Raw genomic sequence first — 52,845 nt, forward strand, 5'->3', positions numbered from 1 at the left:
CCACCCCAAAACCACACCATTCTACTTGGCTCGCCCCCGCCGCCGTGACCCGCGCTCCTAATATGACCTCTCTGCGGCAGCTTTATTTGGGTCTGCGCGGCCGGGGGGGAACCCCGGGGGCCCCGCGGCAAGTCACGGATGTACTGGCGGTCGCGCGAGATGCGCGCCGGAGCGAAAGACCCCGACAAGCCGAAGCAGCAGATTGCTGCCGGCCCGGCCAAAACGCTCCCGATCAGGCTACCAAGCATGGGAAGGCGGGATTTTGTCCCGCCTTTTTGCTGTCTGGATTCCGATGAACCACCGCCTTGGTCCTATGGGACCACTTTGTGGTGTTTTTACCCCGGCCATGGTACCATCAACCCATGAGCAAGCTTGAACAGATTGAGAAATCCGTCGCCGAACTAAGCCCCGAAGAGCTCAAGGCGTTTGCCGCATGGTTCGAGGCGCTGCAAGCCGACATGTGGGACCGTCAGTTCGAGGCCGACGCCAAGGGCGGCAGGCTGGACAAGCTTGCCGAGCAGGCCTTGGCTGATCATCGGGCCGGCCGGACCCGGCCTCTGTAAAGCATTTTGCCACTCCCTCGTTTTGGGAGGCCTACGCAAAACTACCCTCGTTAATCAGAGCAAAGGCGAACAGACGTTTCGCCAAACTGAATTCTGAGCCGTTCCACCCGTCGTTGCATTTCAAACAGGTCGGGCGCTACTGGTCGGCGCGGGTTGATATCAACTACCGCGCCGTAGCTGTTCGCGACCACGATGACGTGGTCTGGTTCTGGATAGGCACCCATTCGGAATATGATCGCCTGCTGAAATAGCCGTGCGGCCATTCACGCCGCCGGCCGAAAGCCGCTAGCGCGACGTCCGGAGCGAGCCGCGAAGCGCGCGACAAGCATGAGGACAGAACTAAGGCAACCACTCCAGCGGCACATGCCCCGGGTCGGCCTCGACCCGTTGCAGCCAGGCGGCGACCGCCGGATAGGCGTCGAGCTGAAAGCCGCCCGTCTCGGCCGTATGCGTATAGGCATAGAGCGCAATGTCGGCGACGCTGAGCGCACTGCCGGCGAAGAAGCTGCTCCCGGCCAGGTGCTTATCCATGACGCCGAGCGCCTTGTTGCCGCGCTCCAGCGTCAGCGCCAGCCGCTCGGGCGTCGCGTCCTTGGCTCTTTCAGGGAAGGTCAGCAGCGCTCTGCGCACGGCGATATAAGGCTCGTGGCTGTATTGCTCGAAGAACAGCCACTGATAGGCCAGCGCGCGTTCGTATCTGTCCGCCGGCAGGAACCGCGTGCCTTCGGCGAGGTAGAGCAGGATGGCATTGGATTCGGCCAGCCGGCGGCCGTCGTCGAGTTCGAGCAGCGGCACCATGGCGTTCGGGTTTTTCGCGACATAGTCGGGCTTGCGCGTGTCGCCGGCATGCGAGCTGACCTCGAGATTGGTGAAAGCGATGCCGAGTTTGGCCATCAACAGGCGCGGCTTGTAGCAATTGCCGCTGTCGATCATTCCATAGAGTATCATCAGTGCTCCCCCTTGCTCGCAACCACCCGTCTCAGGGCTTGATCCAGCCTCCAGCCTCTATCGCGGCAGCGGCGGCTTCATCCAGTGATTTGTTTTGGCGTAACCATCAGCGCCGCTGATGCATTCATCCGAACAAAGGGATGACGTTGCTATCCCTGCCAAGCAGTCTGTCGCTCGACAGCGGCTCCTCATCGAACATCGTACCGGCCAGCGCCGGCCGGGCAAGATAAAAGCCCTGCAGCAGGTCGACGCCGCCATCCAGCGCGACGCGCAGATGCGTGGCGTTCTCGATGCCTTCGACCAGCACCTTGGCGCCACGGTCGTGCAGCGTCGAAACCAACGGCCGGAAAAACCGCTCGGCGGCGGCATGGCGGCAGAATTCGGCGAACCAGGTGCCGTCGATCTTGACGATGTCGGGCTGCACCAGCGCGACTCTTTCTTCCGTCGAATGCCCGGTGCCGAAATCGTCGATGGCGATACGGACGCCGTCGCGCCGCATCTCGCGCGCCAGGCTGACAAGCACCTTGTCGCCGGCCGCCTGCTCGGTGATCTCGCAGACCAGCATGCCGGGATGCAGGCCGAAATCCGCCAGATGCCTGGTCATCAGCCTGATTTCGGCCAGCGCCCGTGCGGGGTCATCGTTGATCAGCGGATTGTAGTTGAAGAACAGGTCGAGCCCGTCGACGCCGATGTTGCGGAAGTTGCGCAAATGCAGCACGCGGCACATGGTTTCGACAAACAGCCGATCCGCTGCCGGCACGCCTTCGAAGAACATTTGCGGCGCCACCGGCCTGCCAGCACGATGCGGCTCGATCAGTCCCTCGACCGCGACAGCGGCGAGAAATCTGCCGCGCGGCGCGAAGACCGGCTGGTAGGCGCTCCTTAGCCGGAATGCGCCGTAGACGCCATATTCGATGCCGACCTCGTCGGCAAAGATCGCCTCTCCGACCTTGTGCCGCATGTCGGCTTGCCCGGTCACGATGACACCCTGCGGCCAAAGGGCCGCATCGGTCGCCGCGATGGCGAAACGGCCACGGGTATCTTCTCCGCATCGGCCGACACCGCGGCCGCCTGCCCGCTCATGTCGAAGACGCGAAAGCTGGTCGGCGCAAGTTCGGGGCGCGCCAGCACGTAGCCCTGCACCATCGAGGCGCCCGACTTTTCGGCAAGCTCGAGCTGCCAGCCCGTCTCGATGCCCTCGAATACCGTACGGATGCCTTGCTCTTCGAAGCTGGTCACCATGGCGGTCAGCAAGGCGAAGCCGGCACCGGATTCCATCAGCGTCATGATCCAGTCGGCGTCGAACTTGACGATGTCCGGCCTGAGTTCCTTAATGCGATTGATGTCGGATTCGTCGGCGCCGTAATCGTCGACGGCAATGCGCAAACCATTGCCCCTGAGCGCCTCGACGAAATTGTAGAGCGTTTCCTGCGACGCCGATTTCTGCTCGGTGACCTCGCAGACGACGCGGCGCGGATCGATGTCGGCCTCGTGCAGCACCAGCCGCATGTCGCGCAGCGCCTTGTCGGCGATGCCGCGGTCGGTGAACACCGACGGATCGAAATTGATGAAGATGGAGGCGTCTCGCGGCAGGCAGGCGCCGGCGTTCAGAAGGTGCAGTGTCCGTGTCAACGCCTCGATATGCAGGCGGTCGACCGCCGGACAGCTGTTGAAGAAATTCATCGGCTGCTGCGGCTCGCCGTCGCGGAACGGCCGGATCAGCCCTTCGAAGGCGACGACGGAAAGCTTGCCCTTGTTGAAGGCGAAGATTGGCTGGAAAGCGCTTTGCAGCGCATAGAGCCCCCAGACACCGCTGGCGGTGCCGTCATCATGGCGGATGATATGGGCAAGCTCGATGCTGCGCGTCACGGTTCCTCGCTGTACGAGACTGGCAGACCGGCCACGGTCCTGCCGTTCAAGCTTTTACCGATCGTTGATGAATTTATTGTTGCCAGCATTGCGCGTTGGCTCATTCGACAATGCCTGCGCTGGGCTTGCGCCGGGGCTTGCGCTTGACCAGATGATGCGACATGAGAGGCGCCGCGGCGCCTTCGCCGCGCCGGTGCTTTCTGGAGATATCTCTCATGGCCTTTCTTGCCGACGCCCTTTCCCGCGTAAAGCCTTCCGCGACCATCGCGGTGACGCAGAAAGCGCGCGAGCTGAAAAACGCCGGCCGGGACGTGATCGGGCTGGGCGCCGGCGAACCGGACTTCGACACCCCCGACAACATCAAGAACGCCGCAATCGAGGCGATCCGCCGCGGCGAGACGAAGTACCCGCCGGTCTCCGGCATCGTGCCGCTGCGCGAAGCAATCGCGAAAAAGTTCAAGCGTGAGAACAATCTCGACTACCGGACGGAGCAGACCATCGTCGGCACCGGCGGCAAGCAGATCCTGTTCAACGCCTTCATGGCGACACTGAACCCCGGCGACGAGGTGATCATCCCGCGGCCCTATTGGGTGAGCTATCCCGAAATGGTAGCGATCTGCGGCGGCACCTCGGCCTTTGTCGAGACCTCGATCGACAACGGCTTCAAGTTGACGGCGGCCGTGCTGGAGAAGGCGATCACGCCGCGCACCAAATGGCTGTTGATGAACTCGCCGTCCAACCCCTCGGGCGCCGCCTATACCGAAGCGGAGCTCAAGAGCCTGGCTGACGTGCTGTTGAAGCACCCTCATGTCTGGGTGCTGACCGACGACATGTACGAGCATTTGACCTATGGCGACTTCGTCTTCAAGACCATCGCCGAGGTCGAGCCTAAGCTTTATGAGCGCACACTGACGATGAACGGCGTGTCGAAGGCCTACGCCATGACCGGCTGGCGCATCGGCTATGCGGCAGGCCCGGTGCCGCTGATCAAGGCGATGGACATGATCCAGGGCCAGCAGACCTCCGGCGCCTGCACCATCGCCCAATGGGCGGCGGTCGAAGCGCTGAACGGCCCGCAGGATTTCATCCCGAAGAACAAGGCGATCTTCCAGGGCCGGCGCGATCTCGTCGTCTCGATGCTCAACCAGGCGCGCGGCATCACCTGCCCGTCGCCGGAGGGTGCGTTCTACGTCTATCCCTCCTGTGCCCAGCTGATCGGCAAGAAGACCAAGAGCGGCAAGGTGATCGACAGCGACGAAACCTTCTGCTCGGAACTGCTCGAGGCCGAGGGCGTGGCGGTTGTTTTCGGCTCGGCCTTTGGCCTCGGCCCGAACTTCCGCATCTCCTACGCCACATCGGAGACACTGCTCGAAGAGGCCTGCACGCGCATCCAGCGCTTTACTGCCTCGCTGGCCTGAGACGTTTCAGCCGCCATACTGCTCGTCGCTGACCTTCTCCAGCCAGTCGACATGCAAGCCGTCGAGCTGCTCCTGCATGGCGATGTGGGTCATCGCCGATTTGGCCGCGGCGCCGTGCCAGTGCTTTTCGCCGGCCGCAAAGGAGACGACGTCGCCGGCCCTGATCTCCTGGATCGGCCCGCCCCAGCTTTGCGCGAGGCCGGCACCGGACGTGACATAGAGCGTCTGGCCGAGCGGATGCGTGTGCCAGTGGGTGCGGGCGCCGGGCTCGAAGCTGACCAGCGTGGCCCTGAGCCGCGCCGGCGCCTCTTTCTCGATGATCGGCGTCTGCAAAACCCGGCCGGTGAAATATGTCTCCGGCGCAACGATCGTCGGCACGCTGCCGCAGGCAATGATCTTCATCGTCGCAATCCTCGATTTGATTCCGCGGTGTGCGGACTTAGACCCTACCACTTTCGTCCGATGCCGGCTGCATGTCCTGCCCGGCTACGGGCAAGGCGAGGCCAGAACAGGCCGGTGCGCGTGCGGTAGGCGTTGTAAGCATCGGCCAGCCTTGTCCGCGAAAATTTTCGCTCTTCGTCCAAGGCCGCGATCACATAGATCGTAACGATGCCGGCGACCGGCACCACCGCCCACACCGACCAGGTCGCGATGCCCCATCCGATCCAGAAGATGATGTAGGACGTGTAGAACGGATGGCGGACATGGAGATAAGGGCCTTCGGTCACCAGGCTGTCGGGATTGTCCGGATCGAACGCGAAACGCAGCCGCGCCTTGCGCGAGACCGAGATCGCCCACCAGAAAAGCGCCGAGCTTGCCAGTTCGATGGCGAGCCCGACGATCTTCGCTGCAACCGGCTGCCGCTCGATCCACAGCAGTGCAAGAAAGAACAGCGCCGTGCCGACCACGACGGCCGAAATGATCACGGCGCCTTGAGACATGCTCGATGACTGGAAATGCGCGCGCATCGACCAGGCATATTGGCCGAGCGTGGCGATGCTGCTGATCGAGAGGACAAGGTCGAGTGTGGATTCCATCATCAGGGTCCTGGGGTTAGCTGTGGTGGATTCGCTGCATCATACTCGGCAGAAACCGAGAAATCATTTCTTAACCACCGTTCTAAACAACATGGTGACCTCGGCATGCGATGTTGACCTCGAGACAATCCGAAGGTCCAACCAGCTATGGCCGTTTCCCACCGCACGATCCGCACGCCGCAAGCGGATTTGCGCCTCAGCCAGTCGTCGGGACCAGGCATCCCGCTTGTCCTGATCCACGGCTCGGGCAGTTCGCGCGCCGTATTCGCCCGCCAGTTCGACAGCCCGTTGGCCGCTGCCCATCGATTGATTGCTTTCGACCTGCCCGGCCATGGCGAATCGTCTGACGCCCGCGATCCGGCGACGGACTACACCATCGCCGGCCTTGCCCAGTCGGCGGCTCAGCTCCTCGATGCCTTGGGGATCGGCCGCGCCGTCGTCTTCGGCTGGTCGCTTGGCGGGCACGTGGCAATCGAGCTCGCGAGTTTCCACCGCGCCGTCGGCGGGCTGATGCTAACCGGCGCGCCGCCGGTATCCAAGGGCCCTTTCGGCATGCTGCGCGGCTTCCATGCGCATTGGGACATGCTGCTGGCGTCCAAAAAGACGTATTCCGAACGCGATGCCGAGCGCTTCGAAACGCTCTGCTTCGGCGACACCGCCGACCCGTCTTTCCGCAAAACCATCCTGCGCACCGACGGCCGGCTGCGCGCCGCGGTGACGCGCGGCATGCTCACCGGCAAGGGCGCCGACCAGCGACAGGTGGTCGAGCAAGCCGCATTTCCGGTCGCCATCGTCAATGGCGAGAACGATCCGTTCGTCCGGCTCGGCTATTTTGAGACGCTCGCCTACGGCTCGCTGTGGGAGCATTGCCAAATCGTCCCCGGCGCCGGGCATGCGCCTTTCTGGGAACGTGCGGACCTGTTCAATCCGCTGCTCGCGCGCTTTGCCGAGACGGTGGCAGTGCAGCGCGTGGACGCAACCCCGCTGGCGTCGCGCCTAGCCGGCACCGGCTGAACCCGAACGTCAACTTCAAATCCCTTCAACTTCAAATCCCTTGCCCTCCCGGCCTGCCCGTGGGACGATGCCCTTTGGGTAGGTGGCAAATTGAAAAAAGCCTCGCCCGCGACGGCCGACAGGCCGGCCGCCGCTCACAGGGAAACGCCTGAGTGGAGGTCAGCCATGGGTACTCGCGCCGGAGGACGACGCACGGGACCGAAATGCATTGCCATAGTCGGTCCCTTCGCAAGCGGTAAGACGACACTTCTCGAAGCCATACTCGCCCGTACAGGCGCCATTCCCCGCCAGAATCCCGTTTCGTCGGGAAATACCGTTTCCGATCATTCGCCCGAGGCGCGTGCCCATGCGATGAGCGTCGAGGCGACCTTCGCTACCACCGAATTCATGGGCGAGCCGTTCACCTTCGTCGATTGTCCCGGTTCCATCGAATTCTCCTTCGAAGCCGAGCCGGTGCTGGCCGCCTGCGACGTCGCCGTGGTCGTCGCCGAAGCCGACGAGAAGAAGATTCCTGCCCTGCAGCTGATCATGCGCAAGCTCGATGATCTCGGCGTGCCGCGCATCCTGTTCCTGAACAAGGTCGACAAGGCGATAGCAGGCGTGCGCGACACGCTGAAGATGCTCCAGCCTGCAAGCTCGGTGCCTCTGCTGCTGCGCCAGATCCCGCTGCGCAAGGACGGCGTCGTCATCGGCTCGATCGATCTTGCTCTGGAGCGAGCCTACATCTACCGCGAATATGCCGAGAGCGAGGTCGCGCAGATCCCGAGCGACGACAAGGCGCGCGAGCTCGAGGCGCGCTTTTCCATGCTGGAGACGCTCGCCGACCATGACGACCGGCTGATGGAGCAATTGCTGGACGAGATCGAACCGCCAAAGGATGCCATCTTCGACGATCTTGCCGCCGACCTGCGCGACGGCATAGTGACGCCGGTGCTGATCGGCACCGCCGAGAAGGGCAATGGCGTGCTGCGCCTGTTGAAGACAATCCGTCACGACGCACCCGACATCGAGGCGACGCGCCAGCGTCTCGGCGCGCCCGATGGCAACGCCACCGTGGTCCAGGTGATGAAGACCGTCCACACCGCGCATGGCGGCAAGCTATCGGTGTCGCGCATCCTGTCCGGCCAGGTCGCCGACGCCGCCGAGCTGTTCCTTTCCAATGGCGAAACGGCAAAGGTCTCCGGCATCTACAAGATGCTCGGCAAGGACCAGTTCAAGCTGACTTCGGCCAAGGCCGGCGACACGGTCGCGCTCGGCAAGCTCGACGCCGTCAGGACCGGCCAGACGCTGAGCTCGACCAAGGGCGGCATCAAGCCGCTGGTCACGCTGGCGCCGCCCCAACCGGTCTTCGCCTTCGCTCTGCGGCCGAAAGAGCGCAAGGACGAGGTCAAGATGTCGGCGGCCATCCAGCGCCTGGCCGAGGAAGATCCCTCGCTCAACCTGCATCACAACCAGGATTCGGCCGAAACCGTGCTGTCTGGCCATGGCGAGATGCATCTGCGCGTCGTGCGCGAGCGGCTGGAAGGCAAGAACCAGATCCCGGTCGAAGGCCATGTGCCGGCCGTGCCCTACCGCGAGACGATCCGCAAAGCGACGCAGCAGCGCGGCCGCCACAAGAAGCAATCGGGTGGCCACGGCCAGTTCGGTGACGTGGTGATCGAGATCAAACCGCTGCCGCGCGGGTCAGGCTTCCAGTTCACCGATACGATCACCGGCGGCGTCGTGCCGAAGACCTACATCCAGTCGGTCGAGACCGGCGTGCGCGATTACCTGAAATCCGGGCCGCTCGGCTTCCCGGTCGTCGATGTTGCCGTCAACCTTTCCGACGGCTCCTACCATGCCGTCGATTCCTCCGATATGGCCTTCCAGATGGCGGCGAAGCTGGCGATGAAGGAAGGTATGGCCGCGTGCTCGCCGGTGCTGCTCGAACCGGTGATGAAGGTCGAGATCGTCACGCCGTCGGATGCGACGTCGAAGATCATCGCGCTGATCCCGCAGCGGCGCGGCCAGATCCTCGGCTACGACGCGCGGCCTGATTGGCCGGGATGGGACGTTGTCGAGGCGACCATGCCGCAGGCCGAGATCGGCGACCTCATCATCGAGCTGCGCTCTGCCACTGCGGGTGTCGCCAGCTACCGGGCCGTCTTCGACCACATGGCCGAACTCACTGGCCGGCTGGCCGACGAAGCGCTGAACGCCAACGGCAAGGCCGCCTGAAACAACAGCTTGCGGCCAGAACACAAGGAAACGGCGCCCGGATCATCCGGGCGCCGTTTCGTTGCGGACCGTCTTCGTGGGAGGCGAAACGGCAGGTCCGCCGCATGCTTGCCGCCGGTGCCTGGCGGCGGAGGAAGGTTCGGACGCGGTAGCCGCCTGAGCCCGGGTCGTCCGAGTGATGCCCCCATCCCCCGGACGAGCCACACCGCGTCCTATGCTCTGCTTAATCGATTTGGCGCGCCCGCGGCATGTTACCCGAGGTTACATGTCACTGTTACGCGCCAGTTCCGGCCGATTTTCTGGCGATGTGTTGGTTTCGGGCAACAAAAAAGCCGGATCAATGAAGACCCGGCTGAGTTTGATTGGAAGTGCCTGTTAAGGCTAACCTCCAGAGGGGAACACTCGAGAGCGCTAATGGGAGGAGAACGCGCTCAGGAGATGATCTATATATGTGCTCTTCATGCCCAAGAAACAAGCATCTATTTTGCAACACACACATGCAAAAAGGCGCCGGCTGTGGTCCAATCCGGCCCGAAGCGCAATAGGACCAGTTGAATCGCTGAAATGCAGCCTGCGGCAAGGCAAAAATCGATCTGCAGCCGCGAATCGGCAGCGATTCTTGCTCGGAAAGTCGAAAAACGCAGGATGACGTGGAATCGTGCAGCACGCGTTTGTTTTTTCGGCAGCCAGACCTTGCTGGGTGCATGTCGCCCAAAAGCCCGCCATCGGCGTCGCAACCTAGGCTGACTATCGACGCACTCTAAAACGACCAGCTGCGCGCCTTGGCGATGATGAAATCGCGGAAGACATGCAGCTTCGCCTGGTTCTTCATCGCGTCGGGATAGGCGAAATAGGTGTCGAAAGACGGCACCTCGGTCTCGGGCAGCAACTGCACCAGCCCCGAATCCTTGCTGACCACGTAATCCGGCAGCATGGCGATGCCGGCGCCGCCTTGCACCGCCCGCTTGATCGACAGGATGTCGTTGATCTGCAGCGTCGGCACCCTTTGCCCGCCTTCGAAATCGCCGACCGTTTCCAGCCAGTTCAGTTCCGACAGATGCGCCGGCACCGGCACGCCGAAGGTGACGATGCGATGGGCCTTCAGCTCGGCGATCGAATTCGGCTTGCCGTATTTGTTCACATAGGAGGGCGCCGCGTAGAGATGGAAATGCACGGTGAACAGGCGGCGCTGGATGAGGTCGGGCTGCTGCGGCTGGCGCAGCCGGATGGCGCAATCGGCCTGGCGCATTGTGAGGTCGAGCTCCTCATTGGCGAGGATAAGCTGCAGGCTGACCTCAGGATAGAGCTCGATGAATTCCTGCACGCGCTCGGTCAGCCAGCCGGCGCCGAGGCCGACCGTGGTCGTCACCCTGAGCACGCCGGAGGGCCGGTCCTTAGTCTCGGTCAGCCGCGACTTGATGGTTTCGAGCTTCATCAGCACGTCGTGCGCCGTGCGGAACAGCATCTCGCCCTGTTCGGTCAGCACCAGGCCGCGGGCGTGGCGATTGAACAGCGGCACGCCGACGTCATGCTCGAGCGCGCTGACCTGCCGCGAGATCGCCGATTGCGACAAATGCAGTGTTTCCGCGGCATGGGTGAACGACCCCGCTTCTGCTGCGGCGTGAAACACGCGTAGCTTGTCCCAATCCAACGCCATGATTTCCCCTCGTCCTGTTTTCTGGCGTCCGCCTGTTTTGGCGTCTGAATGAAAAATCAGGCTTTTGCGCGGCTTTTCTCAGCCGCTTGTTCAACAATCACTCCGCCGCTTCGCGGTGAACCTCGATCCCCGCCAAATATTTTTCCGCCTCGAGCGCGGCCATGCAGCCAAGCCCGGCCGCCGTCACCGCCTGGCGGTAGATATCGTCGGTCACGTCGCCGGCGGCGAACACGCCCGGCATGTCGGTGCGGGTCGAATCCGGTGCCGTCCACAGATAACCGTTCGGCTTCTGCTTCAGCTTGCCGGCAAACAGCTCGACCGCCGGTGCGTGGCCGATCGCCACAAACACGCCGTCGACCACGAGATGCATCTCCTGCCCGGTCACCACATTGCGCAGCTTCAGCCCTTCGACCGAAGGCGGCATCGGCGCCTTGCCGGGCCGGCCAGTGATCTCGTCGACGACCGTATCCCAGATGACGCGGACATTGTCCTTCTGCAGCAGCCGCTCGCGCAGGATGCGCTCGGCGCGGAAATCGCTGCGCCTGTGGATGACGGTGACGCTCTTGGCCAGGTTGGAGAGATAGAGCGCTTCCTCCACCGCCGAATTGCCGCCGCCGATCACCGCGACATCCTTGCCGCGATAGAAGAAGCCGTCGCAGGTGGCGCAGGCCGAGACGCCAAAGCCCATGAAGGTGTGTTCGCTCGGGATGCCCAGCCACTTCGCCTGCGCGCCGGTGGCGATGATCAGCGCGTCGGCGGTATAGGTCGTACCGGAATCGCCCTTGGCGCGGAACGGCCGCACATTGAGGTCGACCTCGGTGATGATGTCGTTGACGATGTCGGTGCCGACATGCTCGGCCTGCTTGAGCATTTCGCTCATCAGCCATGGGCCCTGGATCGGGTCGGCGAAGCCCGGATAGTTTTCGACATCGGTGGTGATCATCAGTTGCCCGCCCTGCTGCAGGCCGGCGACCAGCATTGGCTTGAGCATGGCGCGGGCGGCATAGATCGCCGCCGTATAGCCGGCAGGGCCGGAGCCGATGATGAGAACAGGCGCGTGCTTGGTGATCATGAAAAGCCTCTGCGGGGGAGCAGCCATGGATTGTGGCATGAACTCTCGTCGATTGTTGCGCGTAATGTAAGTGTTGCCTGCGACGCCAGCAAGGCAAGTTGCCGTTCGTCCCCGGAAAGCTTCCGCACCGGCGACGGCGACAAGCAACCGGTAGCAAGATGATGCGAAAATCCTCGATCCACCGGATGGAATAGACAGCAAAGTCGTTTAACTACAAAGTCGCGAAAGATTCTTTCGCGTCACCACGGAAGCCCGCACGGAAGCCGCCATGCCGATCAAGGCCGATCTCGATGCCATCGACTGGAAGATCCTGCGCGAGCTTCAGCAGGACGGGCGCATGACCAATGTCGAACTGTCGAGCCGCGTCGGCATTTCGGCGCCGCCATGCCTGCGCCGCGTCAGGCGGCTGGAAGAAGCCGGCATCATCCGCGGCTACCGCGCCTTGCTCAACGCGCCGGCGCTCGGCCTTGACGTCGTCGCCTTCTGCCTGATCGGCCTGCATCACCAGGCCGACGCCGAGCTCAAGACCTTCGCCGAGCGCACCCGCGGCTGGCCGATCGTGCGCGATGCCTGGATGGTGTCGGGCGAGTCCGACTTCCTGCTGCATTGCGTGGCGAGCGACCTCGGCACCTTCCAGACCTTTGTCATCGAGGAACTGGCCTCGGCAGCCAATGTCGATACGGTGCGAACCGCGCTGACCATCCGCCGGGTCAAGGATGAAGGGCTAGTGGCGTTCCACGCCTGATCGGGACCGCAGCAACGGAAGCTTTGATATTCGACAATAGGAATTCTAAAACACTTTAGAATATTAATTCCAATATTAATATTCTAATAAATCTCGTCGATTCAGGCCAATATAATCGCCAGATTAATTCGTATTATCGTCTGCACTTACACTCCGAAATTAGACAGGCGAAGCGTTGAGCACGACAGCACCGACACGCTCAATGTCGGCAAGCGACTGGGGGCAGTTGCTGCTTCTGGGTTTTCTGTGGGGCGGCACCTTCTTCTTCGCGCGTATCGCGGTAGCCGAGATTCCGCCACTGGCCCTTGTCCTTTATCGGGTGTCGATCGCCGCCTTGGTTCTGCATTTATGGCTGAGGACATGTGGCATTTCGTTCGCTCCCGCACTGGCGAGGTCCGGCTCCTTCCTGTGCCTGGCTTTGCTCAACAACGTGATTCCGTTCTCTCTGATCTTCACAGGACAAACCGAGATTGGTGCGGGTCTTGCCTCTATCTTCTACGCAACAACACCTCTGTGGACGATCCTCATTGCAAACCTGCTGACGGCGGATGAGAAATTGTCGGCAACCAAGCTTGCGGGAGTGGGGCTCGGAATCGCCGGAGCCGCCATCATGATCGGCCCCGGGCTGCTGTCCAATCTTGGTGGCCCTGCCTGGGCGAAGCTCGCCGTGATCGGGGCGGCCATCTCATACGGCTTCGGCGTCGTCTACGCCAAGCGGTTCAAGAACATGAAGCCATCGGTGGTGGCGACCGGCCAACTCACTGCCTCCACCATAGTCATGTTACCGATCGTTTTCCTTCTCTACAGTCCGGCGGCGATCGTGACGTCAAGCGTCCCCATATGGGCGGCAGTGGCTGTTCTTGCGGTCTTCACGACGGCGCTGGCATTCATCCTCTATTTCAACCTGATCGCCTCGGCCGGAGCGACAAACGCTTCCCTCGTGACGCTTCTGGTGCCTGCCAGCGCGATCCTGCTTGGCACAGTGTTTCTCGGGGAAAGGCTGGAGCCGTTCGAGTTCGCGGGGATGACATCGATCATTGCAAGCCTGCTCATCATAGATGGCCGGCTTTTTCGCCGCTGGATGACGCAAAAATCCTAAACTTCGCGACATTGGCAGAAGCCAACTAATTGTGCTCTGACCCAAGCGCCTCGGTCGATACGGTGCGAACCGCGCTGACCATCCGCCGGGTCAAGGACAAAGGGCTGGTGGCACTTTCAGCTTGAGAGACCAGGCAAAGCGCCTGCGAAACAAAAACCCGGAAACAAAAAACCCGCCTCGGCGGGCGGGTCGTTGGTGGAAATCATCACCATACCCAAATTAGTAGCATAGCTGCCGGCACAAAGCAAGAACAAAATTGTCTTCAGCGTTGAAGATTGGCGAAAACCGAGGCTACATCCAATCTCCCCCCTCGTGGGGGAGATGTCCGGCAGGACAGAGCGGGCGTGAAGGAACGCCAACCTCGTTCACCTGCGACCAGCCGATAACATGTCTGAGGGCATGATTGAAAATCCATCGACAGGTCGGCGGGACAGCGCCCCCCTCTGCCCTGCCGGGCATCTCCCCCACAAGGGGGGAGATCGGCAGCTTCAGCGCTGGCGCCTAATCGAATACCCAATCACCCCGCGTCGCAGAGGCGCGTTTCGACCATTTCGCACAAATGGTGGTAGAGGCACAAATGCCCTTGCTGGATGATCGGCGTCGAGGTCGAGGGTACGTTGAGCAGGATGTCGGAGAGCGGCTTCAGCTTGCCGCCGGTGTCGCCGGTCAGGCTGATGACCGTCATGCCCATCATGCGCGCCTGCTGGGCGGCGGCGAGAATGCTTGGCGAATTGCCGCTGGTCGAGATGGCGAGCAGCACGGCGCCCGCCGAGCCATGCGCCTCGACCTGGCGCGCAAACACCGTGTCGAAGCCGTAGTCGTTGCCCCAGGCTGTCAGCACCGCCGCATTGGCGGGCAGCGCGATGACGTTGTAGGCCTTGCGCTCCCTGAGGAAGCGGCCGACCAACTCGCCGGCAATGTGGATGGCATCGCTGGCCGAGCCGCCATTACCGGCGATCAGCAACGCCTTGCCCTGCGAAAGCGCGGCGACGACGGCGCTGACCGCCCGCTCCATCTCGCTGGTCAGGTCGCGCTCGACCATCGCCGAAATCGCGGCCGCCGAGCGGGCCAGGTAATCGTTCAGTTCGGACATGAAATCCTCAGTTCCCGGCGCGCAATCTGCCGATGGTGCCGGTCGTGCTCTTGCCGGCAACGAGATCGACCAGCACGACGCGCCCGCCGGCCTTCTGCACGACATCGGCGCCAACCACCTGATCGACCGTATAGTCGGCGCCCTTGACTAGTATGTCGGGGCTCAGCGCCTCGATCAGCGAAAGCGGCGTATCCTCCTCGAAGATGACGACGGCGTCGACGGAGGCAAGTGCTGCCAGCACGCAGGCCCGGTCATGCTGGTCGTTGACCGGGCGCCCCGGCCCTTTCAGCCGGCGCACCGAGGCATCGCTGTTGAGGCCGAGCACCAGCCGGTCGCACAGGCTGCGCGCCGCGTGCAACAGACTGACATGGCCGGCATGCAGGATATCGAAACAGCCATTGGTGAAGCCCACGCTCAAGCCCTCGTCCTTCCAGGCCGCCACCAGCCGCGCTGCGGCGGCGGCATCGAGGATGGCATCCTTGTGGGCAACCGGACCATGCGAGCGAAACAGCGCGCCGGTGAGTTCCTCGATCGTCAGCCGCGCCGTGCCGCGCTTGCCGACGACAACGCCGCCGGCGGCGTTGGCGATCGATCCGGCCATGACGCGATCCGCCCCTGCAGCAAGCGCCAGTGCAAACGTCGCGATCACCGTGTCGCCGGCGCCTGAAACGTCGAACACTTCGCGCGCCTGCGTGGCGATATGCCGGGCGTCGTCCGCACCGATGACGCTCATGCCCTTTTCGCTGCGCGTCGCGACGACGAAATCGAAACCGTGCGCCGCAATCAGCTGGCGCGCCGCCGCCTCGATCTCGTCGTCGGCGAACACCGCGCGGCCGACCGCCTCGCCGAGCTCCTTACGGTTGGGCGTGATTGCCGTCGCGCCGGCATAACGCGCATAGTCGCTGCCCTTCGGATCGACCAGCACCGGCTTGCCCGCTTCCCGACAGATCGAGATCAGCTCGCCGGCGACGCCGTCGAGCAGCACGCCCTTGCCATAGTCGGACAGGATGACGATGTCGGCGCGCGCCAGCGCGTCGCGGAAATGCCCGACCATCATCGCCCGCTCGGCATCGCCCAGCGGCTTGATTTCCTCTTCGTCGAAACGCAGCACCTGCTGGTTGAGCGCGCTGAAGCGGCTTTTCGACGACGTCATGCGATCGGCATCCTGCGCCAGCCCGCCGGTGTCGACGCCAAACTCGTCGAGCATGCGCATGAGGTTCTTGCCGGCCTCGTCAGCACCGATCACTGAGACCGGTATGGCGGCGGCGCCGAGCGAAACGATATTGGCGACGACATTGCCGGCGCCACCCATCGCCAGCGTTTCGCCGCGCCCGTGCAGCACGGGGATCGGCGCTTCCGGCGAAATGCGCTCGATTACGCCATTGACGAAACGGTCGAGGATGAAATCGCCGACCACCAGCACGGTGGCGCTGCCGAAGCGCGAGATGGCGCGGTGAAGAGGTTCGGGTGAAGGCAGCTTGATCATGTCAACGCGCGGGAGAGCCGATTTCAGTGACAGGGAAATTCGATTGGCAGGGCCGGCCGTTCATGGCGATGCCGATATACCGCAATTCCAGCCAACGCAACGGCAGGCCTTCGACCGATCGCCGCAGCGCGACGGTGGGTCAGCTTTTCTGCAACGCGACATGCACGCCCAGCCCGACGAGCACCGCACCGCCGGCGCGCCGCATCAGTCGTTGCGCCCGGCTCAAGCGCCGCAGCCTGGCGGTCACCGCGCCGGCCAGCATCACGCAAACAATGTCGGCCGACGAGAACATCAAATTGACGATCGTTCCAAGCACGACGAACTGCAGCCAGACCGGAAGCCCTGCCGAGGCATCGATGAATTGCGGCAGGAACGCCATGAAGAAAATCGCCGTCTTGGGATTGAGCACCTCGACGGCAACGCTCTCGAAAAAGGCGCGGCGGGCGGATTTCGGCTGAATTCCCGGCAAAACCGCATCGCCTTGGGCCTTGGCGCGAAACAGCGAAACACCGAGCCAGATCAGATACAGTGCACCGACCAGCTTGACCGCCATATAAAGCACCGGCACGGCATGGAAAAGCACCGACAGGCCGACAGCGGCGGCGAAGACATGGACATAGCCGCCGAGATGGATGCCGAGCGCCGCCATCAGGCCGGACCAGCGGCCGCGCGCCATGGTTTGCGCGGCGGCATAGAGCATCGCCGGACCGGGGATATAGGCGAAGATCGCCGTGGTGGCGAAAAAGGCGACAAGCAGTTCGGTTGACGGCATTACCTTGCTCCTGTCGCCGGTCGGCCGGCAGGCCGACCGAAACGAGACCTTTGCGGCGCCACTATGACGCTCATCCTGCCGCCCGCCACCTGCTTTGTCGACAGCCCGGCCCGGCTCCCCTATAAGGCCAGAATCCCACAAGGGCTACAACCGGCACAAGGTACCAGAGGCTTTCATGATCATCGTCACGGGCGGCGCCGGCATGATCGGTTCCAACATCGTCGCCGCGCTCAACGCCGACGGTTTCAGCGACATCCTCGTCGTCGACGACCTCACCGACGGCCACAAGATCGCCAATCTCGCCGATCTCGAGATCGCCGATTATCTCGACAAGGACGATTTTCTGGCGCGGATGGAGGCCGGGGACCTCGGCCGCATCGAGGCCGTCTTCCACCAGGGTGCCTGCTCGACCACCACCGAATGGAACGGCAAGTTCATGATGGAGGTCAACTACACCTATTCGAAGCACTTGCTGCACGCCTGCCTGGCCCTGCGCGTACCCTTCCTCTATGCCTCGTCCGCTTCGGTCTATGGCGGCGGCGCCGAGTTCCGCGAGGATCCGCAATACGAACGGCCGCTCAACGTCTATGCCTATTCGAAAAAGCTGTTCGACGACTATGTCCGCCGCACCGTGTTCGATACCGACCATTCGCCGGTGGCGGGCCTGCGTTATTTCAACGTCTACGGACCGCGCGAGGCGCATAAGGGCGCCATGGCCTCGGTCGCCTTCCATTTGTTCAACCAGGTCGAACGCGGCGAAAACCCCAAGCTGTTCGGCGCCTATGATGGTTTCGGGCCCGGCGAGCAGAGCCGCGACTTCATCCATGTCGGCGATGTCGCCGACGTCAATCTGTGGCTGTGGAAACGCGGCTCGAGCGGCATCTTCAACTGCGGCACCGGCAAGGCCCAGCCGTTCCGCGCCATTGCCGAAACGGTGATCGATACGCTCGGCCAAGGCCAGATCGAATTCATCGAGTTTCCCGACCACCTCAAGGGCAGCTACCAGAGCTTTACGCAAGCTGATATGTCCCGCTTGCGCGCAGCCGGTTACAATGGCCAGTTCCGCACAGTGGAAACCGGCGTCAGAGACTATGTCGAATGGCTGAAAGCCCAACGATCCTCGTGATCGGCCCACGCTGGGTGGGCGACATGGTGATGGCGCAGTGCCTGTTCCAGGCGCTGAGGGAGCTTCATCCGAACGCCGCCATCGACGTGCTGGCGCCGGCCTGGGCAGCCCCCCTGGTCAAGCGCATGCCCGAAATACGCCAGCAGATCGATCTGCCGCTGAAATCCGGCGCGTTCGAATTCCGCATCCGCAGGCGCTTCGGCCGGCTGCTGCGCGGCCGCTACGACATGGCCTATATCCTGCCGGGCAGCTGGAAGTCGGCGCTGATCCCGTTCTTTGCCCGCATTCCGCGCCGCGTCGGCCATCTCAAGGAAATGCGCTATGGGCTGCTGACCGACATCGTGCCCTTGCCCGATCGCCTGAAACGGCGCACCGCGCAGGCCTATTTCGGCCTTGCCCAGGGCGGCGCCTTCCGGGCTCCCAAGCTTGCCGTCGATCAGGACAACCAGGCGGCACTGCTCGGCCGTTTCGGGCTGACGGCGAGGAAATTCGTGGCACTTATGCCCGGCGCCGAATTCGGCCCGGCCAAGCGCTGGCCGAGCGAACACTATGCCGGCCTTGCCCGAGAGATGATGGCGAAGGGGTTTGGCGTGGCGCTGTTCGGATCGAAGAATGATGCCGAAGTGACGGCTGAAATCGCCGCGCTGGCTCCGGGCGCCGTCGATCTCGCCGGCCAGACGCGGCTGGAGGATGCCATCGACCTGATCGCCGCGGCGAGGCTCGCCGTCTCCAACGACAGCGGGCTGATGCATGTCGCCGCCGCGGTCGGCACACCGGTCGTCGCCGTCTACGGCTCGACCTCGCCCGACAACACGCCGCCGCTCGCCGAGCGTCGCGAACTGGTCTGGCTCGGCCTGTCCTGTTCGCCGTGCCACAGGAAGACCTGTCCACTCGGCCATCTCAACTGCCTGAAGACGCTGGACGTCGAACGCGTCGTGGCGGCGGCGGAGCGGCTGCTGGAAATGCCGGCCGCCGCATGAAGGTGCTGATCGTCAAGACGTCGTCGATGGGCGACGTCATCCACACCTTTCCCGCGATCGAGGATGCGCGCCGCGCCCGGCCCGGCCTGTCGTTCGACTGGTGCGTGGAAGAGGCCTTTGCCGGCATCGTGGCGCTGCATCCCGCCATCCAAACCATCCACAGCGTGGCGATCCGGCGCTGGCGCAGGAAGCTGCTCGAGCCCGGCACATGGCGGGAAGTGGTCGGCTTGTGCCGCGCCTTGCGCGATTGCCGCTACGACCTCGTTCTCGATGCGCAAGGCTTGTTGAAATCGGCGCTGGTGGCGCGGCTGGCGGCAGGACCGATCGCCGGGTTCGACCGCTCAAGCGCCCGCGAGCCTTCGGCGAGCCTGTTTTATGGCCATCGCTACGCCGTGCCGCGCGACCTGCATGCCATCGAGCGCACGAGACGGCTGTTCGGGCTGGCGCTCGGCTACGAGCCGGATTTTTCCCGGCTTGACTCCGGCATCGTGCCGCCAGCCGGAAGATCGACTTTTGTCGGCGAAAAGACCGCCTTCCTGCTGCACGGCACCAGCCGCGAGGACAAGAAATGGCCGGTCGCGGACTGGATCGAAACCGCCCGCCTGCTGGTGGATAAGGGGATGACGCCGGTCACCACCTGGTCGAACGACCGGGAAAAGGCAGTTGCCGAGGCGATCGCCGGCGCCGTTTCGCAAACCGTGGTGGTTCCCAGGTCGCCGCTTGCCGAGATCGCCGCTGTCATCGGCGGCTCAGCGTTGGTGATCGGCGCCGACACCGGCCTGACCCATCTCGCCAGCGCCTTCGGCCTGCCGACGGTGGCGGTATTCCTCGCCACCGAGCCCGGCCTGACCGGCCCGCGCGGCCCGTTCTCATCGACGCTGCTTGCCAGACCCGGCCGCGGCATCACGCCGGCGGCGGTGATGGCGGAAGCCGAGAGATTGCTGGCGCTTCGGGAGATTGGTCAGCTCAAGGTCGGCAGGGGCTGATCTTCGGGACGAACAATTCCGGAAAGTCGGCGCTGGCCCTCATCAGGCTGCCGCCATCTTCTCCCCGTATAGGGACGGGGAGAAGGACGCCTTCACCGGGGATTTCGCCAATCGGTGACGTTGCAGAAGCGGCGTCGAGGTTCCGGACAGCCCCTTCTCCCCATCACTATACGGGCAGAAGTGCCCGGCAGGGCGATGAGGGGCGGCGCTGCCCGTCGGGATTAAGGCGCCTACCGCTTTGTCCCTCAGATAAATTGCACCTGGACGATCTCGTAGCCCCTGGCGCCGCCGGGCGCGTTGACCTCGATGGCGTCGCCGACTTCCTTGCCGATCAGGGCACGCGCGATCGGCGAGGAGATCGAGATGCGGCCGGACTTCACGTCAGCCTCCTGGTCGCCGACGATCTGGTAGGTCTTTTTCTCCTCGGTATCCTCGTCGACCAGCACCACGGTGGCGCCGAACTTGACCTTGTCGCCGCTGAGCTTGGTGACGTCGATCACCTCGGCCCGCGCGATCAGATCCTCGAGTTCGTTGACCCGGCCCTCATTGAGGCTCTGCGCCTCTTTTGCCGCGTGATATTCGGCATTTTCGGAGAGGTCGCCATGCGAGCGCGCTTCGGAGATCGCCTCGATGATACGCGGCCGCTCCTGTTGCTGGCGCCAGCGCAGTTCTTCCTTCAATGACGCGAACCCCTCGCCTGTCATCGGGACCTTGTTCATATGCCTGACCTTTCCTGCCGCCGCCCCCGCAATCGGGAGCGACCTTGTCGATGGTACAAAAAGAAAACGGTCCGGCAGCCTCGGGCTAACGGAACCGTCTCACCACAATTTCGCAAGATATAGCAATCTTCGCGGGTTTTTCACGTCCAAAAAGTCGGTTTTTGAAAAATCATCGACCGATTGCGCGGCTGACCCAACGTAAAGCGGGGTTCCAAGATCGTATCGCGTGTACCGTGATGCCAGATCCCGGTTGTGCCAAACGTGCGCAGCACAGCAAAAAACCGGCTGCGATCGCTCACAGCCGGTTATGACGAGCGTTCCGGAGGATCAGCTCCTCATGAAATGATCGATCTGCTCCGACAGCATGCCGTATTCGCGAGATCCCTTGCCCGTGCGCTTCTCGATTTCGCGGAGCTGTTCCTGGGCGCCGGCAAGATCGCCGATCTGCAGGTGCGCCTCGCCGAGATATTCGCGCACCAGCGTGTAATTGGGGTCGATGCGCAGCGCTTCCTCGTAATAGCCGAGGCCGACGGTGATGCGGCCGGAATGGCGGTGCGAATAGCCGAGATAGTTGAGGATGCGCGGGTCCTGCTTGTTGGCGGCGAGGCTGAGCACGGCGATCGCCTCGTCATAGCGTCCATCCATCGCCAGCGCGCGACCGGCATCATAGATGCTGTCGTCGTCCAGCATACCTTGCTTCGGCGAGACACATTTCTTCTGCTTCTTGTCCCAGGCCTCCCCCTTCTTGCACTGGCTCTGGCCGCCGCCGCCATTGCCGCCGCCGCCGCCACCACCTCCCCCGCCTTCACCAGCCGAAAACGCCGGAGCCGCAATCAGCGGCAGGGCGGCCATGGCCATGGCACAAATCAGCAATCGTCTGCGCATCGAACTCTCCTTAGAACCTGACAATGCAACACTAACGCCGGGCCGAAGCCGTTTCGTCCCCGGAAAATGCCATTCTATCTCAAAACCGCGATCTCTCCCAGCAAGGCCATCTTATCCCTGGAACAGAGGGCATCGGAAATCATGGTTCACGATCAACGCCGACGCGCAAGAGAACGTGACGAGCGCTGCAAATCCGCTATCATCGGGCCGACCGAGCACGAAGCAGGGAGACGGCCGGTGCAGCAACGCGTTGAACGAGACTGGGAGCTTTCGATCGGTCCCGACACCGTGCGCCTGTTCATCCTCAAGGCGAAGGCGCTCAGCGCCGCCGTCAACGAAGACTATGCCGACGGCGCCGAGCACGAGGTAGAGCTCGACGGCAACGCGCACGACAACCACCATCACGACGGCCTTGCCGAGGAAAGTTCCGAAGATCTCACCGAGGAAGAACTGCGCGAGCTGATCGACGACCTCAATGTCGACGAAGCGGCCGAACTGATTGCGTTGGCCTGGGTCGGCCGCGGCGACTATGACGCGACGGAATGGACGGACGCGCTGACCGCCGCCCGCGAGCGCGCCAACAAGCGCACGGCAAAGTACCTGCTCGGCATGCCGCTGCTGGCGGACTGGCTCGAGGAGGGCCTGGAAGCGATCGGCGCGTGACGGCGCGGTTACCGATTGTGATCGCCGGCCCGCCTCGCCCAAGGCAACTTCCCTGCATTCTGGCCGTTGCGAAGTAATGGCGGCGTTTGGCTTTTTCAGATTGGGTAGATTGCTGCTGGCCGTTACGGCTACGTCGCTGACGGGACCCGCTCTGGCCAAGGCGCCCGAACTGCCGCAAACTGCACCGGTTCCGCAGTTCAACCAGGAAGCCACTCCGCCGTCGCCAGCCGACATCCCGGTCCCCGAGCCGCGCCCGGCGGATGCCCCGGAGGCTGAGCCGCCCCAAAACGAGCAGCCGCAAAACGGGCAGCCCCAAAATGGCCAGCCCAAGACCCAGCAGCCGGAGCCGCCGGCGATTGCACCACAGCCTCCTGAAAAGCCGGCGCAGGCTGAGCCGCCGGCAAGCCCACCGGCCGCGCCACCAAACCCGGCCGAGGCAGACAAAAAGGCGGAGCAAGAAATCCTTCCAGATCCTCGCTCGGCCGCCATTGCCGGGGAGGAAATGCCGGCCGAAGAATTGGCCTGCCGCAGGCGGCTGAAGTCCATGGGCGTCGATTTCGAGGAGCGCAAGCCCGAGCATGATACGGCGGTCGGTTGCTCGATCCCTTACCCGGTCGTGCTGAAAACGCTCGGCAAATCCATCGCCATCGGTCCCGAAACCGAGCTCAATTGCCAGATGGCGGAAGCGGCCGCCCGCTTTGCTGCTTCGGTCATCCAGCCTGCCGCAAAGGCCGAGTTCGGCACGGATATCAAATCGATCGGCCAGGCCTCCGCCTTCGTCTGCCGGCCGCGCCACGCCGGCGGCAAACTGTCGGAGCACGCCTTCGGCAACGCCCTCGACATCGCCAGCTTCACGCTTTCCGACGGGAAAGAGATCGATGTCGGTCCAACGCCGCCGCAGAAGGACGCGGAATTCCTGGATGCAGTGCGCAAGGCCGCCTGCGGGCCGTTCAAGACCGTGCTTGGCCCGGGCAGCGACGCCGATCATTCGCTGCATCTCCACTTCGACCTCGAACCGCGCCGCAATGGCGGCACGTTTTGCCAATGACGCCGGGCGCCGACAGTGGCGCCGCAATTTGGCCGCAGGCGTGAACGGCGCCGCTGATTTTTCCTTTACTCTTCAGGTTTAGAGTCTGTGCCATCCAGGGACAGGGAACCCCTCCGATGGCCGGGCTATTTCGCGCTGCGCTTGCCGCTGCGCGGCACACAGGACGCGCGCGCATGGCCGGCAGGCTTGCCGCCGTGCTTGCCATTGCGGCGATCTCGGCCTGCAATACCGGCAGCGTGCTGTCGCTGCAGCCGGCCGTCGATGTCGGCAGCCAGACCGCTGCCGTTCCGCCCAATTCCGGCCCACAAGATTCCGGTCCCCAAGATTCCGGCCTGGAATATTCCGGCATGCAGCGCCTCGTCCCGTCCGACCCCTATATGACGGCCGCCTATCCGCGCTTGGACAACCCGATGTCGCCGGCCGAACAGATGCCGACTACAGAGATCGATTGCCGCAAGGAACTGAAACGCCTCGGCGTCGTCTACACCGACGTTGCGCCGATCCATGAAGGCCAGTGCGGCATCGACTATCCGGTCAAGGTCTCGGCCATCGGCAGCGTCGAGATGAAGCCGGCCGCGACGCTGACCTGCGACATGGCCGCCACCTTTGCCGGCTGGACCAGGAACGAACTCGTCCCGTCGGCCCGCTGGCGCTATTTTTCAGGCGTCAAGACCATCCACCAGGGATCGAGCTATTCCTGCCGCAGGATTGCCGGCGAAGGTGTTTTGTCGGAACACGGCAAGGGCAATGCGCTCGACGTGATGAGCATCGAGCTCAACAATGGTGACGACATCGACGTCCGCAAGCCCGGCCTGTTCGCCTTCCGCACACGCGGCTTCCTCAACAATGTGCGCGCCGACGGCTGCCAGTACTTCACCACCGTGCTCGGCCCCGGCTACAATTACGATCACCGCAACCATTTCCATTTCGACATCAAGAACCGCAAGAACGGCTACCGCGCCTGCCGCTGACCGTTCCGGTTTTCAGATGAAATTGGAATAAGCATTTCGCGAGAGCGTCCGGATCAGCTGCGTTGCGTGCCGCCGGTGGAAGCCTTGATGTGCTGCGCGACCAGACCCTGGACGTGCCACAAGTTTCTGTCGCGGATTCCGCTCTCCTCGAGCATGCTGACGGTGCGGAACAGATACTGGGCGGACGAACCCCAATGTCCGGCTGCGCGCGCCAATGTCTGTGCCACCTGATCGAGCGGCAGCCGCCCGGCATATGCCTTGCCGTCGGGCGCCGCGACGAATGCTAGGGCGCGTAGCGGCCCGTCGCTGGTCTCGACCCAGATCCAGCGCGGCACGTTGGTAGGCGGGTTGGCGTCGATCTCCCGTCGCATCAGCCGACCGAGTTGCCCGAAATGATCTTCTGCCGGAAGTCTGTAGACAACGCCTTTGCAGCTGCCGCCCCGGTCCAAAGCCAGCATCAAGGCCGGAACATCACGGGTTCCCCGCCAGCGGGTCAGCTTCAGGCAGAACGAGCGGTGCCACCCTGGCGCCGTGGCCGGGCGCTGCTCGACATAGTCGAATTCGGGATTCCAGATCAGCGAGCCGTAGGCAAAGACCCAGAGCATTTCGGGCCGGTATTCCAGCAGCAGTTGCTCGACAAGACCATCGAACTCCGCGTCGGTGTGCTCTGTCGTCCCGGGCTCGGGGCCGGGGTCGGGCTCGACACGTTCGACCAGCGCGACAAGGTCGGCGGTCAACGCCATGGCAGTGCCGCGCGCCGGACTGCCCTTCATCACGCCCTCATTCGTGCTAGCCGGTTCTACGCCATTTCATGCTACCATAGACCGGCTGCGCGCCGCTTGCCAAGGATTTCGACGGCCTGACGGGCCTGCCAGTTCGAGCGCCAATGCATGAGCCAACGAAGCCTTCGACGACGTGCAACGACCTGGCTGGTGGCATGCTGTGCCGCTTATCTTTCGCTCGCCTATTTCGCCGCGCCTGAGTTCTGGACGTTGCGGGACCGCAATTTTCGCAATCAGCAATTCGAGATGGTGACGCACACGCCGCAAGGCATTCCGGGCGATCCGATCAATGTCGGCCTGGTAGGCACCAAGAAGGAGCTTGTCCATGCTTTTGCCGTCGCCGGCTGGGATACGGCAGACGCCATCACGCTGAAGACCGCCATCGAGATCGGCGAAAGCGTGCTGTTTAACCGCCCCTATCCCGACGCGCCGGTCAGCCGGCTGTTGTTCGAAGGCCGCGCCCAGGACCTCGCCTTCGAAAAGCCGGTCGGCGACAGCGCCGACCGGCGCCACCACGTCCGTTTCTGGCAGACCGATGCGACCGGCGACGACGGCCGGCCGCTTTGGCTTGGCTCGGCAAGCTTCGACCGCGGCGTCGGCCTCAGCCACGATACCGGCGCGATCACCCATCACATCGGCCCCGACATCGACGCCGAGCGCGACGGGTTGATGCGCGACCTCGCCGCTGCCGGCATGCTGATCTCGACCAGCCAGATACCAGGCGTCGGCGCCACAAAGGCCGGGCGCAACGGCGAAGGCGATCCCTATTTCACCGACGGCAAGGCCATTGTCGGCGTGCTGCTGCAACTGCCGTAGGCGCCATCAGCCTTCCCGTCTGACAGCCATTTTCGTGCCGACGGGGTTCAGGGCACGGCGATCACGATCTTGCCGAACGGTCCCGTCTCCAATCGCTCAAATGCCTGCGGCACCTCGTCGAAGCCAAACACCTTGTCGATCACCGGCTTGATCGCAAGCGTCTCGATCGCCTGGTTCATCCGCTCGAAAGCGCGGCGATGGCCGATCGATATGCCCTGTACGACGATCCGGTTGCGCAGGAACGGAATGATCGGGAAACTAAGCTCCATGCTGCCGAGAAGGCCGATGAGCGACAGCCTGCCGTCGGCGCCCAGCGCATTGAGCGAGCGCCGCGCATTGTCGCCGCCGACCATTTCCAGCACATGCCTGACGCCGGCGCCGTTTGTCAGCTTGCGCGCCGCCTCGTCCCATGCCGGCTGGCTGCGATAATTGATTCCCTTCCAGGCGCCGAGCGCCTTCGCCCGCTCGAGCTTCTCGTCGCAGCTCGAGGTGACGATGGCGCGCAGGCCTAAGGCGGCGGCAAATTGCAGCGCAAACAGCGACACGCCGCCAGTGCCCTGGATGAGAACGGTTTCGCCCGGGATCGGCTTGGCCGCCTCGACCAGCGCGAACCACGCCGTCAGCGCCGCGATCGGCAGCGTCGATGCCTCGACGTCGCTGAGCGACGGCGGCGCCGCCACGGCGGCATCCTCATGAAACAGCACATGCTCGGACAACGTGCCGGGCAGCGACGAACCCAACGTGTACTTGTGCAGTACGGGCGGGGCGTCGCCGTCCGGCCAGTCGGCGATCACCTGGCCGAGCACGCGCTGCCCGATGCCGAAGCGGCTGACTTTGCCGCCGATGGCCACCACCTCGCCCACCGCGTCCGACGTCGGCACGAACGGAAAGCTGAGGTCCGGTATCAGCACGCCATCGACGATCATCCTGTCCTTGTAATTCAGCGATACCGCTGTGACGCGTACCAGAAGATCATGCGGCCCGGGTTGGGGCAGCTTGCCCTCGGCCGGCTTCAGCCTGGACAGGCCGAAACCGTTCATCTGCCAGGATCTGTTTTCGGTGCTCATTTGGTTCGCGCTCCGTGGTTGATGGTTGCGCGAGACATTTACGCCGTTTCACTATGGAGAAAAGTGCTTCCATGTGGCATGCTTCGCAACAGATTAGGGAGCAAAACTCTACAAATAGGAGCGCCTCGTTGGAATCGGCCAATCTGCAGGGCATCATCGCATTCGTTCATACGGTGGAGGCCGGCAGCTTCACCGGCGCCGCTGTCCGGCTGCATGTCACGAAATCGGCGGTCGGCAAGTCGATCGCACAGCTGGAACAGCGATTGGGCGTTCGCCTGCTCAACCGTACCACCCGTAGCCTCAGCCCAACCAGCGAGGGCCTGAGCTACTATGAAGCCTGCGTCAGGGCGCTGGCCGAGATCGAAGCCGCCCAGTCACTGCTCGCTTCCCGCAAGCAGGTGCCTTCCGGGCGGCTGCGCGTCGACCTGCCTCTGGCTTTCGGCCGGCGGTGCGTCGCCCCGGTGCTGTTCGACATTTCCAAAAAATTCCCGGATCTGACGATGGAAATCTCGTTCAACGACCGGCGCGTCGACCTGATCGAGGAAGGCATCGATCTAGCGGTGCGCATGGGCGATCTCGACGACAGCCTTTCGATCGCCGCGCGCCGCATCTATGCCCAGCGTTCGGGCATCGTCGCCGCCCCCGCCTATCTCGATGCCCATGGCAGGCCGCAATCGATCGAGGATCTCGCCAGGCACAGCCTCATCGGCTACGGCCGCGACGGCGCTGTCCATCCCTGGACCGTCAGGCATGCCGACGGGCGTCTCGAAAAATTCGCGCCCAAGGCGCGGCTGGTGCTCGGCCACGGCGAACCGATGCTCGATGCGGTACTGGCCGGCTGCGGCATCGTCTTTCTGCCGACATGGCTGACGGCCGACAGCATCAGGCGCGGTGAGCTCGAAATGGTTCTGTCGGACTGTCTTGTCGAAAATACCGTGGTGCATGCCATCTGGCCGGTAACACGCAACCTCGCGCCAAAGGTGCGCGTCGTCGTCGACACCCTGATCGAGCATTTTTCCGCGCCGCCCTGGGATGCCGCTTGATTGCTCCGCCGGCTAGTTGAAAAGACAAAGGGCCATTGCTTAAGGTTTGCGCTGCCAGGGCGGCGCCGACTTCGACAATTGATAACCTCCAACACGAATTGGGCATTATCTTTTCTGTCTGAAGCGATTGCCCTGAAAAATCGCGACCGTCCTATTTTCGAAAACCGCGTGGCAATGCTATGGACCCGGCATGCTTTATGCTGAAATTGCCATCGTGGTCGTCCTCATCTGTGTGAACGGCCTTCTGTCGATGTCCGAGCTCGCCATCGTCTCGTCGCGGCCGGCGCGCCTCAAGGCGATGATCGACCGCAACGTCAAGGGCGCTGGCCGGGCTCTGGCGCTCGGCGCCAATCCGGGAAAATTCCTGTCCTCGGTGCAGATCGGCATCACTTTGGTCGGCGTCTTGTCCGGCGCCTTTTCCGGCGCCACGCTTGGCGAGCGGTTGGCCACCTTCCTGGCGTCGGCCGGTATCCGCGAAAGCCTCGCCGACCCGCTCGGCGTCGGCATCGTCGTTGCCCTAATCACCTATGGCTCGCTGATCATCGGCGAACTGGTGCCCAAGCAGATCGCCTTGCGCGACCCCGAACGGGTCGCCGTCAGGGTCGCTCCGGCAATGACCATCCTCGCCGGCTTCTCGGCGCCGCTGGTCTTCCTGCTCGACTTTTCCGGCCGTGCCCTCCTGTGGCTGCTTGGCCAGCGCGGCCAGAGCGAGGAGAAGGTCACCGACGAGGAGATCAAGATGCTGGTCGCCGAGGCCGAGCACCACGGCACCATCGAATCCGACGAACGCCGCATGATCGCGGGCGTCATGCGACTCGGCGACCGTGCCGTGCGCGCGGTGATGACGCCGCGCACCGAGGTCGACTGGATCAATTTGCAAGCCGACGAGGCCGCCATCAGGAAGCTGCTGATGGATACCCAGCATTCGCGCCTGCCGGCCGGCGACGGCGGCGTCGATGCCATGATTGGTGTCGTCCAGACCCGCGACGTGCTGGCCGCGATGCTGGGCGGCCGCGCCCTGGACCCGCGCCGGCACGTGCGCACCGCCCCGATCGTGCATGACCAGGCCGACGCGCTGGATGTGCTTGCGACGCTGAAGGAATCCGACGTGCCGATGGCGCTGGTGCACGACGAATACGGCCATTTCGAAGGCATCGTCACCCCGGCCGACATACTGGAAGCGATCACCGGCGTCTTCCGCTCGGACCTCGATGCCGGCGACGAGGAAAACGCCGTCAAGCGCGAGGACGGCTCATGGCTGCTCGCCGGCTACATGCAGGCCGACGAGATGGCGGAGGTTCTCCGCATCGATCTGCCCGAGAACCGCGACTACGAAACCGTCGCCGGCTATGTGCTGTCGCATATGCACCATCTGCCGGCGACCGGCGAATGCGTCGACGCGCAAGGCTGGCGCTTCGAGGTCGTCGACCTCGACGGCCGCCGCATCGACAAGCTCATCGCCACCCGACTGCCCGGCGCCCACCGCGAGGTCGTGCGGTAACGATCGACGCGACTTATGGGCTATATGCTCGCGGCGCCACCGCTCGCACAATCAAAGTTGATTGGGAATACCGCCTATGGTCGACCACCTTTTCGCCGACCCATATCTCGCTGCCGTCTACGATGCCTGGCACCCGAGATCTGCGCGCGACGACTATGATTTCTACCTGCCCCGCATTCTAACAGCAGACGCGGTGCTTGATGTCGGATGTGGAACGGGCACCCTCCTTCACGAGGCACGCCTGGCCGGACATTCAGGGCGGCTCTGCGGCATCGACCCAGCACCCGGCGTGTTGAATCGCGCACGAACGCGCACGGATATCGAATGGGTCCTCGGCGATCTCCAATCGGCCGGCTGGACAGCCGAGTTTGATCTCATTGTGATGACGGGGCATGCATTCCAGGCCCTTGTCAGCGACGAAGACCTGCGGGATTTGATGGCGGCTGCGCGACAGGCCCTTGTGCCAGGCGGATGCTTCGCGTTCGAGACGCGGAACCCTTCTGTGCGGGCGTGGGAGCGCTGGACACCCGAAAATGCGGTCGTCGTTGAGCTACCTGACGGGTCTCTGGTGCAGATCACAACAGAGGTGATCATGCCGTTCGATGGACAGACGGTGACATTCACCCACAGGTTCGGCGGAAAGCATCCGAGCCTTCCGCAAGTTAGTCGCAGCACCTTGCGATTCCTCGACACGGACGCCTTATCGAGCCTGCTGGGGAACGCGGGGCTACGGATCGAACAGCAATTCGGCGGCTTTGACGGCAGCCCACTTGGCCCTTCGAGCCCCGAGATCATCACGTTCGCGACGAGATGAAAAGGAGCATCCGCTCTCCAACCTGCAAGGAACGACAACTCGCGGACCCATTGCGGACGGCGAGCCGTGTTTCGCGGCGACTGCCGCCGACCGTAGGTCAGAGCCAGGCCTGCCAATTGCAGGACTTAGCGATCAATCGATCGCCTCGATGCCTTGCGCCTTCAGCCGTTCGATATGGTCCTTCATCTCTTTCAGCCGCTCCGGGGAGTGGCCCTGCCACTTGGCGACCTCGCCCGTGATCCTGAGCGGCTCGCGGGAGCGATAGGACTGCGTCGGATTGCCGGGAAATTTCTTGTCCGTAAGATTGGGGTCGTCCATGATCGGGCCGGTTGGCTCCACGATGTAGATCCTTTCCCGCCCGTCACCAGCGGCCAGCTCTGCACCCCAGATGGCCGCATCCAGAGTGCCGGTCAGATAGACCCAGGCTGCCTGCTTTCTCGCGCCGTAATTGGAGCTGTAGCCGGCTTCTATCAGGTCTCCCGGTTTAAGGTCGACCCGGGTGCCGTGGTAGAATTGGCGTGCGTTGTCGGGGGCTGTCATCGGCTCGCTACCCATCCTCGCTGTCTCAGGCATCATGGTGCCGTGGTGCGCACTATTTCATGCACGTCACCAAATCAAGCATCTGGCCGTGCGGTTATCGGCTCCCGACACCCATTCCGGTTATGCCGCCCGATGCACGCTATCGGTCGGCTGCCGGTGCAGGTATTATCGGCGCCCTGTACGTTGCTAGGGTGGAAAAATGGATCTGCAAACCTTCAGGGATTCGATTGCGAAACCACAGCCGCCAGACGGTTTGAGCCCTGCCCTGCAGGCGCTGTGGTGGGATGCAAAGGGCGATTGGGCTAAGGCGCACGAGTGCGCGCAGCGGCGCGACGATACTGCGGGCATGCACGTGCATGCCTATCTCCACCGCAAGGAAGGCGACCAGTCGAATGCCGAATATTGGTATCGCCGCTGCAACGCCGCGCCATCGACCTTAAGTCTTGACGAGGAATGGGAAGAGTTGGCGCGTGCACTTTTAGGGCAAAGCTGACGCCTGCTCGGCCCCTCGCAAAATAGCCGGTCCTGCAACCACTTGCCGGGGCTTCAGCTGGCGCCCTGTGGCATGTCCCTGCCGTTCCATTCCGCAGTGCGCGCCCGCGCCTCTTCGGCGATCAGCTTGAACTCCCGCATCTTCGCAGCCTCGATGGCGAATGCGCTGCTTGGCAGGACGCCGGGGTCCTCCTGACTGTTCTGAAACTGAAAACGGGCCTCCAGCTCGGCCCATATTCGCTCGGGTGCCGTATCCTTGCTGGCAAGCAGTGCGACGACCAGCGCCAAAGTCTCGCGCTGGGCGTTCAGCCGCCCTTCGATCTCTTCATTCGGCAATTCGGACATGCGGGTCGCTTCCAGTTTCTGGCTCAACGGCAAAATCGCACCCTTGTTCCGGAATTCAGCGCCTGCGCGGTCGGGCTGAGCGGCAGATGCTCGCGATCGCTGTCGCGCTGATCTTTTCTCCTCCGTTCTATTGACTCCTCAATATATGACGTGTCATACGATGACATATCATCTAATGGAGAGGAAAAAATGAAAGTACATGCCATCCGGACCGGGTCGGTCCGCATCAAGACGGCCCAGATCGAAGGACGCGGCCATGGGCTTGCCAGCATCTTTGCCGACAGGAACTGGTCCGGCTGGTTGCCGACCTTCGCCTGGGCCATCGAGCATGACGAAGGCGTCATTGTTGTCGACACTGGACAGGCGGCGCATCTGCTGAACGGGCACGGACGCTCGCTGCATCCGTTCTTTCGCTGGGAAGTGCACTTTCGTATCGAGCCGGAAGAAGAGATCGGGCCGCAGCTGCGTGGCCTGGGCATCGGGCCGCGCGACGTCAAACGGGTGGTGCTCACGCATCTGCACATGGACCACGATGCGGGCTTGGTGCATTTTCCCCATAGCCAGATACTCGCCGCCCCCAGTGAGATCGACACGGCGTCGGGTTTCATGGGAATGCTCCGCGGCTACCTGCCGCAGCGCTGGCCCGACTGGTTCAACCCCATACGGCTCGAGCTCGACGATGGACCGTTCGGCCAATTTGCGGCGAGCAAGCGCTTGACCAAAGCGGGCGACGTCGTGGCGATCGCAACTCCTGGTCACACTGCCGGTCATCTTTCGGTGCTGGTGGAGGATGGCGACGCAACGCTCTTTCTCGCCGGCGACACGTCTTACAACCAGGCACTGATGCTTGCCGGCAAGGTGGACGGCGTGGGACCCGATACAAAAATTGCCGCCGCCACCCTGCGAGCCGTCCGGCACCTCGCCGAGCAGCAGCCGACGATCTATCTGCCGACCCATGATCCGGAGAGCGCCGTGCGGCTGGCGACGCGTCAGCTGGTGACCGCCCCGGTCGAACTGGGAGCGGCGGCATGAAACCAGAAGAGGAGCTCCGATTCCTCATTCTCGGCGCCCAGCGCGAAGGCAACAGGCTGCTTACCGACTTGCTCTCGCCGCTTGGCGTCACCCCTTCCCAGGCTGAAGTCATCAGCTGCCTGAAGGCCGGCGGACCAATGTCGCTCAATGCTGTTGGCAAGCTGCTGGTCTGCGAGACCGGCAGTCCCAGCCGGCTGGTAAGCACGCTGGTCGAGCGGGCGCTCGTCGTCAGGCGGGAAAACTCCGACGATCGCCGGCAGGTGGAGCTCGAACTGACACAGGAGGGGCACCGGCTCGCCGCCGAAATCCGGCAGGTCGAATCCCGGCTTTACGGATGGCTGGGCCAGCGGCTCACGCCGAACGAGGTCACAACCGCCGTCGGGCTGCTGCGAGTTCTGGTCGCCGGAACAGCCGCCGGCAACGCAATCGCCCGGCGCGATGGGCCATCATCCGATCTCCCGAAGGAATAAGTCACAAATGTTCGACATATCAATCGAGATCGACAGGCCTGCCCAGACCGTCTTCCGTCATATCGAGGATATTGAAGCGGCTCCGGCCTGGTACTCGGCTGTGCAGTCCGTAGCCAAGCTCACGGCCGGCCCGGTCGGGCGGGTCCTCGAAAACATCGTGGAGGTCACCGAGTTCGAAGTCGATGCACTGCTGACTTTGTCCAGCTTGAGCGGGCCGACGCCATTCACCTACCGCTTTCGGCTGGCGCCGACAGGCCACAGAACGCATCTCCACCTCGAGGGTTCGATTACCGGAAAAGGGCTTCCCGGGCCGATGGCGCTTCTCGCGCCGCTCGCGTCCAGCTTCTTCGAACGCGGCATGCGAATAAATCTTGAGAGCCTGAAGCGAATTGTCGAGACTGCTCGTCCAGCAGAGTGATCCCTGAAGTTCTGTTGCAACTCTGTGCCAGCGTCTGCACGCATCGCCATTTCGCTCCTCAAGCGACCTTGGGCAAGCCTTCCAAACAAAGCCATTTATGTTTCCTGTCAGGCCAGTGGAGCGTTGCCGGGGCCGGAAAATGCGGGTCCTCCAGACAGCCGACCGAGACCGACAGCGCATCCTTCAATCCTTCTGCCCGCATGAAAACGACCGATCCGCAAATGGTGCAGAATGTCTGCTCCAACCATTGTCCCGACGACCAGGTTCTGCGCCAGAATCTGGTCTCCCCTTTCTGTCCGACGAGGGCCGCGTCGGCGTAGATGGCCCGGTACGAAAACGCCGTCCCGGTGCATCGCTGACACTCCAGGCAACTGCACGCGATGCGCCTGCCGGCGGAGCTGCGTCGCGGTCACAGGAGCCGATGCAGGAGCGAGGCCGCTAGGGCAGCCGGCAATCATGAGCGAAACCCAGGCGCTGTTGGCAGCTGACCATCTCAAGCGGACGCTATGAAACCTTCTGATTTTTAAGCCGTTATCGCCGGATGCCCGAGGCTAGATTCAAGCCGAAATCGGTTGACGCCGCCCAATTGCGCGATGCCGAGAGGTCGCGCCACGAGAAACACTCGACTGTCGAAGCCGCGTCCGAGGTCGTCGGCGAGGCCGCGCCGCCGCCGGATTTCATCGAACCCGATCCGGAGCTGACACCCGAAGAGGCTGAGCAGGCGCGCAAGAGGTACCTGCTGAAGCGTTTCTGGATCAGCGCGCGCGGTTACTGGGGCAGCATTGGCGATAGGCTCGCTTGGCCATGCACGATCGGGCTGTTGGTCCTGATCGTCACCAATGTCGGCTTCCAGTATGGGATCAATGTCTGGAATCGCGCAATTTTCGACGCCATTGAGCAACGCAACGCCCATACCGTATATCGGCTGAGCGCCGTTTTCGTGCCGCTCGTGCTCGGAAGCACAAGCCTTGTGGTGGCACAAGTCTTCTTTCGTATGACGATACAGCGCCGCTGGCGCTCCTGGCTCACCACCGCAGTCATCGCGCGTTGGCTCGCAAGTGGCCGCTACTATCAGCTGAACCTCGTCGGCGGCGACCACAGCAATCCCGAAGCCCGCATCGCCGAGGATTTGCGGATTGCCACAGAATCGCCCGTCGATTTCATTGCCGGTGTCATCGTCGCATTTCTGTCGGCCTCGACCTTCATCGTGGTGCTGTGGACGATCGGCGGCGCCTTGACCCTGCCGATTGCAGGTTCGACCGTCACCATTCCCGGCTTCCTGGTCGTCACCGCGGTAATCTATGCCGCAATCACGTCCACCTCGATGGCGGTCATCGGCCGCCATTTCGTCCACCTCTCCGAGGAAAAAAACCAGGCGGAAGCTGAGTTCCGCTACACGCTGACGCGCGTGCGGGAAAACGGCGAGAGTATCGCATTGCTCGGCGGCGAGGAGGAGGAGCGCAGCGGCATGGACAAGACATTCGCCCATGTGCTCAGGCAGTGGGCGCTCCTTGCAGGCCAGCACATGCGCACAGCGCTGGTGTCGCAGGGGTCGAGCCTGTTTGCGCCGGTCGTGCCGGTTCTGCTTTGCGCTCCAAAGTTTCTCGAAGGCAGCATGACACTTGGACAGGTAATGCAGGCTGCCTCGGCCTTTGCCATCGTGCAGGGCGCGTTCGGATGGCTGGTCGACAACTACCCCCGTCTCGCTGATTGGAATGCCTGTGCACGGCGCATCGCCTCGCTGATGATGTCGCTCGACGGGCTCGAGCGGGCGGAACAGAGCAACACCCTTGGACGCATTAAGCGCGGCGAAACCGAAGGCGATGCGATGCTTGGGCTGAACAATCTCTCCGTGTCGCTCGACGACGGTACCGCCGTGGTCAAGGAAACCGAGGTCGTGATCAAACCAGCCGAGCGGGTGCTCGTTGCCGGCGAATCCGGCTCAGGCAAGAGCACGCTGGTGCGGGCCGTCGCAGGCCTGTGGCCGTGGGGTAGCGGCAGCGTCAACATCCACGCCGACAGACGGTTGTTCATGTTGCCGCAACGGCCTTACATCCCCACCGGGACGCTTCGCCGCGCAGTCGCCTATCCAGGCGCCGCCGACAACTGGACGCTGAAAAAGATCAAGGCGGCTCTCGACAAGGTGGGACTCGATTATCTCAACGCCAAGATCGAAGAGGACGCGCCATGGGACCAGACCTTGTCGGGTGGCGAAAAGCAGCGGCTCGCCTTCGCGCGTCTTCTGCTGCACAGCCCCGATATCATAGTGCTGGATGAAGCAACCTCAGCACTTGATGAGAAGAGCCAGGACAAGATGATGGAGATGATCATTCGCGAATTGCCGAAGGTCACCATCATCAGCGTAGCGCATCGCGCCGAGCTGGAAACCTTTCATAGCCGCAAGATCACGTTGGAGCGTCGCGAGGGCGGCGCAAAGCTTGTCAGCGATATCGATCTCGTCCCGCGCAAGGGCAGACGGAACTTGCTTGTGCGCCTCCTGAGGCACCGGGGCGCCCAACCGAAAGCCAGCACGCCCTTGAGCAAAGCGGCGCTGCCCCAGACAAAGCTGCCCCAGACAAAAAAGTGAAGGCCACCGGTCGGGACCCGGCGGACCGTCGCCCGTTCGAGTCACTGCCCACATCTGGTCTTAAAAGTGCCAGCCGTGATACCTTGATGCCGTGCAGGTGTTGCTGTCGGAACGTCAGATGGCACGAGCGCATTCCATTTTCGTAGTGCAACGCCGAGGCTGGCTGTGCAAAAGCCCGGATTGACTTCAAGGCCCGGGTTGATTTCAAAAGCCCAGGTTGTTTCCAAAAGCCCAGGTTGATCAAAAGCCCAGGTTGATTCAAAAGCAAAGGGACCAGCAATGACAATCGCCAAGAACACGATCTGCCTTTGGTATGACAAGGACGCCGAGGCTGCGGCCCGCTTCTATGCCGAGACTTTCCCCGACAGCTTGGTGAAATCCGTCCACCGCGCTCCCAGCGACTACCCGTCCGGCAAGGCGGGCGACGTGCTGACGGTCGAGTTCACGGTCGCCGGCATCCCCTGCCTCGGCCTCAATGGCGGTCCCGCGTTCAAACACAACGAAGCCTTCTCCTTCCAGATCGCCACCGACGATCAGCAGGAGACCGACCGCTACTGGACCGCCATCGTCGGCAATGGCGGCCAGGAAAGTGCCTGCGGTTGGTGCAAGGACAAATGGGGCATCTCCTGGCAAATCACGCCGCGCGTTCTGACCGAGGCGATGGCTGCCGGCGGCGACGAAGCAAAGCGCGCATTCGAGGCGATGATGGAGATGAAGAAAATCGACGTTGCCGCGATCGAGGCAGCGCGGCGCGGCTGATAGTGCTGGGGTGACCCGAAGCAGAAGTCGGTGCATCACCCGGCTGAGGAGATCATCGACAAGATCAGAGCGGAGCGGCTGGGAATGCCGCCGTGCCCATCATGTCCAGGCAGGCGTGCGATGGTGTTGAACTGCGCCGAGTTTTACGACGCCGAGCTGCGACGGCACAACGAGGTCTTCAGGGCTGCCGTCAAGGCGGGAACGCGTGATCGCGTGCTCGATATCGGATGCGGCTCGGGACAATCTTCTCGCGATGCTGCCCGCGTCGCGGTGGAAGGCAGCGTGCTCGGGGTGGACGTATCGGCCGAGATGCTCGAGTTCGCCCGGAGGCGTAGCGCGGACGAGGGATTGCGAAACGTCGCCTTCGAGCGCGGCAATGCGCAATTGCTGGCGTTTCCGCCTGCCGGCTTCGATCTGTGCATCAGTCGCTTTGGCGTGATGTTCTTTGCCGATCCGGCGGCGGCGTTCGCCAATATCGGCCGGGCGATGCGACCAGGGGCACGTCTTGTGTGGATGGTATGGCAGGGCCAGGACCGCAACGAGTGGGCGACTGCCATTCAGCGGGCGATTGCGCCGGGGACCGCCATATCGGCAGCCGCCGCCACCCCGTTTTCGCTCGGTGACCCCGTCATCACCGCGGAGGTCTTGCGTGCGTCCGGTTTTGTTTCGGTCGACTTTGCCGAAGTGCATGAACCGGTTTTCTATGGCCTGGACGTCGACGCGGCTTATGACGCTTTGCTTGGCCTGCAACTGGTGAAGGATCCGCTGGCTAGCGCGGATGTGGATGTCGCTGCGGCGCTGCGGCGGTTGCGCGAACTGCTCGACGCGCGCTTGACCGCGGACGGCGTGCTTTTCGACTCGCGTGCCTGGATCATCACCGCAGTTCGGGCGAGCTGATAGTAGCGGTTTTTCGGACATTGATCTGTAGGCGAACTGTCCCCTCGGCTCGGCCTTCCCGTCACCCCATTTACGGCGTGACTTCCGAAAGCAGCCAATCCCGAAAAGCCTTGACTTTGCGCTGACGGATCGCCGCTGGCGGGTAGACGAGATAGAAGCTGGAGGGGGATTTCAGGGCGTGGCCGAAGGGCCGGACAAGTCGCCCGGCGGCAAGGTCGGCTGCAACGAGCATGGTCCGGCCGAGCACCACCCCTTCGCCTTGTGCTGCCGACTCCATGGCAAAGGTGGCAGAGTCGAAGGTAATCCCGCTCTGCGGGTCCACGCCCTCGACCCCGGCGCTTGCGAGCCAGGTCGCCCAGTCGATCGGAAAGCTGTCACGGATCAGCGTGTGATGTTTGAGATCCTGAGGCGTGCGGAGCGGATGTGCACCCTCAAGAAGCTTTGGGCTGCACACTGGAAACACCTCCTCGCCGGTCAAGAACTCTGACGTGAGCCCCGCATAATTTCCGCTGCCATAGCGGACCGCGACATCGATGCCGTCGCCGAGGAAGTTGGTCAGCTTCCCGCTCGTCGAAACCCGCACATCGATGTCGCCATGCGCACGGTGAAAGCGATAGAGGCGTGGCACCAGCCATCTCCCCGCGAAGCCATCGGAGGTACTGACGTTCAGTGTCGAGCTCGAATAGCGGGCCGTTGCTGCAGCGGTGGCGGCAGCCAACTGGTCGAGCACCTCGCGCACCGCCCGCGCATAGGGCTCGCCGACGGCGGTCAGGCTCACCGAACGCGTACCGCGCTCGAACAGCTGCACACCGAGCTGATCCTCAAGGTTCTTGATCGCCCGGCTGATGGCGCCGTGGGTGACATGAAGTTCCTCTGCCGCCTTGGAGAAACTCAACAGGCGCGCCGCCGCCTCGAAGCTCGGCAAGGTGGTGAGGGGAGGCAGTTTCCGGGGCATGATCGATACCTGCATGTGTGAGCGATGCTCACACATTGTCGCCGATAAGTCGTTTGTCGTCCAGACCGGAAGACGGCATGTTTGCTCACGTAATCAGCCATCCACCGCCGCTGCAAAAGGCAAGTCTGATGTGACTGATACTCTCGCTGACGAAAGTCGCGGGGCAACTACCAACACCAAAACTGCCGCAACCCTGGGAGAGCACCATGAGCGCCAAACGAGTTGAACCCATCGTCGACGTCCTGACCGGCATGGCCGGCCGCATCCTCGCCTCGAGCAGCCGGCGCCGGACCGAGCGGCTGATTGCACGCTTCTCGACCCGCCGGCTCGAAGACCTCGGGTTTGCCCGCGACTGGGACGGCTCGATCTATCGGCAGTCGGACCGCCGCTAGCCTGAACGAAAGTAACGGCGGACAGGTTCTTCGCGAAAGATCGCTGTCGCAAGGAATTAACGGAGAACGGACATGGCCACCATCCATCCATTCCTCTGGTTCAACACCGACGCCAAGGAGGCCCGCGATTTCTATCTCTCGGTCTTCAAGAACGGCAAAGTGCTCGAGACGATCGAATACACCGACTGGGTGTCCGGAACCAACAAGACGGTCCCGCATGCCACCTTCGATTTCGAGCTCGAGGGACTGCACCTTACAGCGCTCAACGCCGGGCCGCAGCCGCCCTTCAACGAGCGGCTCTCGCTCTACATCGAGACCAAGGACCAGGCCGAGACCGACTACTACTATGAGGCGCTCACCGCCGGCGGCGGCAGGGAACAACCCTGCGGCTGGCTCACTGACAAGTTCGGCGTCTATTGGCAGGTCATCCCGGAAATCCTGCCGCGGCTCAGTGCCGATCCGGATCGCGAAAAGGCCAACCGCGTCCGGCAGGCGATGTATGGGATGCGCAAGATCATCATCGCCGACCTCGAAGCCGCCTACGCCGGCAAGGCTTGACCCTCACCTACATCGCAAACGAATGGAGACCTCCCGTGACATCGCTCGTGGACAGGAAAGTCATCGTCGTCGGAGGCAGCTCCGGCATCGGTCTTGGCGTCGCGGAAGCTGCGCTCAACAGCGGAGCGACGGTCGTGATCGTCAGCCGGTCGCAAGAGAAACTGCAGGCGGCCGAACGGACGCTCAATGTGGGTGATCGCGTGACAAGCTTGGTCGCCGACATGACCGACGAAGCAGACGTCGCCCGCCTGTTCGACGAAGTCGGTGCGTTCGATCACCTCGTATCGACAGCCGGAACACTGCCGCCCGGCGAGCCCATCGGCGGTACCGACATGGAGGCGGTGCGGCGCTTCGTCGATAATAAGCTGATTGGCGCCGTGATGCTCTCCAAGCACGCTGTGCGCACCCTGAGGGCCGGCGGCTCCATGACCTTCACGTCGGGTATCAACAAGGACAAGCCGCCGGTGCCGGGAGGCTCAGTCGTCGCCGCGATTGCCGGCTCATTCAGCTACTTCGCCCGCGCCCTGGCGCTCGAACTGGCCCCGACGCGCGTCAATGTCGTGTCTCCCGGATGGGTAGAAACACCGATGTGGGACATCGTTGGAGAAGCCAAATCCGGCTTCTTTGCCGACATGGCTGCCCGGCTGCCATCGAGAAAAATTCCGACCGCTGCGGACGTCGCCGCCGCCTACCTCTACCTCATGGAAAGTGACTTCACGACCGGCGAGACAATCCGCATCGATGGCGGCCATAACCTGATCTAGCCGCCATTTGCACAGCGCCTGAATGGGTTGAGGCGGCATGACCGCTAGTCCGGCGCACTCCTGCCGAAGGCGGCGAGCGCCGGCGGCGTCATACCGGCGTAGCTCAATCGGGGTTTACATCGGCAGCCAGGTCCCTAGTTTTAGCGTTTCGCGCCGCGCACCGAGTGCGTGGATGATCGAGGACGGGACCGTGAGCTTTGGCCGGCCCCTCAAACCCTCCAAAAGGATGACTACCATGACACAGGCCAAGAATGGCGACACCGTGCGCATCAATTACAATGGCCGCCTCGCAGACGGCACCCAATTCGATTCTTCCGGCAACGAACCGCTGCAATTCACGCTGGGTGAAGGACAGGTGATTCCCGGTCTTGAAACCCATGTCGAGGGCATGGAGGTGGGCGCGAAAAGCACCGTGACTGTTCCCGCCGAGGCCGCCTATGGCCCCCACCGCCCCGAAGCGGTGATGACCGTTGACCGCGCCCGCGTACCAGACAACATCAACGTCGATATCGGCACTCGATTGCAGGTCAGAACCCCAGAAGGGCGCCCCATGCCGGTAACAGTCGTCGGCGTGGACGACGCCAGCGTCAAGCTCGACGGCAATCATCCGTTGGCCGGGCGGGATCTGGTGTTCGACGTTGAACTGGTCGAGATCGTTCAGGCGGCGTAGGGCACGGTCAAGGCCGTGTTGGCTACGACCTGGGGTGACGCACTTGCGCCGGAGATTTCGGCGGTGCGTCTCCTGTCGGAGGGAAAGACCGCGAGCAGCGCGGCGTTCGCGGTCGGTTACGAAAGCGTGTCACAATTCAACCGGGGGGTACGGTCGTCTGTTCGGTCTCGCTTGACAGCGGACTTCTCGTGACCGCAAAGTCTCGTGATGCGGGCGATTGGTTGGAATAGAATTGCGCGTGTCGGGGCAATCGTGCTGATGATCGGCACAAATGTTCCTGTGCCGGCACGTTCCGACTCGCTCCTTCTCACAAGCCCGTCCCAGCCAGCCAATGTCGGCGATGCGATGCTGGCGGCTGCCAATTATCATGATTCCGGCGACTATGATCGCGACCTTGCCGCAGTGGCGAAGCAGGCCGGCGACTGGGTCGTCAAGCGCGCGACGGAGGTGCCTCGCCCCGCACTGGTGCTCGACATCGACGAGACCGCTTTGGCCAACTGGGAAGTGATCACACGTGACAATTTCGGCCGCCCGATCAGCGGCGCCTGCGACATCGCAATCGACGGTCCCTGTGGCTGGGCCGCCTGGGACCAGCTTGCGAAGGATCCGGCCATTGACCCGGTGCTGGAGGTCTTCCGGCAGGCGCGAACGGCGAAAGTCGCGGTATTCTTCATCACCGGACGTCCGGAGGACCAGCGTCAGGCAACCGAACAGAACCTGCAGTCGGCCGGCTATGCCGGCTATGAGCACCTTTACATGGTCCAGCCTGGGGCCAAATACGGCTCCGCCGCAGATTTCAAGGCACCCATAAGGGCCGAAATCGAAAAGGCCGGCTACACGATAATTGCCAATGTCGGCGACCAGCCATCCGACTTGTTCGGGGGGCATGCCGAGAAGCTGTTCCTGCTGCCAAATCCGTTCTATCGGGTTCGCTGACGGCCGGAACGGCACAAGCCCGGATCCCCGGCTCCTTGCCGAGCACCTACTAGGGTATCAAGACGACCTTGCCGGTCGCGCCGCGCTCGTCCAGCAGGCGATGCGCCTGACTGGCCTGGTCGAGCGGGAAGCGACCGCCGTTGGTCACTTTAAGCTCACCATTTGCCGCCAGATTGAAGAGCCCCGACAGGCCGTCACGGAGCACCTCTGGAGAAAGCAGCGGCAGCAGTGCAAAACCCCTCAGCGACTGGTTGCGGCCGATCATCGCCTCCATCTCCGGGGCGCCGAGCGCGTATCTGCCAAGTGCGGCAAACGCCAGCTCTCTGCGAGGTGCCAGAGCCTCCAGCGCAACCGCCGTCAGCGGGCCGCCGACAATGTCGTAGACGATGTCGACGCCGGCGCCGCCTGTCGCTACCCGGATGCGCTCTGGCCAGTCCGTTTTGCTGGAGTCGACGGCAACGTCGGCCCCCAGCGACAAAGCAAGATCGAGCTTGGCCTTGCTGCCGGCAGCCGCGATGACATTGCTCGCCCCTGCCCGCTTCGCAAGCTGGACAAGCAACGAACCGACGCCGCCCGCGGCAGCGGCGACCAGCACCGATTTGCCGGCCGGCGGGCTTTGCCGCGACAGATGCAACGCCGTCAGTCCTTGCACCATCAATGCCGTCGAGGCTTCGAACGAGAGCGCATCCGGCAAGGGCACGGCCAGGCTTGCGTCAATCGTCACATAATCGGCATAGCCGCCTAACGGGCGGCTCGAGGCGAACAACGGCGCGGCGACGCGCGTGCCGAGCAAGGAAGCATCCACCCCATGCCCGAGCGCCTCCACGATCCCGGCGGCCTCGACGCCAAGGATCATCGGCAGTTGCGGCGTCACCGCGTAGCGATCTGCGCGCATCAGCACTTCGAAGAAATTCACCCCGGCCGCACGAACGCGGACCAGGACCTCGCCGGCTTGCGGCTCGGGCTTCGGCACCTCAACCATTTCGAGAACGTCAGGGTCGCCGAAACGGTTCAGTTGAATGGCTCTCATCACATGCACCGATCGTTATTGGCATCGGCCGCTGTTTGCCACTATCTGCCTGGCTTCGACCACACACCGATTTGTCCGCCGCTGACCGGGAGGTGACCATGGCCAAGCTGATCAAGAGACTGCCGATGCTGCCGGCCGAGCGCGCGCTGAAAGTGATTTCGGGCCGCTGGAAGGCGATCATCCTCTACCATCTCTTCGACGGGCCGCGGCGGCTGTCGGCGCTGCAAGGATTGATGCCCAATATCACGCAGAAAGTGCTGATCCAGCAGCTTCGCGACATGGAAGAGCACGGCCTCGTTCGCCGCGAGATCTTTGCCGAGATCCCCTCGCGCGTGGAATATTCGGCGACGCGGCTCGGCCTCAGCCTCGAGCCCATCCTGCTGGCACTTTGCCAGTGGGGTCAGCACCACGCCGACGAGTTGAATGAGATGGACCGCCTTGCCGATTGCATCATCAGGCCAAGGCAAGCGCAGGACGCGCATGCCGTCTGAAAAAAACGGGCGGCGCATGCGCCGCCCTGAATCCTTGGGAGAATTAATCCTTGGGAGGATTGTTCGAACCTGCGCTCAGGCCGCCTTGACTTCCTCGGCGACGGCATCGGCCTGACGCGCCGTCTTCAGTACCCTGGCCCACCATGCAATGTCGTTGACGAGCGCGGTTGCCGCCTGGTTGAGGTGCTCGAATTCATCGAGCTTCTTCTCACCTTGCTTGACGGCAAGGAAATCGGCCCAGGCGATGTGGACGGCGGACTTCACCGGCGCCATCTGCAACTCGACCGCATGCAGCCTCAGCTGCTCGACCGCACGCGCGCCACCAACGCTGCCATAGCCGACGAAGCCGGCCGCCTTCTTGTTCCACTCGTTGGCGGCGTAGTCGATGGCGTTCTTCAGCACGGCCGTCGGGCCATGATTGTATTCGGCGGCGGTGAAGATGAAGCCGTCGAATCCGGCGACCTTCTTTTGCCAGCGCTGCGCCACTTCGTTCTGCGACGGCGCCCAGGCGGAGGATGCGACCTCATCGAAGAACGGCAGCGGGAAATCGCGCAGGTCGACGACTTCGACATCGATGTCGGCATGCGACCTGGCGATCTTGGCAATCCATTGGGCCGGGACGTCGGCAAAGCGCGCGGCGCGGGTCGAACCAATGACGATGGCGATTTTGGGTTTTGACATAGAGGGGCTCTCCTTACAGGAATACTGGTATCGTTTAGATACCTGCGCTATATGAGTAACTGGCCGCTCAATGTGCAAGGAGGCACTTTTTTGTTACCAAGGCACCCGCACCGCACCGAGGACTGCCGCGCCATCTCGGAAATCCTGCAGCGCGTCGGCGACAAATGGACCGTGCTCGTCGTCGGCAAGCTCGGCGACGGGCCGCTGCGTTTCAACGAGCTGCGCAGCGCGGTCGGCGGCATTTCACAGAAGATGCTGACCACCACTTTGCGCGGGCTCGAGCGCGACGGCTTCGTCACGCGCACCGTGTTCCCGACCATCCCGCCGCGGGTCGACTACGAATTGACCGACCTTGGCTACGAGCTTCTGGTGCCGGTCGGTGCACTCGGCGAATGGGCGCGCAAGAACACCGAGCGTGTCAAGGTCGCGCGCGAAAAATTCGACGCGATGCACAGCTGATCCCTTGCGCTGCAAGGGTTTGAACCTGTCGGGGATCCTCCGGATGAGCCCTACTGCTGTAATTGCATCTTGCTCTTCGGCAGCTTCTCGATCCGGTTCCATTTCGGGTTGGGACTGACCACCTTGCCGCCAATCGTGCAGGTCGTGGTCGTCTCCTTCCGGCAATTGCTCACCGTCGTACCGCTGGTGTCGCATTTCGTCGCCGAGCAGATCTCGCACTTGGCCGCCTGCCCGTTGATGGTGCGGTTTTCCGACGTGCAGGTGGCGCCTGGATCGCCTTTTTTGACCTCGGCAAAAGCGCTTGCGGACGACAGGCAGAGCAAGGCTGCAAACGCACCGGCCAGGGCAGCGTTCAGCATGTGTTGACGCATTGTCTTTCCTCCCAAGATCCCGTCGCTCGCGCTGCAGGCGCGCATGCGGGAACCCGTTGGTCAAAGACCACGCCGGATCGCTGCCCGCATCCCCCGCGCGGGAGAGACGGCTGTTTAAGTTCGTCTTCTGGAATCAGGCCGGTCAGCCTTCGGCCGGAACCGCCTTCGGCTTGCCTTCGCCGTCCAGCGCCACCATGACGAAGTCGGCATGGGTGACCTTCTCCATCAGGTCGGAGAGATAGCGCTGCGCCCAGGCCTCGACCTTGAGCGTCATCGAGGTGCGGCCGACGCGTTCGACATGCGTATAGATGCACAGCGTGTCGCCGATCTTCATCGGCTTGGCGAAGGACATTTCCTTCACCGCCGCCGTCACCACGCGGCCCTTGGCGCGCTCGGCGGCGCGGATGCCGCAGGCGAGATCCATCTGCGCCATCACCCAGCCGCCAAAAATATCGCCCGCCGCATTGGCATCGGAAGGCATGGCCAGCGTCCGCAGAGTCAAATCGCCGATCGGCCGCCCGTCCGCGTAATGCACCATTTGGCCAATCCTCTCGAAGCCGATCGTCCGACCCCGTACCGTCCTGGCACGGACAGGTCAACGCCACTGAATGGTGTCGCGGCCTGACGTTCGGCGATGCATTCTATGGCCGAGGTGAGAAAGCTGGCGCGCCCGAGAGCTTACCAATAGGCGCGCTTTACAAAGCGGGCCACGGCGTCGGGACGTAGGCGTAGGCGTTGCCTTCGCGGATCACATGACCGATGCCTGGGAAGGGCAGGTGCATGCCTGCGACGAGCAGGTCATCCGCCGACACCATGTCGAGCACCTTCTTGCGTGTGGCGATTGCGGCCGCCTGGTCCACGTCGAAAGCGATTGCCCATTCCGGATGCGCAAATTGCAGCGCGGAGGCGTGGATTACGTCAGTGAAGAGCAGCAGGTTGGCGTCACCAGAGCCAATCCGAAGCGCGAGATGCCCCGGCGTATGTCCGGGCGCAGGCAATGCCCTGATCCCGGGCGCGATCTCGACCTCGCCTTCGATCTTCCTGACTTTGCCATGGTAAGGCACCAGCGATTTGCGCGCTATTTCGAAGTACGGCTTCATCTGGTCGGGCGCCTTGGATAGGATCCCGTCATCGTGCCAGAAAGCGAATTCCGGCGCGGCAACCACGACCTCCGCTCCCGGGAAGGCGGCCTTGCCGCCAATTCCGACAAGGCCGTTGGCATGGTCGGGATGGAGGTGGGTGATGATTACCGTGTCGATTTCTTCCGGCCTGACGCCGGCGGCTGCGAGCGCCTCAGGTATATGTCCCAGTATAGGCCCCATCGCCGATGCCGTGCCGGTATCGATCAGCACCCGCCTGTCGCCCCTGGTGACAAGGTAAGCGTTGACCGAGGTCGGGAGTGCCTTTGGCAGGAATGCCTTTGCCAAAAGCGCTTCAGCGGCAGCCGGATCGGCGGAAGGGAAGAGTTCAAGGCCGAGATTGAGATAGCCGTCGCTCAGTGCTGTGATTTCGAGGTCGCCGAGCATGAACCTGTGGGCACTCGCAAGCGAAGCCGGAGACGGGGCGGCGATAGCCGCAGCGTTGCTCCCAAAGAAGCTGATCGGGGAAAGTAGCAGGGCGCCGGCACTAAAGGTCCCGAGGCCGAACGTTCGACGGTCGATATTCATGGTCTTGTCCTTCGAATTGCAGATGAAGCTAGTCCCAGACTACGTCGTCGCTGCCAGTGCGGATGCCGACCCCTCGGACCACTCTTCGAGCGGGGTCGGCGCGGGTCATGGCGAACTGCTTGCGACATCAATAATGCGCCTCACAAGCAGCTGGAATAGCGACGGGATGCAGTTCACTGCTGCAAATTATGCAGCAATCAATTTAGGCGGGTAAGGCCGCTCGTTTGGCCGTCCGCTGAACGGCCTGGCCGAGCCCCGGCTTTGCCTACTGGACAGGCATCCGAGGCTCGAGCGCTCGACGCAACGTCGGCGCCTCTTGCTCGATATGATCCCACAGACGGTTGGAGATCGGCCCGTGCGGCCGGTCGCGGCGGCGCGCCACCGCGAACTCCTCGGTACGGCCTGGCAGATGACGGCCGGACGCTCCACGCGAACGCAAGGAATGGCCGGATTGCTGGACTAGCCGGACGTTGAATGTGGATCAATTCGGGCTGAAAAGAAGCAAAGTTCTGGCTCCATGACGGCGGCAGAGCCGATGGTCCCGCCAGCGCAATTCCTTTCCCTGCCCGTTTCGGACCGACGCTTTTCAGAACGCGAAATCCGCGGACTGAACGACATCGGCTGGGAGCCAGGTTTCATGAACCTGCAAGATCTCGGGCCCGCGGCTGTAGCCGCGATCGCGGACCACCATCGTCGTGACCCGGCCATTGTTCGGTTCATCGGAGTCCTTCGCGTCGCGTTGCCATTCGTGGTAGTTCACGACCGCCAGGTCGGCGCTTTGATGGCTGATCCGGATGTCGCGTATTTTGATACGGAAGGCCGGATTCGATCCGTAGATGCTCTTCATGTAACCTGCGAAGTCTTTTTTCCCGAACGCCCTGCCGCCTGGCATGATGGCGACCAGATCGTCGCTGATCCGGTCGAGCGCGTTCTTCTTGAACGTCGCGTCGTCGCCAGGGCATCGGCCCGCCACCCAGTCGGTGAAGAATTCGTGGATGTCGTGGATCGTCGCCTCGATTTCCTTCGTTTGAAGGGACATTTTTTCCTCCTGTCTCAAGATGATGCTGGATCAGGCGCTTTACGCCGTGGCTTGCCCCGACCGGACGCTGCTTGAGGACAGCCCGTACCACGCGAGCCACAGGCACATGAGAAGCGAGGAAACCAGCCAGATCGGACCCCCGATGCCGATCCCGAGCTGCTCACCGAGTGTCCACCCGGTTGCCGAAAGGATACCGAACGCCGAGCCGACGATCGCGGCCCATCGGGGCAGTATCCCGACGTTATCGCGGGCGTCGTGATACGCGACAAGCGCTGTCGCCAAGGCCAGCGCCCAGAATCCGTTACCCATGCCGCCGGAAAACGCCCACCAGGTCATGAAGGCGTTGGTGTCACCCCGGTCGGCCACGACCGCGACCACCGATGCCTCGGCGACTGCGGTGGAGAACGTGGTCAGGGCGCCGAGAGCCATCACCATCCAGGCGGAACTCAGCATCGGCGAATGCCGGACCCGGGGGTTGAGCGCCAGGTTCAGGAACGAAGCGCCGGCGATCAGGAACAGCGCCGCTGCCGCCGTCCAATGGACCATAGCCCATCGCCCATGGCCCTCGGCGATATTCTGCATCTGAACAGACAAATCCGCGTCCGGTGGCCCGTGAAAGACGAGCGCAGCCGCCAGCAGCAGCGTTCCGGTGGCGAGCCAGACACCGCCCGGCCCGCTCATGCTGTTATTATTCGTTTGCATCGGGAAAACCTCCTGTGGCCTTTGCCACGCCATGAAGTTTAGACCCGCGTCACGGTTGCCCGCTTCGGCGTAAATACCCACGCAGCGAGAAATTTTCGCTTGGGTAGGATTACCCAGATACGCCCATGCCGATCAGGCCGTGCTCGACCGCAAAGGCCGTGGCTGCCGCGCGCGTGCGCACGTTCAGCCGCGTCAGGATATCGCTAACGTGACGGTCTACCGTCCGCTGGCTCAGACCGAGCTCGCCGGCAATTTCCGGGTTGGTCAGGCCTGACGCGATCAGGCGCAGAACCTGCGTCTGTCTGAGGGTGAGAACTTCGCTGCCTGTCGCCGTCATGATAGCCCGCAGCTTGCCGGCAACGGCTTCGTCGGGGCGCGCGCCGAGCTCGCGGAAAAGTCTTATCGCTTCGTCCAGTTCGGTCTGCGCCGCTTCAGTATCGCCGGTTGCGAGACAGGCCCGCGCTGTCAGCACCCGCATCCGGGCAAGATGATAGGGCGCCCGAAGGTCCCAGAGGATCTCCACTGCGCGCCGGATATGGGCCAATGCCTCCGCGGCTCGACCAGCATGGATCAGCACCCGCGCGGTAGCCTCGGCGGCTGCGGCGCGGACTGCATCCGCGGAATATTGGCGCGCGCAGTCGCGCAGTGTTTCGCACAGTTCCCAGGCGTCATCGGCCGAACCGACAGCGAGAGTGATTTCCACCGCAGCCGGCAAGAGGCGGAGTTTGCCCGGAATGTCATCGACCGACTGCAGTGCGCGGCGGATCGCCGAAAGGGCCGGCTGCTCGTGCCCCTGCTGCAATCGCATAAGCGCCAGTCCCGGCTGCGGATCGAACCCGAGCCTGCTCGCTGCGCGATAGGCGGCATCGGCCTCGTCCCATTGGCCGCGGAGGCGAAAGACCTCGCCCTTCTGGTAGAATGCCGGACCGGCGTGGTGCTTCGAGGGCCCCTGCTGAAGGCGGATGCTGGCGACACTGGCCTCGCGGCCGGCCTCGTCCCAGTGGCCGTCGAGGATCAGGATTTCGGCCCGGTGGATCAGGCATCGGCCGGTGAAGGCAACGATGTCGGGCTGTCCCGCGCACCATCCGATCAGCGCCGATGTCCATTCCCTCGCCCGGCTCGTGGCATGAAATTTCTGACAGATCTCGATCACGCTGCAGTAGACCAGCCCGGTAACGATCGGTGAGAGCCGGCCCGAGGTGACCGAAACCATCGCTTCGTCCAGCAGTTCGAAGCCGCGCACATAGTCGCCGCGCACGATCAATATCCGACCCTGAAGGTGGCGCGCGATAGCCAAGAGGTCCGGATCTTCGCAGCGCTGTCCGATCTCCGCGGCACGTGTTGCGTGGGTGAATGCTTCGTCCGGACTGTCGGCGGCGAGGCATTGTTCGACCATTGGGAGCTGAAGGTAACCTTGTTCTGCACATTCCGGCGCATGATCCGCGACCAACCGGTTGGCGCGGGTCAGCCATCCGCTGCCTTGGGCGAATTCGCCGCGAAACATCAGGGTGAGCCCGATCCAGAAGCCGCAACGCGCTGCGGATCGTTCGCGTCCGTTCCGGAGATGCTCTTCGAAGGCCCTCTCGTAGTCCCGAACGAATTCCTCCTCGCGCCCAAGCATGTAGGCGGCTTCCCCGAGGCGCTGGAGCTCGGCGCCGCCAAGTTCACTGCGGCGGTCTCTGTCTGACAGTTCGCGGTGAAGCCTGGACCAATCTCCGCGATTGGCTAGCTCCGCATACGGATCCGATGCAACTGCACCGTCTTCCGGCGACTTGTCGGGTGATCGGTCGGAGGGCGCGGGCATATCCTCAGAATAGCACATATCTTGCTGAGGAGGTGGCGGCAGGTTACCGATATGGCAGAAGTTCGTTTCGGGCTCAATCGAGCCGTTCATCGCGTCCGCCGCCGAGGACCGGGAAGGGTCGCGCTCTGCCGTCTGCAAGGTGTTTGTCCAGCGACTGTTGTGTGGCGAAACCGGCTAAAATCCCTGTCGTGTGAAACGTGTCATGGCCGCTTAGGGTGTCATTTCGCCCTCTACCGGAACCGCCCCCAACGTCGGCGCCTCTTGCTCGATATGATCCCACAGACGGTTCGAGATCGGCCCGTGCGGCCGGTCGCGGCGGCGCGCCACCACCAACTCCTCGGTACGGCCTGGCAAATGACGACCGGCAATGGATTGCAGGCGTCCGTCGCGCAGTTCTTCCTCGATCAGGAAACGGGGCATGTGGCCCCACCCGAGGCCCTGCAGGATAATTTCCTTCTTCATGCCCTGATCGGCCACCATGCATTGAGGCGCACCCTCGATCATGAAGTAGTCTTGTTGCGGTGAATGGCGGGCCGTGTCGCACATGACACATTGGGTGAACGCGTGCATCTGATCCGGTGTGATTGGGTGCTTGATCCGCTCCGGCAGAAAGCCCGACGCCACTACGGGAACGAATGGCACCTTGCACAGGTCGATCCATTCCACCCGCGGGTCGCTCTTGTCGATCCAGTGCAGAATCAAATCGGCTTCGTCATCGAAGAGGCGCTCCCATGGGCCGCCCACCGCCTCGAAATGCAGATGCAGGCGTGTGCCGGGACGCTGGGCGAAGAACCGTCCGAGCATGCCCAGCGCCTGCGGGCGCGGGCACAGGTCGCCGATCACCACATGGATCTCGCTTTCTTCACCCATTGACAGCTGCGCAGCATGGATACGCAAGCCTTCCAGCTCGCGCAGCAGCGATTGTGCCCTGCGATGGAACGACAGCCCTGCCTCGGTGGGGCGCACGCGATAGCCGCCGCGATCCAAAAGGACGAGGTCGAGTTGCCGCTCCAGCTTTGCCACGGCGGCGAACACCGCCGGGTGCGAGCGATGCAGCATGGCCGCCGCAGGCTGAAAGCCGCCGCAGCGGATCACGGCATCGAAGCATTGCAGGTCGTGCAGGGTGAATTCGGCCATGTCAGCTTCTATTACAGAGATAGTCCTATCTTTGTAATATCATCAAAAGCGCGGCGCAGCTAGGCTTGCCACATTCAACGCTTCAAAAAAGAAGGTATATTCACCATGAATGAGCTGGATTTCGTGACCGTCGGCGATGGCGCGCGCATCGCCTACCGCATCGACGGCGACGCCGGGAAGCCCGTGCTGATGCTGTCGAATTCCATCGGCACCACGCTGCGGATGTGGGACATGCAGGTCGACGAGCTGTCGAAGCATTTTCGCGTTCTGCGCTATGATTTTCGCGGCCACGGAGGGTCGAGCGTTCCGGTCGGCGCCTATTCGCTCGACCGGCTTGGCCGCGACGTGATCGAGTTGCTCGATGCCCTGGGCATTGAACGCGTACACTTCCTCGGTCTGTCGTTGGGCGGCTTCGTCGGGCAGTGGCTCGGCATCCACGCGCCCGAGCGGATCGAGCGATTGATCCTGAGCAACACCTCATCCTACCTCGGACCGGCAAAGCAGTTTGACGAGCGGATTGCCGCCGTGCTGCAGGCGCCGGACATGTCCGAAACCGCCGAGATGTTCCTGGGTAACTGGTTCCCTGCAAAAATGCTGGCGGCCGGCGAGCCCGTCATCGAGGCATTTCGCACCATGCTGCTGGCCATAGATCGGCAAGGCTTGGCTGGTTTGTTCGCAGCGGTTCGCGATGCGGACCTTCGCCGAACCGTGGCTCTGATTTCCAGGCCAACGCTGGTGATCGCCGGCCAGCACGACACTGTCACAGCCGCCAGCCATAGCGATCTGATCGCCGCGACGGTGCCCGGCGCGAAACTGGTTGTCCTGCCCGCGGTTCACTTGTCGAACGTCGAGTACCCTGCAGAGTTCATGCAGGCCGTGCTCGGTTTTCTGCGCTGAGCCGGAGCACGGCGGGGATGCTGAGTGAAGCCCCGTTTCGAACATCACCCGCATGGACCGCAACCTATGATGCGCTAGCGCGCAGTGCAGGCTAGACTGGTAACATCGATAGCGGATGACGGCTGACATGGAACTTGGCTTTCGCCCACTGACGCCCGATCTGTGGCCGGCGCTCGAGGACCTGTTCGGTGAGAGCGCGGTCTGCAGTCGTTGTTGGTGTATGTACGGGCGGATCGGTCGTTCTTATCGAAAGCGACCTGGCGAGGAAAACAAGGCGGCGTTCCGGCAAGCCGTCCAGCATGGTCCGCCTCCGGGTTTGCTTGCTTTCGACGGCGATATGGCTGTCGGCTGGTGCCAGGTG

General features: G+C 63.0%; 62 protein-coding genes and 2 pseudogenes (1 of these 64 only partly in view). 34 read left to right on the plus strand and 30 right to left on the minus strand.

The features are described 5' to 3' along the window. Positions 1–362 precede the first annotated feature (362 nt). The gene (locus NKH91_RS00005; protein WP_352637184.1) at positions 363–563 is read left to right on the plus strand and encodes a hypothetical protein; all 201 of its coding nucleotides are present in this window, start codon (positions 363–365) and stop codon (positions 561–563) included. 50 nt (positions 564–613) lie between these two features. On the opposite strand, the gene NKH91_RS32300 is transcribed toward NKH91_RS00005, so the two are convergent. The 4 genes from NKH91_RS32300 to NKH91_RS00025 all read right to left on the minus strand — a co-directional run bounded on the left by NKH91_RS32300 (position 614) and on the right by NKH91_RS00025 (position 3,380). Then, entirely contained in the window at positions 614–826 is a 213-nt protein-coding gene (locus NKH91_RS32300; RefSeq protein ID WP_502898959.1) for a hypothetical protein, read from the minus strand. A gap of 76 nt (positions 827–902) precedes the next feature. Then, positions 903–1,511, minus strand: coding sequence for a glutathione S-transferase family protein (locus NKH91_RS00015; protein WP_352846712.1), 609 nt, complete (start codon positions 1,509–1,511; stop codon positions 903–905). 124 nt (positions 1,512–1,635) lie between these two features. Next, positions 1,636–2,472 carry an EAL domain-containing protein gene (locus tag NKH91_RS00020; RefSeq protein ID WP_502898966.1) on the minus strand — a complete coding sequence of 279 codons (837 nt, stop codon included), beginning with the start codon at positions 2,470–2,472 and terminating at the stop codon, positions 1,636–1,638. A 14-nt stretch (positions 2,473–2,486) separates the two neighbouring features. Further along, the gene (locus tag NKH91_RS00025) at positions 2,487–3,380 is read right to left on the minus strand and encodes an EAL domain-containing protein (protein WP_352846706.1); all 894 of its coding nucleotides are present in this window, start codon (positions 3,378–3,380) and stop codon (positions 2,487–2,489) included. Between the two features lie 215 nt (positions 3,381–3,595). Between NKH91_RS00025 and NKH91_RS00030 the strand changes: the two genes are divergently transcribed. Then, positions 3,596–4,798, plus strand: a complete 1,203-nt coding sequence (locus NKH91_RS00030; protein WP_023719377.1) for a pyridoxal phosphate-dependent aminotransferase — start codon at positions 3,596–3,598, stop codon at positions 4,796–4,798. A gap of 6 nt (positions 4,799–4,804) precedes the next feature. On the opposite strand, the gene NKH91_RS00035 is transcribed toward NKH91_RS00030, so the two are convergent. After that, positions 4,805–5,200 carry a (R)-mandelonitrile lyase gene (locus NKH91_RS00035; protein WP_352884479.1) on the minus strand — a complete coding sequence of 132 codons (396 nt, stop codon included), beginning with the start codon at positions 5,198–5,200 and terminating at the stop codon, positions 4,805–4,807. Positions 5,201–5,244: 44 nt separating this feature from the next. Beyond that, positions 5,245–5,838, minus strand: a complete 594-nt coding sequence (locus NKH91_RS00040; protein ID WP_352846703.1) for a methyltransferase family protein — start codon at positions 5,836–5,838, stop codon at positions 5,245–5,247. A 144-nt stretch (positions 5,839–5,982) separates the two neighbouring features. On the opposite strand from NKH91_RS00040, the gene NKH91_RS00045 reads away from it, so the two are divergent. Together NKH91_RS00045 and NKH91_RS00050 are read left to right on the plus strand one after the other, a co-directional pair. Beyond that, positions 5,983–6,849: an alpha/beta fold hydrolase gene (locus NKH91_RS00045; protein ID WP_023719380.1), complete on the plus strand. Its 867-nt coding sequence runs from the start codon at positions 5,983–5,985 to the stop codon at positions 6,847–6,849. Between the two features lie 165 nt (positions 6,850–7,014). Further along, positions 7,015–9,066, plus strand: a complete 2,052-nt coding sequence (locus tag NKH91_RS00050) for an elongation factor G (protein ID WP_352846700.1) — start codon at positions 7,015–7,017, stop codon at positions 9,064–9,066. Positions 9,067–9,826: 760 nt separating this feature from the next. Here NKH91_RS00050 and NKH91_RS00055 read toward each other — a convergent pair. After that, positions 9,827–10,723, minus strand: a complete 897-nt coding sequence (locus tag NKH91_RS00055; RefSeq protein WP_023719100.1) for a LysR family transcriptional regulator — start codon at positions 10,721–10,723, stop codon at positions 9,827–9,829. Between the two features lie 97 nt (positions 10,724–10,820). Beyond that, on the minus strand, positions 10,821–11,795 hold the full coding sequence (trxB, locus tag NKH91_RS00060; RefSeq protein ID WP_023719101.1) for a thioredoxin-disulfide reductase: 975 nt from the start codon (positions 11,793–11,795) through the stop codon (positions 10,821–10,823). A 268-nt stretch (positions 11,796–12,063) separates the two neighbouring features. Between trxB and NKH91_RS00065 the strand changes: the two genes are divergently transcribed. Both NKH91_RS00065 and NKH91_RS00070 read left to right on the plus strand, forming a co-directional pair. Continuing rightward, a complete protein-coding gene (locus NKH91_RS00065; RefSeq protein ID WP_352494920.1) occupies positions 12,064–12,540 on the plus strand; it encodes an Lrp/AsnC family transcriptional regulator in 477 nt (158 codons plus the stop codon). 202 nt (positions 12,541–12,742) lie between these two features. Further along, entirely contained in the window at positions 12,743–13,639 is an 897-nt protein-coding gene (locus NKH91_RS00070) for a DMT family transporter (protein WP_352494919.1), read from the plus strand. Between the two features lie 517 nt (positions 13,640–14,156). Here the strand turns inward: NKH91_RS00070 and NKH91_RS00075 are convergent. The 3 genes from NKH91_RS00075 to NKH91_RS00085 form a co-directional block, all read right to left on the minus strand. Then, on the minus strand, positions 14,157–14,732 hold the full coding sequence (locus NKH91_RS00075; RefSeq protein WP_023678348.1) for a D-sedoheptulose-7-phosphate isomerase: 576 nt from the start codon (positions 14,730–14,732) through the stop codon (positions 14,157–14,159). A gap of 7 nt (positions 14,733–14,739) precedes the next feature. Further along, positions 14,740–16,218 (minus strand): D-glycero-beta-D-manno-heptose-7-phosphate kinase, encoded by a 1,479-nt coding sequence (gene rfaE1 / locus NKH91_RS00080; protein WP_352846697.1) that lies wholly within the window; start codon positions 16,216–16,218, stop codon positions 14,740–14,742. A gap of 139 nt (positions 16,219–16,357) precedes the next feature. Next, positions 16,358–16,990, minus strand: a complete 633-nt coding sequence (locus NKH91_RS00085) for a LysE family translocator (protein WP_352884476.1) — start codon at positions 16,988–16,990, stop codon at positions 16,358–16,360. 175 nt (positions 16,991–17,165) lie between these two features. On the opposite strand from NKH91_RS00085, the gene rfaD reads away from it, so the two are divergent. From rfaD to waaC, 3 genes are read left to right on the plus strand one after another with little or no spacing between them, the layout of a single operon-like run. Then, on the plus strand, positions 17,166–18,116 hold the full coding sequence (gene rfaD, locus NKH91_RS00090; protein ID WP_352592456.1) for an ADP-glyceromanno-heptose 6-epimerase: 951 nt from the start codon (positions 17,166–17,168) through the stop codon (positions 18,114–18,116). Continuing rightward, positions 18,089–19,096 carry a lipopolysaccharide heptosyltransferase II gene (waaF, locus tag NKH91_RS00095; protein WP_352846693.1) on the plus strand — a complete coding sequence of 336 codons (1,008 nt, stop codon included), beginning with the start codon at positions 18,089–18,091 and terminating at the stop codon, positions 19,094–19,096. The genes rfaD and waaF overlap by 28 nt, the downstream gene beginning before the upstream one ends. After that, the gene (waaC, locus tag NKH91_RS00100; RefSeq protein ID WP_352846690.1) at positions 19,093–20,082 is read left to right on the plus strand and encodes a lipopolysaccharide heptosyltransferase I; all 990 of its coding nucleotides are present in this window, start codon (positions 19,093–19,095) and stop codon (positions 20,080–20,082) included. Before waaF ends, waaC begins: the two co-directional genes overlap by 4 nt. 245 nt (positions 20,083–20,327) lie before the next feature. On the opposite strand, the gene greA is transcribed toward waaC, so the two are convergent. Both greA and NKH91_RS00110 read right to left on the minus strand, forming a co-directional pair. Further along, positions 20,328–20,801, minus strand: a complete 474-nt coding sequence (greA, locus tag NKH91_RS00105; protein WP_023719113.1) for a transcription elongation factor GreA — start codon at positions 20,799–20,801, stop codon at positions 20,328–20,330. 327 nt (positions 20,802–21,128) lie between these two features. Then, positions 21,129–21,686 (minus strand): tetratricopeptide repeat protein, encoded by a 558-nt coding sequence (locus NKH91_RS00110; protein ID WP_023719114.1) that lies wholly within the window; start codon positions 21,684–21,686, stop codon positions 21,129–21,131. 237 nt (positions 21,687–21,923) lie between these two features. Here NKH91_RS00110 and NKH91_RS00115 point away from each other — a divergent pair, with 237 nt between their 5' ends. The 3 genes from NKH91_RS00115 to NKH91_RS00125 all read left to right on the plus strand — a co-directional run bounded on the left by NKH91_RS00115 (position 21,924) and on the right by NKH91_RS00125 (position 24,368). Then, entirely contained in the window at positions 21,924–22,349 is a 426-nt protein-coding gene (locus tag NKH91_RS00115) for a DUF3775 domain-containing protein (RefSeq protein WP_254819248.1), read from the plus strand. Positions 22,350–22,425: 76 nt separating this feature from the next. Next, the gene (locus tag NKH91_RS00120; protein WP_352846688.1) at positions 22,426–23,397 is read left to right on the plus strand and encodes an extensin-like domain-containing protein; all 972 of its coding nucleotides are present in this window, start codon (positions 22,426–22,428) and stop codon (positions 23,395–23,397) included. 116 nt (positions 23,398–23,513) lie between these two features. Next, a complete protein-coding gene (locus NKH91_RS00125; protein WP_352846685.1) occupies positions 23,514–24,368 on the plus strand; it encodes an extensin-like domain-containing protein in 855 nt (284 codons plus the stop codon). A gap of 53 nt (positions 24,369–24,421) precedes the next feature. Here the strand turns inward: NKH91_RS00125 and NKH91_RS00130 are convergent, their stop codons facing one another. Beyond that, entirely contained in the window at positions 24,422–25,141 is a 720-nt protein-coding gene (locus tag NKH91_RS00130) for a gamma-glutamylcyclotransferase (RefSeq protein ID WP_502898960.1), read from the minus strand. Positions 25,142–25,258: 117 nt separating this feature from the next. On the opposite strand from NKH91_RS00130, the gene NKH91_RS00135 reads away from it, so the two are divergent. Next, complete coding sequence (locus NKH91_RS00135; RefSeq protein WP_352846680.1) at positions 25,259–25,966, plus strand: LssY C-terminal domain-containing protein; 708 nt, start codon at positions 25,259–25,261, stop codon at positions 25,964–25,966. 47 nt (positions 25,967–26,013) lie between these two features. On the opposite strand, the gene NKH91_RS00140 is transcribed toward NKH91_RS00135, so the two are convergent. Continuing rightward, entirely contained in the window at positions 26,014–27,033 is a 1,020-nt protein-coding gene (locus NKH91_RS00140) for a zinc-dependent alcohol dehydrogenase family protein (RefSeq protein ID WP_352846678.1), read from the minus strand. Positions 27,034–27,161: 128 nt separating this feature from the next. Here NKH91_RS00140 and NKH91_RS00145 point away from each other — a divergent pair, with 128 nt between their 5' ends. The 3 genes from NKH91_RS00145 (at position 27,162) to NKH91_RS00155 (ending at position 30,391) form a co-directional block, all read left to right on the plus strand. After that, entirely contained in the window at positions 27,162–28,076 is a 915-nt protein-coding gene (locus NKH91_RS00145) for a LysR family transcriptional regulator (protein WP_352846676.1), read from the plus strand. 190 nt (positions 28,077–28,266) lie between these two features. Then, a complete protein-coding gene (locus tag NKH91_RS00150; protein WP_352846673.1) occupies positions 28,267–29,577 on the plus strand; it encodes a hemolysin family protein in 1,311 nt (436 codons plus the stop codon). Positions 29,578–29,653: 76 nt separating this feature from the next. Beyond that, on the plus strand, positions 29,654–30,391 hold the full coding sequence (locus tag NKH91_RS00155) for a class I SAM-dependent DNA methyltransferase (protein WP_352592485.1): 738 nt from the start codon (positions 29,654–29,656) through the stop codon (positions 30,389–30,391). Positions 30,392–30,523: 132 nt separating this feature from the next. Here the strand turns inward: NKH91_RS00155 and arr are convergent, their stop codons facing one another. Beyond that, positions 30,524–30,931 carry an NAD(+)--rifampin ADP-ribosyltransferase gene (gene arr, locus NKH91_RS00160; RefSeq protein ID WP_198030485.1) on the minus strand — a complete coding sequence of 136 codons (408 nt, stop codon included), beginning with the start codon at positions 30,929–30,931 and terminating at the stop codon, positions 30,524–30,526. A 199-nt stretch (positions 30,932–31,130) separates the two neighbouring features. Between arr and NKH91_RS00165 the strand changes: the two genes are divergently transcribed. Further along, positions 31,131–31,424 (plus strand): hypothetical protein, encoded by a 294-nt coding sequence (locus NKH91_RS00165; protein WP_352494911.1) that lies wholly within the window; start codon positions 31,131–31,133, stop codon positions 31,422–31,424. A gap of 53 nt (positions 31,425–31,477) precedes the next feature. On the opposite strand, the gene NKH91_RS00170 is transcribed toward NKH91_RS00165, so the two are convergent. Beyond that, positions 31,478–31,768: a hypothetical protein gene (locus NKH91_RS00170; protein WP_352494910.1), complete on the minus strand. Its 291-nt coding sequence runs from the start codon at positions 31,766–31,768 to the stop codon at positions 31,478–31,480. A 189-nt stretch (positions 31,769–31,957) separates the two neighbouring features. Here NKH91_RS00170 and NKH91_RS00175 point away from each other — a divergent pair, with 189 nt between their 5' ends. From NKH91_RS00175 to NKH91_RS00185, 3 genes are read left to right on the plus strand one after another with little or no spacing between them, the layout of a single operon-like run. Continuing rightward, the gene (locus NKH91_RS00175) at positions 31,958–32,800 is read left to right on the plus strand and encodes an N-acyl homoserine lactonase family protein (RefSeq protein ID WP_352494909.1); all 843 of its coding nucleotides are present in this window, start codon (positions 31,958–31,960) and stop codon (positions 32,798–32,800) included. Next, positions 32,797–33,270: a MarR family winged helix-turn-helix transcriptional regulator gene (locus NKH91_RS00180; protein ID WP_023719127.1), complete on the plus strand. Its 474-nt coding sequence runs from the start codon at positions 32,797–32,799 to the stop codon at positions 33,268–33,270. Before NKH91_RS00175 ends, NKH91_RS00180 begins: the two co-directional genes overlap by 4 nt. A gap of 7 nt (positions 33,271–33,277) precedes the next feature. Continuing rightward, positions 33,278–33,688 carry an SRPBCC family protein gene (locus NKH91_RS00185; RefSeq protein ID WP_023719128.1) on the plus strand — a complete coding sequence of 137 codons (411 nt, stop codon included), beginning with the start codon at positions 33,278–33,280 and terminating at the stop codon, positions 33,686–33,688. A 58-nt stretch (positions 33,689–33,746) separates the two neighbouring features. On the opposite strand, the gene NKH91_RS00190 is transcribed toward NKH91_RS00185, so the two are convergent. After that, entirely contained in the window at positions 33,747–34,070 is a 324-nt protein-coding gene (locus NKH91_RS00190; RefSeq protein ID WP_352950948.1) for a GFA family protein, read from the minus strand. A 159-nt stretch (positions 34,071–34,229) separates the two neighbouring features. Here NKH91_RS00190 and NKH91_RS00195 point away from each other — a divergent pair, with 159 nt between their 5' ends. After that, complete coding sequence (locus tag NKH91_RS00195; protein ID WP_352483128.1) at positions 34,230–36,275, plus strand: ABC transporter ATP-binding protein/permease; 2,046 nt, start codon at positions 34,230–34,232, stop codon at positions 36,273–36,275. A gap of 41 nt (positions 36,276–36,316) precedes the next feature. On the opposite strand, the gene NKH91_RS00200 is transcribed toward NKH91_RS00195, so the two are convergent. Continuing rightward, positions 36,317–36,568: a hypothetical protein gene (locus NKH91_RS00200; protein WP_156948077.1), complete on the minus strand. Its 252-nt coding sequence runs from the start codon at positions 36,566–36,568 to the stop codon at positions 36,317–36,319. Here NKH91_RS00200 and NKH91_RS00205 point away from each other — a divergent pair. After that, positions 36,561–37,034 (plus strand): VOC family protein, encoded by a 474-nt coding sequence (locus NKH91_RS00205; RefSeq protein ID WP_352846771.1) that lies wholly within the window; start codon positions 36,561–36,563, stop codon positions 37,032–37,034. The two genes, NKH91_RS00200 and NKH91_RS00205, sit on opposite strands and share 8 nt — an antisense overlap. Positions 37,035–37,154: 120 nt before the next feature. Continuing rightward, the gene (locus NKH91_RS00210) at positions 37,155–37,931 is read left to right on the plus strand and encodes a class I SAM-dependent methyltransferase (RefSeq protein WP_023719131.1); all 777 of its coding nucleotides are present in this window, start codon (positions 37,155–37,157) and stop codon (positions 37,929–37,931) included. 70 nt (positions 37,932–38,001) lie between these two features. Here NKH91_RS00210 and NKH91_RS00215 read toward each other — a convergent pair whose 3' ends face one another. Beyond that, positions 38,002–38,886 (minus strand): transcriptional regulator GcvA, encoded by an 885-nt coding sequence (locus NKH91_RS00215; protein ID WP_352846669.1) that lies wholly within the window; start codon positions 38,884–38,886, stop codon positions 38,002–38,004. Between the two features lie 206 nt (positions 38,887–39,092). Between NKH91_RS00215 and NKH91_RS00220 the strand changes: the two genes are divergently transcribed. From NKH91_RS00220 to NKH91_RS00240, 6 genes and pseudogenes are all read left to right on the plus strand, one after another. Beyond that, positions 39,093–39,278 (plus strand): DUF1127 domain-containing protein, encoded by a 186-nt coding sequence (locus NKH91_RS00220; RefSeq protein ID WP_352483125.1) that lies wholly within the window; start codon positions 39,093–39,095, stop codon positions 39,276–39,278. A 72-nt stretch (positions 39,279–39,350) separates the two neighbouring features. Then, positions 39,351–39,836 (plus strand): VOC family protein, encoded by a 486-nt coding sequence (locus NKH91_RS00225; protein ID WP_352483124.1) that lies wholly within the window; start codon positions 39,351–39,353, stop codon positions 39,834–39,836. Continuing rightward, positions 39,833–40,600, plus strand: coding sequence for an SDR family oxidoreductase (locus NKH91_RS00230; protein ID WP_352846667.1), 768 nt, complete (start codon positions 39,833–39,835; stop codon positions 40,598–40,600). The genes NKH91_RS00225 and NKH91_RS00230 overlap by 4 nt, the downstream gene beginning before the upstream one ends. 235 nt (positions 40,601–40,835) lie before the next feature. After that, positions 40,836–41,270 (plus strand): FKBP-type peptidyl-prolyl cis-trans isomerase, encoded by a 435-nt coding sequence (locus NKH91_RS00235; RefSeq protein WP_023719136.1) that lies wholly within the window; start codon positions 40,836–40,838, stop codon positions 41,268–41,270. An 81-nt stretch (positions 41,271–41,351) separates the two neighbouring features. Beyond that, a pseudogene (locus tag NKH91_RS32305) lies at positions 41,352–41,445 on the plus strand (helix-turn-helix domain-containing protein); the annotation flags it as partial. 83 nt (positions 41,446–41,528) lie between these two features. After that, positions 41,529–42,206 (plus strand): HAD family acid phosphatase, encoded by a 678-nt coding sequence (locus NKH91_RS00240; protein ID WP_352846665.1) that lies wholly within the window; start codon positions 41,529–41,531, stop codon positions 42,204–42,206. Between the two features lie 49 nt (positions 42,207–42,255). On the opposite strand, the gene NKH91_RS00245 is transcribed toward NKH91_RS00240, so the two are convergent. After that, positions 42,256–43,236, minus strand: a complete 981-nt coding sequence (locus NKH91_RS00245) for a quinone oxidoreductase family protein (RefSeq protein WP_352884471.1) — start codon at positions 43,234–43,236, stop codon at positions 42,256–42,258. 98 nt (positions 43,237–43,334) lie between these two features. On the opposite strand from NKH91_RS00245, the gene NKH91_RS00250 reads away from it, so the two are divergent. Next, positions 43,335–43,727 (plus strand): winged helix-turn-helix transcriptional regulator, encoded by a 393-nt coding sequence (locus tag NKH91_RS00250; protein ID WP_352483120.1) that lies wholly within the window; start codon positions 43,335–43,337, stop codon positions 43,725–43,727. 75 nt (positions 43,728–43,802) lie between these two features. On the opposite strand, the gene NKH91_RS00255 is transcribed toward NKH91_RS00250, so the two are convergent. After that, complete coding sequence (locus NKH91_RS00255) at positions 43,803–44,408, minus strand: NADPH-dependent FMN reductase (RefSeq protein WP_023719141.1); 606 nt, start codon at positions 44,406–44,408, stop codon at positions 43,803–43,805. Between the two features lie 90 nt (positions 44,409–44,498). Between NKH91_RS00255 and NKH91_RS00260 the strand changes: the two genes are divergently transcribed. Then, a complete protein-coding gene (locus NKH91_RS00260) occupies positions 44,499–44,867 on the plus strand; it encodes a winged helix-turn-helix transcriptional regulator (protein ID WP_352494900.1) in 369 nt (122 codons plus the stop codon). A gap of 50 nt (positions 44,868–44,917) precedes the next feature. Here the strand turns inward: NKH91_RS00260 and NKH91_RS00265 are convergent, their stop codons facing one another. The 7 genes and pseudogenes from NKH91_RS00265 to NKH91_RS00295 all read right to left on the minus strand — a co-directional run bounded on the left by NKH91_RS00265 (position 44,918) and on the right by NKH91_RS00295 (position 50,042). Beyond that, complete coding sequence (locus NKH91_RS00265) at positions 44,918–45,283, minus strand: hypothetical protein (protein ID WP_245278591.1); 366 nt, start codon at positions 45,281–45,283, stop codon at positions 44,918–44,920. 97 nt (positions 45,284–45,380) lie between these two features. Beyond that, entirely contained in the window at positions 45,381–45,776 is a 396-nt protein-coding gene (locus NKH91_RS00270) for an acyl-CoA thioesterase (protein ID WP_023678380.1), read from the minus strand. A 157-nt stretch (positions 45,777–45,933) separates the two neighbouring features. Beyond that, positions 45,934–46,905 (minus strand): MBL fold metallo-hydrolase, encoded by a 972-nt coding sequence (locus NKH91_RS00275; protein ID WP_352483118.1) that lies wholly within the window; start codon positions 46,903–46,905, stop codon positions 45,934–45,936. Positions 46,906–47,170: 265 nt separating this feature from the next. Next, positions 47,171–47,326, minus strand: a pseudogene (locus NKH91_RS00280) (LysR family transcriptional regulator); the annotation flags it as partial. A 165-nt stretch (positions 47,327–47,491) separates the two neighbouring features. Next, the gene (locus NKH91_RS00285; protein WP_352483117.1) at positions 47,492–47,944 is read right to left on the minus strand and encodes a nuclear transport factor 2 family protein; all 453 of its coding nucleotides are present in this window, start codon (positions 47,942–47,944) and stop codon (positions 47,492–47,494) included. 39 nt (positions 47,945–47,983) lie between these two features. Further along, positions 47,984–48,646: a hypothetical protein gene (locus NKH91_RS00290; RefSeq protein ID WP_352812063.1), complete on the minus strand. Its 663-nt coding sequence runs from the start codon at positions 48,644–48,646 to the stop codon at positions 47,984–47,986. Positions 48,647–48,755: 109 nt separating this feature from the next. Beyond that, positions 48,756–50,042 (minus strand): LuxR C-terminal-related transcriptional regulator, encoded by a 1,287-nt coding sequence (locus NKH91_RS00295; protein WP_198030486.1) that lies wholly within the window; start codon positions 50,040–50,042, stop codon positions 48,756–48,758. Between NKH91_RS00295 and NKH91_RS00300 the strand changes: the two genes are divergently transcribed. Continuing rightward, positions 50,031–50,333: a hypothetical protein gene (locus NKH91_RS00300; RefSeq protein WP_352846658.1), complete on the plus strand. Its 303-nt coding sequence runs from the start codon at positions 50,031–50,033 to the stop codon at positions 50,331–50,333. The two genes, NKH91_RS00295 and NKH91_RS00300, sit on opposite strands and share 12 nt — an antisense overlap. Positions 50,334–50,660: 327 nt before the next feature. On the opposite strand, the gene NKH91_RS00305 is transcribed toward NKH91_RS00300, so the two are convergent. After that, positions 50,661–51,587, minus strand: a complete 927-nt coding sequence (locus NKH91_RS00305; RefSeq protein WP_352846656.1) for a LysR family transcriptional regulator — start codon at positions 51,585–51,587, stop codon at positions 50,661–50,663. A 105-nt stretch (positions 51,588–51,692) separates the two neighbouring features. Here NKH91_RS00305 and NKH91_RS00310 point away from each other — a divergent pair, with 105 nt between their 5' ends. Both NKH91_RS00310 and NKH91_RS00315 read left to right on the plus strand, forming a co-directional pair. Then, the gene (locus tag NKH91_RS00310) at positions 51,693–52,484 is read left to right on the plus strand and encodes an alpha/beta fold hydrolase (protein WP_352846653.1); all 792 of its coding nucleotides are present in this window, start codon (positions 51,693–51,695) and stop codon (positions 52,482–52,484) included. 220 nt (positions 52,485–52,704) lie between these two features. Next, a protein-coding gene (locus NKH91_RS00315; protein ID WP_352950949.1) for a GNAT family N-acetyltransferase crosses the window boundary here: on the plus strand, positions 52,705–52,845 show its 5' portion. Its footprint extends 339 nt past the window's final position; the window shows 141 of its 480 coding nt (coding positions 1–141); it begins with the start codon at positions 52,705–52,707; its stop codon lies off the right edge, out of view.

The sequence above is a fragment of the Mesorhizobium sp. M0894 genome, from assembly GCF_040319725.1.
GTDB lineage: Bacteria > Pseudomonadota > Alphaproteobacteria > Rhizobiales > Rhizobiaceae > Mesorhizobium.

What these genes read in the sequence shown, in the direction of transcription:
- NKH91_RS00240 (WP_352846665.1), top strand. Translation starts at nt 41,529, where the DNA reads ATGATCGGCACAAATGTTCCTGTGCCGGCACGTTCCGACTCGCTCCTT.
- NKH91_RS00140 (WP_352846678.1), bottom strand. Translation starts at nt 27,033, where the DNA reads ATGAGCACCGAAAACAGATCCTGGCAGATGAACGGTTTCGGCCTGTCC.
- rfaE1 (WP_352846697.1), bottom strand. Translation starts at nt 16,218, where the DNA reads ATGATCAAGCTGCCTTCACCCGAACCTCTTCACCGCGCCATCTCGCGC.
- trxB (WP_023719101.1), bottom strand. Translation starts at nt 11,795, where the DNA reads ATGATCACCAAGCACGCGCCTGTTCTCATCATCGGCTCCGGCCCTGCC.
- NKH91_RS00070 (WP_352494919.1), top strand. Translation starts at nt 12,743, where the DNA reads ATGTCGGCAAGCGACTGGGGGCAGTTGCTGCTTCTGGGTTTTCTGTGG.
- NKH91_RS00085 (WP_352884476.1), bottom strand. Translation starts at nt 16,990, where the DNA reads ATGCCGTCAACCGAACTGCTTGTCGCCTTTTTCGCCACCACGGCGATC.
- NKH91_RS00275 (WP_352483118.1), bottom strand. Translation starts at nt 46,905, where the DNA reads ATGAATATCGACCGTCGAACGTTCGGCCTCGGGACCTTTAGTGCCGGC.
- arr (WP_198030485.1), bottom strand. Translation starts at nt 30,931, where the DNA reads ATGACAGCCCCCGACAACGCACGCCAATTCTACCACGGCACCCGGGTC.
- NKH91_RS00055 (WP_023719100.1), bottom strand. Translation starts at nt 10,723, where the DNA reads ATGGCGTTGGATTGGGACAAGCTACGCGTGTTTCACGCCGCAGCAGAA.
- NKH91_RS00065 (WP_352494920.1), top strand. Translation starts at nt 12,064, where the DNA reads ATGCCGATCAAGGCCGATCTCGATGCCATCGACTGGAAGATCCTGCGC.
- waaF (WP_352846693.1), top strand. Translation starts at nt 18,089, where the DNA reads ATGGCTGAAAGCCCAACGATCCTCGTGATCGGCCCACGCTGGGTGGGC.
- NKH91_RS00180 (WP_023719127.1), top strand. Translation starts at nt 32,797, where the DNA reads ATGAAACCAGAAGAGGAGCTCCGATTCCTCATTCTCGGCGCCCAGCGC.
- NKH91_RS00045 (WP_023719380.1), top strand. Translation starts at nt 5,983, where the DNA reads ATGGCCGTTTCCCACCGCACGATCCGCACGCCGCAAGCGGATTTGCGC.
- NKH91_RS00310 (WP_352846653.1), top strand. Translation starts at nt 51,693, where the DNA reads ATGAATGAGCTGGATTTCGTGACCGTCGGCGATGGCGCGCGCATCGCC.
- NKH91_RS00125 (WP_352846685.1), top strand. Translation starts at nt 23,514, where the DNA reads ATGGCCGGGCTATTTCGCGCTGCGCTTGCCGCTGCGCGGCACACAGGA.
- NKH91_RS00265 (WP_245278591.1), bottom strand. Translation starts at nt 45,283, where the DNA reads ATGCGCGCCTGCAGCGCGAGCGACGGGATCTTGGGAGGAAAGACAATG.
- NKH91_RS00030 (WP_023719377.1), top strand. Translation starts at nt 3,596, where the DNA reads ATGGCCTTTCTTGCCGACGCCCTTTCCCGCGTAAAGCCTTCCGCGACC.
- rfaD (WP_352592456.1), top strand. Translation starts at nt 17,166, where the DNA reads ATGATCATCGTCACGGGCGGCGCCGGCATGATCGGTTCCAACATCGTC.
- NKH91_RS00185 (WP_023719128.1), top strand. Translation starts at nt 33,278, where the DNA reads ATGTTCGACATATCAATCGAGATCGACAGGCCTGCCCAGACCGTCTTC.
- NKH91_RS00050 (WP_352846700.1), top strand. Translation starts at nt 7,015, where the DNA reads ATGGGTACTCGCGCCGGAGGACGACGCACGGGACCGAAATGCATTGCC.
- NKH91_RS00165 (WP_352494911.1), top strand. Translation starts at nt 31,131, where the DNA reads ATGGATCTGCAAACCTTCAGGGATTCGATTGCGAAACCACAGCCGCCA.
- NKH91_RS00210 (WP_023719131.1), top strand. Translation starts at nt 37,155, where the DNA reads ATGGTGTTGAACTGCGCCGAGTTTTACGACGCCGAGCTGCGACGGCAC.
- NKH91_RS00215 (WP_352846669.1), bottom strand. Translation starts at nt 38,886, where the DNA reads ATGCCCCGGAAACTGCCTCCCCTCACCACCTTGCCGAGCTTCGAGGCG.
- NKH91_RS00220 (WP_352483125.1), top strand. Translation starts at nt 39,093, where the DNA reads ATGAGCGCCAAACGAGTTGAACCCATCGTCGACGTCCTGACCGGCATG.
- NKH91_RS00155 (WP_352592485.1), top strand. Translation starts at nt 29,654, where the DNA reads ATGGTCGACCACCTTTTCGCCGACCCATATCTCGCTGCCGTCTACGAT.
- NKH91_RS00020 (WP_502898966.1), bottom strand. Translation starts at nt 2,472, where the DNA reads ATGCGGCACAAGGTCGGAGAGGCGATCTTTGCCGACGAGGTCGGCATC.
- NKH91_RS00130 (WP_502898960.1), bottom strand. Translation starts at nt 25,141, where the DNA reads ATGAAGGGCAGTCCGGCGCGCGGCACTGCCATGGCGTTGACCGCCGAC.
- NKH91_RS00120 (WP_352846688.1), top strand. Translation starts at nt 22,426, where the DNA reads ATGGCGGCGTTTGGCTTTTTCAGATTGGGTAGATTGCTGCTGGCCGTT.
- NKH91_RS00285 (WP_352483117.1), bottom strand. Translation starts at nt 47,944, where the DNA reads ATGTCCCTTCAAACGAAGGAAATCGAGGCGACGATCCACGACATCCAC.
- waaC (WP_352846690.1), top strand. Translation starts at nt 19,093, where the DNA reads ATGAAGGTGCTGATCGTCAAGACGTCGTCGATGGGCGACGTCATCCAC.
- NKH91_RS00250 (WP_352483120.1), top strand. Translation starts at nt 43,335, where the DNA reads ATGGCCAAGCTGATCAAGAGACTGCCGATGCTGCCGGCCGAGCGCGCG.
- NKH91_RS00195 (WP_352483128.1), top strand. Translation starts at nt 34,230, where the DNA reads ATGCCCGAGGCTAGATTCAAGCCGAAATCGGTTGACGCCGCCCAATTG.
- NKH91_RS00175 (WP_352494909.1), top strand. Translation starts at nt 31,958, where the DNA reads ATGAAAGTACATGCCATCCGGACCGGGTCGGTCCGCATCAAGACGGCC.
- NKH91_RS00015 (WP_352846712.1), bottom strand. Translation starts at nt 1,511, where the DNA reads ATGATACTCTATGGAATGATCGACAGCGGCAATTGCTACAAGCCGCGC.
- NKH91_RS00245 (WP_352884471.1), bottom strand. Translation starts at nt 43,236, where the DNA reads ATGAGAGCCATTCAACTGAACCGTTTCGGCGACCCTGACGTTCTCGAA.
- NKH91_RS00290 (WP_352812063.1), bottom strand. Translation starts at nt 48,646, where the DNA reads ATGCAAACGAATAATAACAGCATGAGCGGGCCGGGCGGTGTCTGGCTC.
- NKH91_RS00110 (WP_023719114.1), bottom strand. Translation starts at nt 21,686, where the DNA reads ATGCGCAGACGATTGCTGATTTGTGCCATGGCCATGGCCGCCCTGCCG.
- NKH91_RS00150 (WP_352846673.1), top strand. Translation starts at nt 28,267, where the DNA reads ATGCTTTATGCTGAAATTGCCATCGTGGTCGTCCTCATCTGTGTGAAC.
- NKH91_RS00135 (WP_352846680.1), top strand. Translation starts at nt 25,259, where the DNA reads ATGAGCCAACGAAGCCTTCGACGACGTGCAACGACCTGGCTGGTGGCA.
- NKH91_RS00235 (WP_023719136.1), top strand. Translation starts at nt 40,836, where the DNA reads ATGACACAGGCCAAGAATGGCGACACCGTGCGCATCAATTACAATGGC.
- NKH91_RS00305 (WP_352846656.1), bottom strand. Translation starts at nt 51,587, where the DNA reads ATGGCCGAATTCACCCTGCACGACCTGCAATGCTTCGATGCCGTGATC.
- NKH91_RS00270 (WP_023678380.1), bottom strand. Translation starts at nt 45,776, where the DNA reads ATGGTGCATTACGCGGACGGGCGGCCGATCGGCGATTTGACTCTGCGG.
- NKH91_RS00225 (WP_352483124.1), top strand. Translation starts at nt 39,351, where the DNA reads ATGGCCACCATCCATCCATTCCTCTGGTTCAACACCGACGCCAAGGAG.
- greA (WP_023719113.1), bottom strand. Translation starts at nt 20,801, where the DNA reads ATGAACAAGGTCCCGATGACAGGCGAGGGGTTCGCGTCATTGAAGGAA.
- NKH91_RS00005 (WP_352637184.1), top strand. Translation starts at nt 363, where the DNA reads ATGAGCAAGCTTGAACAGATTGAGAAATCCGTCGCCGAACTAAGCCCC.
- NKH91_RS00295 (WP_198030486.1), bottom strand. Translation starts at nt 50,042, where the DNA reads ATGGTCGAACAATGCCTCGCCGCCGACAGTCCGGACGAAGCATTCACC.
- NKH91_RS00075 (WP_023678348.1), bottom strand. Translation starts at nt 14,732, where the DNA reads ATGTCCGAACTGAACGATTACCTGGCCCGCTCGGCGGCCGCGATTTCG.
- NKH91_RS00255 (WP_023719141.1), bottom strand. Translation starts at nt 44,408, where the DNA reads ATGTCAAAACCCAAAATCGCCATCGTCATTGGTTCGACCCGCGCCGCG.
- NKH91_RS32300 (WP_502898959.1), bottom strand. Translation starts at nt 826, where the DNA reads ATGGCCGCACGGCTATTTCAGCAGGCGATCATATTCCGAATGGGTGCC.
- NKH91_RS00035 (WP_352884479.1), bottom strand. Translation starts at nt 5,200, where the DNA reads ATGAAGATCATTGCCTGCGGCAGCGTGCCGACGATCGTTGCGCCGGAG.
- NKH91_RS00040 (WP_352846703.1), bottom strand. Translation starts at nt 5,838, where the DNA reads ATGATGGAATCCACACTCGACCTTGTCCTCTCGATCAGCAGCATCGCC.
- NKH91_RS00170 (WP_352494910.1), bottom strand. Translation starts at nt 31,768, where the DNA reads ATGTCCGAATTGCCGAATGAAGAGATCGAAGGGCGGCTGAACGCCCAG.